This is a genomic window from Methylotuvimicrobium sp. KM2 (assembly GCF_038051925.1).
Lineage (GTDB): Bacteria > Pseudomonadota > Gammaproteobacteria > Methylococcales > Methylomonadaceae > Methylotuvimicrobium.
Window position 1 is genome coordinate 4,440,042 of record NZ_CP150634.1, and the last position, 57,671, is coordinate 4,497,712.

The 57,671-nt window shown below is 49.5% G+C and carries 51 protein-coding genes and 1 other RNA gene (1 of these 52 only partly in view); 16 read left to right on the forward strand and 36 right to left on the reverse strand.

Translation table 11 applies throughout. The features are described 5' to 3' along the window. Positions 1–274 precede the first annotated feature (274 nt). Genes lspA through ribF form a run of 3 tightly spaced genes read right to left on the reverse strand, consistent with a single transcriptional unit; the run spans position 275 to position 4,535 of the window. Positions 275–748 carry a signal peptidase II gene (lspA, locus tag WJM45_RS18685; RefSeq protein ID WP_341326532.1) on the reverse strand — a complete coding sequence of 158 codons (474 nt, stop codon included), beginning with the start codon at positions 746–748 and terminating at the stop codon, positions 275–277. A 16-nt stretch (positions 749–764) separates the two neighbouring features. Next, positions 765–3,590: an isoleucine--tRNA ligase gene (gene ileS, locus WJM45_RS18690; RefSeq protein WP_341326533.1), complete on the reverse strand. Its 2,826-nt coding sequence runs from the start codon at positions 3,588–3,590 to the stop codon at positions 765–767. A 15-nt stretch (positions 3,591–3,605) separates the two neighbouring features. Further along, positions 3,606–4,535 (reverse strand): bifunctional riboflavin kinase/FAD synthetase, encoded by a 930-nt coding sequence (gene ribF, locus WJM45_RS18695; RefSeq protein WP_341326534.1) that lies wholly within the window; start codon positions 4,533–4,535, stop codon positions 3,606–3,608. A gap of 363 nt (positions 4,536–4,898) precedes the next feature. Between ribF and rpsT the strand changes: the two genes are divergently transcribed. Continuing rightward, complete coding sequence (gene rpsT, locus WJM45_RS18700; RefSeq protein ID WP_341326535.1) at positions 4,899–5,162, forward strand: 30S ribosomal protein S20; 264 nt, start codon at positions 4,899–4,901, stop codon at positions 5,160–5,162. 48 nt (positions 5,163–5,210) lie between these two features. On the opposite strand, the gene proB is transcribed toward rpsT, so the two are convergent. The 4 genes from proB to rplU form a co-directional block, all read right to left on the reverse strand. Next, the gene (gene proB, locus WJM45_RS18705) at positions 5,211–6,332 is read right to left on the reverse strand and encodes a glutamate 5-kinase (protein WP_341326536.1); all 1,122 of its coding nucleotides are present in this window, start codon (positions 6,330–6,332) and stop codon (positions 5,211–5,213) included. Beyond that, a complete protein-coding gene (cgtA, locus tag WJM45_RS18710; RefSeq protein ID WP_341326537.1) occupies positions 6,319–7,350 on the reverse strand; it encodes an Obg family GTPase CgtA in 1,032 nt (343 codons plus the stop codon). Before cgtA ends, proB begins: the two co-directional genes overlap by 14 nt. Before the next feature lie 103 nt (positions 7,351–7,453). After that, on the reverse strand, positions 7,454–7,711 hold the full coding sequence (gene rpmA / locus WJM45_RS18715) for a 50S ribosomal protein L27 (RefSeq protein WP_341326538.1): 258 nt from the start codon (positions 7,709–7,711) through the stop codon (positions 7,454–7,456). A 20-nt stretch (positions 7,712–7,731) separates the two neighbouring features. Beyond that, positions 7,732–8,043, reverse strand: coding sequence for a 50S ribosomal protein L21 (gene rplU, locus WJM45_RS18720; protein WP_125220723.1), 312 nt, complete (start codon positions 8,041–8,043; stop codon positions 7,732–7,734). 267 nt (positions 8,044–8,310) lie between these two features. Here rplU and ispB point away from each other — a divergent pair, with 267 nt between their 5' ends. After that, the gene (gene ispB / locus WJM45_RS18725) at positions 8,311–9,321 is read left to right on the forward strand and encodes an octaprenyl diphosphate synthase (protein ID WP_341326539.1); all 1,011 of its coding nucleotides are present in this window, start codon (positions 8,311–8,313) and stop codon (positions 9,319–9,321) included. On the opposite strand, the gene WJM45_RS18730 is transcribed toward ispB, so the two are convergent. Next, positions 9,318–10,895 carry a sigma 54-interacting transcriptional regulator gene (locus tag WJM45_RS18730; RefSeq protein ID WP_341326540.1) on the reverse strand — a complete coding sequence of 526 codons (1,578 nt, stop codon included), beginning with the start codon at positions 10,893–10,895 and terminating at the stop codon, positions 9,318–9,320. The genes ispB and WJM45_RS18730 overlap by 4 nt on opposite strands. Positions 10,896–11,060: 165 nt before the next feature. On the opposite strand from WJM45_RS18730, the gene WJM45_RS18735 reads away from it, so the two are divergent. Genes WJM45_RS18735 through WJM45_RS18755 form a run of 5 tightly spaced genes read left to right on the forward strand, consistent with a single transcriptional unit; the run spans position 11,061 to position 14,455 of the window. Then, a complete protein-coding gene (locus tag WJM45_RS18735; RefSeq protein WP_341326541.1) occupies positions 11,061–11,717 on the forward strand; it encodes a DUF938 domain-containing protein in 657 nt (218 codons plus the stop codon). 48 nt (positions 11,718–11,765) lie between these two features. Beyond that, complete coding sequence (locus WJM45_RS18740; RefSeq protein WP_341326542.1) at positions 11,766–12,341, forward strand: carbonic anhydrase; 576 nt, start codon at positions 11,766–11,768, stop codon at positions 12,339–12,341. Positions 12,342–12,343: 2 nt separating this feature from the next. Beyond that, positions 12,344–13,078, forward strand: a complete 735-nt coding sequence (locus WJM45_RS18745; RefSeq protein ID WP_341326543.1) for an SDR family NAD(P)-dependent oxidoreductase — start codon at positions 12,344–12,346, stop codon at positions 13,076–13,078. Between the two features lie 9 nt (positions 13,079–13,087). Beyond that, entirely contained in the window at positions 13,088–13,699 is a 612-nt protein-coding gene (locus tag WJM45_RS18750; protein ID WP_341326544.1) for a DUF1326 domain-containing protein, read from the forward strand. 3 nt (positions 13,700–13,702) lie between these two features. After that, positions 13,703–14,455 carry a DUF2182 domain-containing protein gene (locus tag WJM45_RS18755; RefSeq protein ID WP_341326545.1) on the forward strand — a complete coding sequence of 251 codons (753 nt, stop codon included), beginning with the start codon at positions 13,703–13,705 and terminating at the stop codon, positions 14,453–14,455. Positions 14,456–15,352: 897 nt separating this feature from the next. Here the strand turns inward: WJM45_RS18755 and lpxC are convergent. The 20 genes from lpxC to rsmI form a co-directional block, all read right to left on the reverse strand. Further along, positions 15,353–16,276, reverse strand: a complete 924-nt coding sequence (gene lpxC / locus WJM45_RS18760) for a UDP-3-O-acyl-N-acetylglucosamine deacetylase (RefSeq protein ID WP_341326546.1) — start codon at positions 16,274–16,276, stop codon at positions 15,353–15,355. Positions 16,277–16,664: 388 nt separating this feature from the next. Beyond that, a complete protein-coding gene (gene ftsZ, locus WJM45_RS18765) occupies positions 16,665–17,822 on the reverse strand; it encodes a cell division protein FtsZ (RefSeq protein ID WP_341326547.1) in 1,158 nt (385 codons plus the stop codon). Between the two features lie 35 nt (positions 17,823–17,857). Continuing rightward, positions 17,858–19,084 carry a cell division protein FtsA gene (gene ftsA, locus WJM45_RS18770; protein WP_341326548.1) on the reverse strand — a complete coding sequence of 409 codons (1,227 nt, stop codon included), beginning with the start codon at positions 19,082–19,084 and terminating at the stop codon, positions 17,858–17,860. A 35-nt stretch (positions 19,085–19,119) separates the two neighbouring features. Beyond that, the gene (locus WJM45_RS18775; protein ID WP_341326549.1) at positions 19,120–19,860 is read right to left on the reverse strand and encodes a cell division protein FtsQ/DivIB; all 741 of its coding nucleotides are present in this window, start codon (positions 19,858–19,860) and stop codon (positions 19,120–19,122) included. 6 nt (positions 19,861–19,866) lie between these two features. Beyond that, positions 19,867–20,799: a D-alanine--D-alanine ligase gene (locus WJM45_RS18780; RefSeq protein ID WP_341326550.1), complete on the reverse strand. Its 933-nt coding sequence runs from the start codon at positions 20,797–20,799 to the stop codon at positions 19,867–19,869. Then, a complete protein-coding gene (murB, locus tag WJM45_RS18785; RefSeq protein WP_341326551.1) occupies positions 20,796–21,689 on the reverse strand; it encodes a UDP-N-acetylmuramate dehydrogenase in 894 nt (297 codons plus the stop codon). Before murB ends, WJM45_RS18780 begins: the two co-directional genes overlap by 4 nt. A gap of 62 nt (positions 21,690–21,751) precedes the next feature. Next, a complete protein-coding gene (murC, locus tag WJM45_RS18790; protein WP_341326552.1) occupies positions 21,752–23,191 on the reverse strand; it encodes a UDP-N-acetylmuramate--L-alanine ligase in 1,440 nt (479 codons plus the stop codon). Continuing rightward, positions 23,188–24,243 (reverse strand): undecaprenyldiphospho-muramoylpentapeptide beta-N-acetylglucosaminyltransferase, encoded by a 1,056-nt coding sequence (murG, locus tag WJM45_RS18795; protein ID WP_341326553.1) that lies wholly within the window; start codon positions 24,241–24,243, stop codon positions 23,188–23,190. Before murG ends, murC begins: the two co-directional genes overlap by 4 nt. Continuing rightward, entirely contained in the window at positions 24,225–25,403 is a 1,179-nt protein-coding gene (gene ftsW / locus WJM45_RS18800) for a putative lipid II flippase FtsW (protein ID WP_341326554.1), read from the reverse strand. The genes murG and ftsW overlap by 19 nt, the downstream gene beginning before the upstream one ends. Beyond that, positions 25,400–26,776, reverse strand: a complete 1,377-nt coding sequence (gene murD / locus WJM45_RS18805) for a UDP-N-acetylmuramoyl-L-alanine--D-glutamate ligase (protein WP_341326555.1) — start codon at positions 26,774–26,776, stop codon at positions 25,400–25,402. The genes ftsW and murD overlap by 4 nt, the downstream gene beginning before the upstream one ends. Next, complete coding sequence (gene mraY, locus WJM45_RS18810; RefSeq protein WP_341326556.1) at positions 26,773–27,855, reverse strand: phospho-N-acetylmuramoyl-pentapeptide-transferase; 1,083 nt, start codon at positions 27,853–27,855, stop codon at positions 26,773–26,775. Before mraY ends, murD begins: the two co-directional genes overlap by 4 nt. 1 nt (position 27,856) lies before the next feature. Further along, entirely contained in the window at positions 27,857–29,218 is a 1,362-nt protein-coding gene (murF, locus tag WJM45_RS18815) for a UDP-N-acetylmuramoyl-tripeptide--D-alanyl-D-alanine ligase (protein ID WP_341326557.1), read from the reverse strand. Further along, the gene (locus tag WJM45_RS18820; protein WP_341326558.1) at positions 29,215–30,681 is read right to left on the reverse strand and encodes a UDP-N-acetylmuramoyl-L-alanyl-D-glutamate--2,6-diaminopimelate ligase; all 1,467 of its coding nucleotides are present in this window, start codon (positions 30,679–30,681) and stop codon (positions 29,215–29,217) included. Before WJM45_RS18820 ends, murF begins: the two co-directional genes overlap by 4 nt. Continuing rightward, entirely contained in the window at positions 30,678–32,417 is a 1,740-nt protein-coding gene (locus WJM45_RS18825) for a penicillin-binding protein 2 (RefSeq protein ID WP_341326559.1), read from the reverse strand. Before WJM45_RS18825 ends, WJM45_RS18820 begins: the two co-directional genes overlap by 4 nt. Further along, entirely contained in the window at positions 32,418–32,696 is a 279-nt protein-coding gene (gene ftsL, locus WJM45_RS18830; RefSeq protein ID WP_341326560.1) for a cell division protein FtsL, read from the reverse strand. Further along, positions 32,693–33,619: a 16S rRNA (cytosine(1402)-N(4))-methyltransferase RsmH gene (gene rsmH, locus WJM45_RS18835; protein ID WP_341326561.1), complete on the reverse strand. Its 927-nt coding sequence runs from the start codon at positions 33,617–33,619 to the stop codon at positions 32,693–32,695. The genes ftsL and rsmH overlap by 4 nt, the downstream gene beginning before the upstream one ends. 114 nt (positions 33,620–33,733) lie before the next feature. Next, on the reverse strand, positions 33,734–34,201 hold the full coding sequence (gene mraZ / locus WJM45_RS18840) for a division/cell wall cluster transcriptional repressor MraZ (RefSeq protein WP_341328976.1): 468 nt from the start codon (positions 34,199–34,201) through the stop codon (positions 33,734–33,736). A gap of 546 nt (positions 34,202–34,747) precedes the next feature. Continuing rightward, an RNA gene (gene rnpB / locus WJM45_RS18845) (RNase P RNA component class A) lies at positions 34,748–35,113 on the reverse strand. A gap of 85 nt (positions 35,114–35,198) precedes the next feature. Continuing rightward, positions 35,199–35,390 carry a hypothetical protein gene (locus WJM45_RS18850; protein WP_341326562.1) on the reverse strand — a complete coding sequence of 64 codons (192 nt, stop codon included), beginning with the start codon at positions 35,388–35,390 and terminating at the stop codon, positions 35,199–35,201. Between the two features lie 17 nt (positions 35,391–35,407). After that, the gene (rsmI, locus tag WJM45_RS18855) at positions 35,408–36,274 is read right to left on the reverse strand and encodes a 16S rRNA (cytidine(1402)-2'-O)-methyltransferase (RefSeq protein ID WP_341326563.1); all 867 of its coding nucleotides are present in this window, start codon (positions 36,272–36,274) and stop codon (positions 35,408–35,410) included. A gap of 107 nt (positions 36,275–36,381) precedes the next feature. Between rsmI and WJM45_RS18860 the strand changes: the two genes are divergently transcribed. The 4 genes from WJM45_RS18860 to WJM45_RS18875 all read left to right on the forward strand — a co-directional run bounded on the left by WJM45_RS18860 (position 36,382) and on the right by WJM45_RS18875 (position 40,324). After that, positions 36,382–38,199 carry a penicillin-binding protein activator gene (locus WJM45_RS18860; RefSeq protein WP_341326564.1) on the forward strand — a complete coding sequence of 606 codons (1,818 nt, stop codon included), beginning with the start codon at positions 36,382–36,384 and terminating at the stop codon, positions 38,197–38,199. Positions 38,200–38,221: 22 nt separating this feature from the next. Further along, a complete protein-coding gene (locus WJM45_RS18865; RefSeq protein WP_341326565.1) occupies positions 38,222–38,584 on the forward strand; it encodes a YraN family protein in 363 nt (120 codons plus the stop codon). Between the two features lie 8 nt (positions 38,585–38,592). Continuing rightward, on the forward strand, positions 38,593–39,183 hold the full coding sequence (locus WJM45_RS18870) for an SIS domain-containing protein (RefSeq protein WP_341328977.1): 591 nt from the start codon (positions 38,593–38,595) through the stop codon (positions 39,181–39,183). Between the two features lie 547 nt (positions 39,184–39,730). Further along, positions 39,731–40,324, forward strand: coding sequence for a DUF5610 domain-containing protein (locus tag WJM45_RS18875; RefSeq protein ID WP_341326566.1), 594 nt, complete (start codon positions 39,731–39,733; stop codon positions 40,322–40,324). Positions 40,325–40,615: 291 nt separating this feature from the next. On the opposite strand, the gene WJM45_RS18880 is transcribed toward WJM45_RS18875, so the two are convergent. Both WJM45_RS18880 and recD read right to left on the reverse strand, forming a co-directional pair. Continuing rightward, positions 40,616–41,650 (reverse strand): IS110 family transposase, encoded by a 1,035-nt coding sequence (locus WJM45_RS18880; protein ID WP_017841646.1) that lies wholly within the window; start codon positions 41,648–41,650, stop codon positions 40,616–40,618. 402 nt (positions 41,651–42,052) lie between these two features. Continuing rightward, complete coding sequence (gene recD, locus WJM45_RS18885) at positions 42,053–43,690, reverse strand: exodeoxyribonuclease V subunit alpha (RefSeq protein ID WP_341326567.1); 1,638 nt, start codon at positions 43,688–43,690, stop codon at positions 42,053–42,055. Positions 43,691–43,911: 221 nt separating this feature from the next. On the opposite strand from recD, the gene WJM45_RS18890 reads away from it, so the two are divergent. Then, positions 43,912–44,373, forward strand: a complete 462-nt coding sequence (locus WJM45_RS18890) for a septal ring lytic transglycosylase RlpA family protein (protein ID WP_341326568.1) — start codon at positions 43,912–43,914, stop codon at positions 44,371–44,373. Between the two features lie 416 nt (positions 44,374–44,789). Here WJM45_RS18890 and recB read toward each other — a convergent pair whose 3' ends face one another. Then, on the reverse strand, positions 44,790–48,326 hold the full coding sequence (gene recB / locus WJM45_RS18895) for an exodeoxyribonuclease V subunit beta (RefSeq protein WP_341326569.1): 3,537 nt from the start codon (positions 48,324–48,326) through the stop codon (positions 44,790–44,792). Between the two features lie 93 nt (positions 48,327–48,419). Continuing rightward, positions 48,420–49,142: an SPOR domain-containing protein gene (locus WJM45_RS18900; protein ID WP_341326570.1), complete on the reverse strand. Its 723-nt coding sequence runs from the start codon at positions 49,140–49,142 to the stop codon at positions 48,420–48,422. Positions 49,143–49,433: 291 nt separating this feature from the next. On the opposite strand from WJM45_RS18900, the gene ftsH reads away from it, so the two are divergent. The 4 genes from ftsH to yfbR all read left to right on the forward strand — a co-directional run bounded on the left by ftsH (position 49,434) and on the right by yfbR (position 53,908). Continuing rightward, a complete protein-coding gene (ftsH, locus tag WJM45_RS18905) occupies positions 49,434–51,392 on the forward strand; it encodes an ATP-dependent zinc metalloprotease FtsH (protein WP_341326571.1) in 1,959 nt (652 codons plus the stop codon). A 205-nt stretch (positions 51,393–51,597) separates the two neighbouring features. Continuing rightward, the gene (mscL, locus tag WJM45_RS18910) at positions 51,598–52,002 is read left to right on the forward strand and encodes a large-conductance mechanosensitive channel protein MscL (RefSeq protein WP_341326572.1); all 405 of its coding nucleotides are present in this window, start codon (positions 51,598–51,600) and stop codon (positions 52,000–52,002) included. A 781-nt stretch (positions 52,003–52,783) separates the two neighbouring features. Beyond that, entirely contained in the window at positions 52,784–52,936 is a 153-nt protein-coding gene (locus WJM45_RS18915; RefSeq protein WP_017841142.1) for a hypothetical protein, read from the forward strand. A gap of 387 nt (positions 52,937–53,323) precedes the next feature. Next, positions 53,324–53,908: a 5'-deoxynucleotidase gene (gene yfbR, locus WJM45_RS18920; protein ID WP_341326573.1), complete on the forward strand. Its 585-nt coding sequence runs from the start codon at positions 53,324–53,326 to the stop codon at positions 53,906–53,908. 215 nt (positions 53,909–54,123) lie between these two features. Here the strand turns inward: yfbR and WJM45_RS18925 are convergent, their stop codons facing one another. The 4 genes from WJM45_RS18925 to WJM45_RS18940 all read right to left on the reverse strand — a co-directional run. Continuing rightward, positions 54,124–55,647, reverse strand: coding sequence for an NAD(P)/FAD-dependent oxidoreductase (locus tag WJM45_RS18925; protein WP_341326574.1), 1,524 nt, complete (start codon positions 55,645–55,647; stop codon positions 54,124–54,126). Between the two features lie 268 nt (positions 55,648–55,915). Continuing rightward, on the reverse strand, positions 55,916–56,347 hold the full coding sequence (locus tag WJM45_RS18930) for a GxxExxY protein (protein WP_341326575.1): 432 nt from the start codon (positions 56,345–56,347) through the stop codon (positions 55,916–55,918). Then, complete coding sequence (locus WJM45_RS18935) at positions 56,344–56,766, reverse strand: acyl-CoA thioesterase (protein WP_341326576.1); 423 nt, start codon at positions 56,764–56,766, stop codon at positions 56,344–56,346. The genes WJM45_RS18930 and WJM45_RS18935 overlap by 4 nt, the downstream gene beginning before the upstream one ends. After that, a protein-coding gene (locus tag WJM45_RS18940; protein WP_341326577.1) for an aromatic amino acid ammonia-lyase crosses the window boundary here: on the reverse strand, positions 56,759–57,671 show its 3' portion. 617 nt of this gene lie beyond the right edge of the window; 913 of the gene's 1,530 nt are visible here — the last part of the coding sequence; its start codon lies off the right edge, out of view — the gene reads right to left on this strand; its stop codon occupies positions 56,759–56,761. Before WJM45_RS18940 ends, WJM45_RS18935 begins: the two co-directional genes overlap by 8 nt.

The window sequence follows — 57,671 nt, forward strand, 5'->3', positions numbered from 1 at the left end:
CGCTCGGTCGCTGTTTTTTGCACAATAGGAATATTTATACTTGTGTATAACGGCAAGAGCTCCAGCTTGGGAGTGTCTACCCTCAAGCTCCGCTTGCCGGGTGACATCAAGCAGAGCTTGAGGGTATGCATTCCCAAGTTAGAACTTGGGAACGAAATAACACCGTTAGTTAAAGTGTTTTCTCAGCGCCCCTGCGCGAGATAATTTTCACGCTCTAAGTTAATTTTAGCGACATCCTTAGCTTGATGCGTAGGTAGCCGTACCCACCGTTTTTTCAAGAGGCTTCGCCTTTTTTGCCCAAACCGAAAGACTCGGCAATCATCAACGCGACACCGATCGTGATCGCCGAGTCGGCGATGTTGAACGCCGGCCAATGCCAGTCTTGATAATAGACATCGAGAAAATCGATCACATAGCCGTAGGCGAGTCGGTCGATCAGATTGCCGACCGCCCCGCCGAGTACCAAGGCCAACGAAACCGCCAACAGGGTTTCATGCCGCTTGAGCCTTGCCAACCACATCGTGATCACAATGCTAATCACGAAAGCCAACGCGGCAAAAAACCAGCGCTGCCAACCGCCGGCTTCGCTCAAGAAGCTGAATGCCGCGCCGGTGTTATGCACATAGGTCAGATTGAAAAACGGCAGCACTTGAATCGATTGATAAAGCTGCATGTTTGCCGCTACCGCCAGCTTGGTAATTTGATCCAGAATCAGCACGACAAACGATAACCAAAGCCATTTCAACATTCGACCCGTCCTTAATTTAAGCGAAACGTCTGACTTCGCCGTCGCCAACGATATTCTCGACGCAGCGTCCGCATAATTCAGGATGATTCGGATCGACGCCGATATCGGCGCGTTGATGCCAGCAACGCACGCATTTGGCATGCTCGGATACCGAGACCTTTATCTTTAACCCTTCCAACTCGGCTTGTACGGCATCATCGGGACTCGACGCCAACTCTTGAACCGTTGCCGCCGACGTAATAAACACAAAGTGCAATTCGCTCTCGAGTTGTTTCAATACCGGGAAGTAACACTCGTCGGCATACAAAGTGACCTCGGCATTGAGGGATGCGCCGATCGCACCGGTTTTGCGTATCCGCTCCAATTCCTTGCTAACCGCTTCGCGCACGGCCATTACCTTTGACCAGAAAGCTCTGTTCATCGGAGAATCTTTGTCCAACTCGAAAAGCCCTTGGTACCAGGTCTCGAGAAAGACCGATTGACTGCGCTGCCCCGGCAAATAGTGCCAAATTTCGTCGGCGGTATAGCTGATGATCGGCGACAGCCAGCGGCTTAACGCTTCGGCGACATGATACATCGCGGTTTGCGCGGACCTACGCGCCAAACCGTCCGCTTTCGCTGTATATTGACGATCTTTAATGATGTCGAGATAAAAACCGCCGAGGTCGACGGCGCAGAAGTTATGCACTTTTTGATAGACTTGGTGGAATTGATAGCTTTCATAAGCGGCAACGACCTCTTGCTGCAAACAATAAGCGCGGTCGACGACCCAGCGGTCCAATGCCAACAGTTCGTTCGCCGGAACCGTATGAGCTGCCGGATCGAAACCATCCAAATTGGACAACAAGAAACGAGCGGTATTACGCAAGCGCCGGTAGACATCGGAGGTTCTTTTCAGAATTTCGTCCGAGACATTCATTTCGGCGCGATAATCGGTCGCCGAAACCCACAGGCGCAACACATCGGCACCCAAGGTTTTCATGATCGTTTGCGGCGCGACGACATTGCCGCTCGATTTAGACATTTTTTTGCCGTCCGCATCGACTGTGAAGCCGTGCGTCAATACCGCCTTGTAAGGCGCGACACCTCGCATCGCGACCGATGCCAAGAGGGACGATTGAAACCAACCCCGATGCTGATCCGACCCTTCCAAGTACAAGTCTGCTGGAAAATCCAAATTCTCCCTGGCATCGAGTACGGCATAATGCGTCACGCCTGAGTCGAACCAGACATCGAGCGTATCTTGCATTTTTTCATAATGTTCGGCATCGGCACCGAGTAATTCGACCGCGTCCAATTCGAACCAGGCATCAATGCCTTTTTGTTCAACGCGCAAGGCAACCTGTTCGATCAGAGCTTCGGTATTCGGATGCAAGTCGCCGTTTTCCTTATGCACGAATAACGCAATCGGTACGCCCCAGGTACGCTGACGCGACACGCACCAATCCGGGCGTCCGCCGACCATAGCTTCGATACGAGCCTGTCCCCAATCCGGTATCCATTGGACCTTGTTAATTTCCTCCAATGCCTTATCGCGCAAACCGTTTTTCTCCATCGAGATAAACCATTGCGGCGTCGCGCGAAAGATGATCGGCGTCTTATGCCGCCAGCAATGCGGATAACTGTGTAGCATCGATTCGTGATGCACCAGCTTGCCTCGCTCGGCCAACACTTCGAGCACATGATCGTTCGCTGTGAAGACATGCTCGCCGGCAAACAATTCGGTATTCGGCAAGAATACGCCGTTGTCGCCGACCGGATTGTCCACAGGCAAATCGTATTTTAAACCGACGACATAGTCTTCCTGACCATGCCCGGGAGCGGTATGCACGGCGCCGGTGCCCGCCTCGATCGTGACATGATCGCCGAGAATCACCGGCACTTGCCGTTCGTAGAAAGGGTGCTGTAACAGCAAATTTTCCAGCGCATCGCCTTTGCAATAGGCGATCACATGATACTCCTCGATGCCGTAACGGAGCATCGCATCCTTCATCAAGGCTTCGGCCAAGACCAGCCTTTCCTTCGCGCCGTCTTTTTCGCATTGCACGACCGCATATTCCAATTCCGGGTTCAATGCAACAGCTTGGTTGGCCGGCAAGGTCCACGGCGTGGTCGTCCAAATCACCACCGAGAGCGGGCCTTCGCCTTCGTGCTCGGGCACATGATGACAGCGCGCTAAAAATGCGACTTCATCAATGACCTGAAAACGCACATCGATCGCCGGCGAATGTTTGTCTTCATATTCGACTTCGGCTTCGGCCAGCGCCGAACCGCAATCGGTGCACCAATGCACAGGTTTAGCGCCTTTACTGAGATGACCGTTTTTGCTGATCTTGCCGAGTGCGCGAACGATGTCTGCCTCGAACTTGTAATTCATCGTCAAATACGGGTTATCCCATTCGCCCAATACGCCCAAGCGAATGAATTCGCCCTTTTGCATCTCGACTTGCTTAGCCGCGTAGTCGCGGCAGGCATTGCGGAATTGAGCCTCGGAAACTTTGCCGCCGGCCTTGCCGACTTTCTTTTCGACCATCAGTTCGATCGGTAAGCCATGACAATCCCAACCCGGAACGTAAGGCGCATCAAATCCGCTCAATGACTTGGACTTAACGATAATATCTTTCAGAACTTTATTGACCGCGTGACCGATATGAATCGCACCGTTCGCATAAGGCGGGCCATCATGCAGAATGAAGCGAGGGCGCCCGGCAAATTCTTCCCTGATTTTCTGATACAGATCGATGTCGTTCCAAGCCGCCAGCCGCTCCGGTTCGCGTTGCGCCAGATTGGCCTTCATCGGAAAATCCGTTTTAGGTAAATTCAGTGTAGTTTTATAATCCATCGTCGTTAACTTGAGTTAAATCAGTAAAATTTTTTTAGCTTCGGCCACATCGTGGACAATTTGCGCCTTTAGTTCTTCAAGCGAAGGAAAACGCATTTCATTTCTTATTTTCTTCTTGAAATGCACTTCGACATAGTTTCCATAAATATCGCGATTGAAATCGAATAAATGGGTCTCCAAAATCACCTTCGAATCGCCACCCACGGTCGGCCGGGTACCGACATTGGCGATGCCGGGAATTTCCCGCCCATCGATGCCGGTCATGATAACCGCGAATACGCCCTCGATCGGTGTGTTTTTGCGCGATAACTGAATGTTCGCGGTTGGAAACCCTATCGTGCGCCCTATCTTATCGCCATAGGCCACTCGACCACAAACCGAATAAGAACGCCCGAGCATGCCGGCGGCATAATCCAGGTCGCCTTCACCCAAGGCATCACGAATCATCGTACTACTGACCCGATGCCCATCTATTTGATAAGAAGGTGTATCTTCGACCTGAAAACCGAACTCACAGCCCTTTTCCTTCAACATCGCGAAATTACCGCGCCGCGCCTTGCCGAAATGAAAGTCGTCGCCGACCACGAGATATTTGACATTCAGCCGTTTCAGCAAAATATCTTCGATAAAATCCTCGGCCTCCAAATCGGCAAAGAAGCGATTAAAACGCAGTATCAATACTCGATCAATGGGAGATACCGAAAACTGAATGATTTTTTCCCGTAATCGAGTTAGACGCGACGGCGCATTGCTACCTTGAAAATATTCCAAAGGCTGGGGTTCGAATATCAAAGCGACCGACGGCAAGCCCATTTTCCGGCCTTGCCGTGCCAATTTGTCGATAACCGCCCGGTGACCTAAGTGCAACCCGTCGAAATTGCCTATCGTCAGCACACAACCTTTCGGCATAGGTTCAATGTGAGCCAATCCTCTTATCAATCGCATGAATACATCTTGCTGGAAAAACAGCAAATTCTAACATTATCCGGTCGCATGTGACCGACAAATTACACCCCAATCATAACAACAATTGCCGCGAATAAAATCCTCAACACAAAACACCAGCCGTTGCCGCCGGATCGAAAAACTCATCGGTAGCCGCATCGACTCCAAAAAGGCTGGCAATCAACATATCTCTAACGAAACCCAAAATATGCAAAAGCATCGTCATAACCTGACGATTATTGTTGTTTTAACAACCTACCTGCCCAAAACGACTATTTCTCGCATTATTAAAAATTGACAATAGTAGCGCTACGCAAGATAATATGCGGTCTTATTAACTCACCCTTTACGAATCGATACACTATGGCTAACACAGCACAAGCAAAGAAGCGGGCGCGACAAGCGGAAAAAAGCCGCATTCGTAACGCTGGACAACGCAGCAATCTGCGCACCTTCATCAAAAAAGTTCTGACTGCGGTCAACGCAGGCGACAAAGAAAAAGCGCAAGCCGCTTTTCAAACTGCGGTTCCCATCATCGATTCCGCAGCCAACAAAGGACTGATACATAAAAACAAAGCCGCACGCAGCAAAAGCAGATTAAACGCCAAAATTCGCGGACTTGCTTAATCGATAAAAAAGCCGAAAGCAACGCCCTTCGGCTTTTTACCCTTCCCCTTACATTACCACCATATTGTCACGATGAATCAATTCCTCATCGTCCGCATACCCGAGAATACGCTCAAATTCCGAACTTGGTCTTCCGACAACCTTTCTCACATCTTCCGCACTGTAATTAATTAAGCCTCGCGCAACCTCCATCCCTTGCGCACTCACGCAAGAAACCAATTCACCTCGCTGAAACCCGCCGATTACGTTTTTTACACCCACAGCCAACAAGCTTTTGCCTGCATCCCTTAAAACCTTTACCGCGCCGTCATCCAACTCCAAACGCCCCTTGACCTGCAGCTGCCCGGCCAACCAACGCTTTCTCGCCAATAACGGCCCAATACTCGGCACCATGTAAGTACCAACCGGCTTACCCGCCACGATTTCAGTAATCACATTCTCCGCCACACCAGCGGCGATCACTGTGGCTGCGCCGGAACGCGAAGCCAATCTTGCCGCTCGCACCTTGGTATACATCCCCCCTCGACCAAGCCCGCTCCGACTTTCGCCAGCCATGATATCGAGACTGACATCATTCACATTGATTTCCGAAACCAAACGCGCAGCAGGATCGACACTGGGATCTGCTGTAAACAACCCCTGCTGATCGGTCAAGATAATCAACAACTCGGCTTCAATCAGATTCGCCACCAAAGCACCTAATGTATCGTTATCGCCGAAACGAATCTCTTCGGTCGCCACCGCATCGTTCTCATTAATAACCGGCACGACACCGAATTTGAGCAGCGCCAACAACGTGCTTCTCGCATTTAAATAACGCCGCCGATCCGACAAGTCATCATGCGTCAACAAAACCTGCGCGGCATGCAATCCGTGTTGCTGAAAATTATTTTCAAAAACACGAACCAACCCCATTTGCCCCACCGAAGCCGCTGCCTGCAATTCATGCAATGTTTTCGGACGAATTCTCAAGCCTAAACGAGCCATACCCTCGGCTACCGCCCCCGAAGACACCAAAATCACTTCGATTCCGCGCGCACGCAAACTTGCCATTTGCTCAACCCAAGCCGCAATTGCCTCCTTGTTGAGACCTCTCCCACCAGCGGTCAATAAAGAACTACCGATCTTGACCACTACCCTTTTCGTTTTAGCAAAATCACTTCTGCTCACTGTCGCTCCGCCGCTCTTCCAAAAATCTCATGATCGCGAACATCAATTCACGCGTTCCTTCACCCCGCAAGGCCGAAACCTTGAACACGGGCCCTTGCCATTCCAATTCGTCGACAATAGCTTGGCAATGCTGCTCCACCGAATCGGATTCAAGCCTATCGATTTTATTCAGCACCAACCAACGCGGCTTATCGGCCAAATCATCGCTCCACGACTTAACTTCTTGCATGATCTTACGCGCCGAAGAGACCGGCGAATCCATCGACTCATAAGGCATCACATCGATCAAATGCAGCAATAACCCGGTGCGCGACAAGTGCTTTAAAAACTGCAAACCCAATCCGGCACCTTCGGCCGCACCCTCGATCACACCGGGAATATCGGCGATAACGAAACTGCGCAAATCATCGACCCTAACCACACCCAAATTCGGATGCAAGGTCGTAAACGGATAATCGGCGACTTTCGGACGAGCCGACGACACCGCCCGTATCAGACTGGATTTACCGGCATTGGGCAAACCCAAAAGCCCGACATCGGCAATCAAAGTCAACTCCAGCTTGAGCATCCGATGCTCGCCTGGCGTCCCTTTCGTCGCCTGCATCGGCGTACGATTAATGCTGCTCTTGAACCGCGTATTTCCCAGACCATGAAAACCGCCTTGCGCGACCAGCAAGCGCTCACCCGCCCTGACCAACTCACCTAAAACCTCACCGGTTTCAGCCTCAGTCACCAAGGTTCCGGGCGGCACAAGCACCAAGCAATCCTCACCTTTCTTACCGGTACAGTTGCGGGCCATGCCGTTTTGCCCTCGCTGCGCCCTATGCACCGACTGATAACGAAAATCGACCAAGGTATTGACGTTTTCGGCGGCTACCAAATAGACACTACCGCCATCGCCTCCGTCGCCACCATCCGGCCCGCCTTTCGGAATATATTTTTCACGGCGAAAACCGACGGCGCCATTACCGCCGTCACCCGCTTCAACCCGAATCACCGCTTCATCAACAAATTTCATCGCTTACACGCCGCATCTTCATCCGTTCACAAACAAAAAAGCCCCACCTTGAAGGGCGAGGCTTTTCATCAAACACTGCTTGCCGCGAATGCGGCGCAAGGTCTTATGCAGCAACAATACTGACAAACTTGCGTTTATTAGGTCCTTTGACCTGAAAAACGACCTTGCCCTCTGCCGTTGCAAATAAAGTATGATCTCTACCGCAGCTAACATTATCGCCCGCATGAAATTTAGTGCCGCGCTGACGCACGATAATATTTCCCGCTTTCACGACTTGGCCGCCGAACATTTTAACGCCCAAGCGTTTTGCATTGGAATCGCGACCGTTCCGAGTACTACCACCCGCTTTCTTATGAGCCATTACCTTACTCCCGAAATAATTTAAGCAGAAATGCCAGTAATCTGGACTTCTGTGAAATACTGACGATGCCCCATTTGCTTCATATGGTGCTTACGTCTTCTGAATTTAATGATCTTGACTTTTTTGTGTCTACCTTGAGACAACACAGTCGCTGTAACCTTGCCGCCTTCAACATAAGGCTGACCGACTTTTACAGCATCACCCGACTGAACCATCAGCACTTTATCGAATTCAACGCTATCGCCGGTTCCCAGCTCAAGCTTTTCTATTTTTAAGGTCGCACCCTCTTCAACCCGGTACTGTTTTCCACCTGTTTGAATTACCGCATACATCCGCGTCAGCTCCATCAAGCAACTATCTGTTAAAAGTAAACAGACAATTATATTTTTAAAAAAAAGTTACGTCAAACTTATATCCAACGAACTATTCGATTGCAACGCATAAAATAACACAACAAAGCTATTGACACCAATATACTTTATTCAATAGCATGGTCAGTTATCTTAGCCTTTACCCGAAAATATTTTTATTAATCGGATTTCACGGGCAGCACACCCGAAGCAAACTTTAATTGACATTTTTTGAGCACTCATCGACTCATGGCATCCCAAACCAACCTTAGCCCGAATACTAAGCAACATCCGGATTTCAACACCATCAAGGGCCTCACAACAGAGGAAACCAAAGCGGTCGACCAGCTCATTCTCGACGAGTTAAGCTCCGATGTCATTCTTATTAATCAAGTAGGCCATTATATTGTCGGCAACGGCGGCAAGCGCTTACGCCCGATGCTGCTATTATTAGCAGCCAAGGCGCTCGGCCCGATTCACAATCACCACCTCATTTTAGCCGCGGTCATTGAATTCATTCATACCGCAACCTTACTGCATGACGACGTGGTGGACGAATCGGAATTGCGACGCGGCAAGGAATCCGCCAACGCGGTTTGGGGCAATGCCGCCAGCGTTTTAGTAGGCGACTACCTGTATTCGAGCGCCTTTGAAATGATGGTGAGAACCAACAACATGCGCGTGATGGAGATCCTATCCAAAACCACGACCGCAATTGCCGAAGGCGAGGTATTGCAACTACTTAACTGCAACAATCCGGAGACCACCGAGGCCAAATATCTTGAGGTCATCTCGCGCAAAACCGCAATTTTATTCAGCGCCGCCACACGACTCGGCGCAGTAATTTCACAAAGCGGCCCGGAAATTGAAGACAACCTTGCACGATACGGCCAACATCTCGGCATCGCTTTTCAATTAATCGACGACGCCCTCGACTACAAAGCCACCAAGGAAGAACTCGGCAAGAATCTTGGCGATGACCTAGCCGAAGGCAAGCCCACACTACCGTTAATACACGCCATTCAGGTCGGCGCCCCTGAAGAAACGCAAATCATCATCGATGCGATCAAAACCGGCGACCGCGACGCCTTCCAAGAAGTCTATAACGTCGTACAAAAAACCCAAGCCATCGCTTACACCGAACAAAGAGCCCACGAAGAAGCCCAAAAAGCAATCGATGCGATAACCATTTTACCCGACTCGATCTACAAGACCGCCCTGATTGCTCTCGCCGAATTTTCGGTTCAGCGAAATTATTAACGGCCCACATCCAAACCCGGATTAACGCGGAATTGACCGGCATCCATGCCGTACTTTTTTAACTTTCCGTACACCGCTCTCGGCGTCAATTCCATCGCTGCAGCCACTTTCTTGACATCACCGCGATGCAGGCGTAAAGACGCTTGCAAAAAATTGCGCTCCGCATCCGCGACAATGCCTTCCTTGATGTCTCGCCAGTTATCGCCTACCGCAGCCTGAGAGGATAGCTCCAGATCAAGCTGCGTAATTTCGGAACCGGATGAAAACAAAACCGCACGCTCCAACACATTCTCCAACTCTCTGACATTACCGGGCCAATGATAAGCGCGAATCTTTTGCATCACGCCCCGACTAACCGAAAGCACCGTTTTATTATATTTTTCGCCCAGCCTTTTCAAGATAACCTGAACCAAATACGGTAAATCCTCCCCTCTTTGCGTCAATGGCGGAATAGATAACTTCACCACATTCAAGCGATAAAACAAATCTTTACGGAACAAACCTTGCTCGACACGCTCTTGTAAATCCTGATTTGTCGCGGAAATCAAACGCACATCGACCTCGATGGTTTTTTTACCCCCAACTCGCTCCAACTCCCCCTCTTGCACCACTCTTAGCAGACGAGTTTGTGCGCCCGCAGACAAGGAATCCACTTCATCCAGAAATAGTGTGCCGCCATCGGCGCGCTCAAAAACACCTTGCTGGATCTCCACCGCCCCGGTAAATGCCCCTTTTTCATGCCCGAACAACGCACTCTCGATTAAAGTATCGGGAATCGCACCGCAATTAATTGCCATGAAAGCTTGACCGCTGCGCCAACTCATCGCATGAATAGCGCGCGCAACCAATTCCTTACCAACCCCGGTTTCTCCTTGAATCAACACCGTCGCAACTGTCGGAGCAATTTTTTCAATCGCCTGCAATATTTTTTGCATTACCGGAGACTTCGCCACTATAACGGGCGGCTGCTTTTTAGTGGGTCTTGGCGATTTCAACCGCCATATTTTTTGCATGCTCTCTTCAATTCGAGAATGCAGATCGGTCATATTACCCGCATCCTCCTCACTATTTCTGTAACCGTATTCAAGCCCAGGGCGTCCTTTTGCCTCTTCCTCATTCAGATATACCGACACATCGCAGCCGCCGCCCCCACGAGCGATGCTCTTAGCGATTTCCACCTTGGCAAAACCGAAGTTTCTGGCCGCAATCCCGCCGAAAACACTAGAGGTCATTCGGCATAATTCCGGAAAATGCGTCACACCCTCTCCAAAAGGACAGCAACTATTTTTAACCCTGATACATTGATTATTCGCCGAATCCAGAGAAAACCCACCGCCGATTTTATTTTTTAACCCAACAACTAAATCGATATAACTTTCCATATTTAAATCTCCATCAATGCTGCGCTCTTCTCGATAAGTTTCTTCAAAAAACCTTCCTGCAGTTCGGGCGATGTATTCGATGAGCTCTTCGCTATGCGTCTTGCCTTGCTGCTCGGCCGCATGCATCAACTCCAACACAAATGTCTGTAAAAAAAAAGTCGGCGTTAAATCGGAAAACGAAGCCTCATTCATGCAACCCCCTTGTGAAATTTAATTTCATAAATTGAAACATAATTTCATAAAAAACACTACCACAACACCTAATCTATTGTTAATAAATATGTTTTTATTGTTAAGTTTATTGGCATAAAGAATGCTTTATTGAGGGGGCTACCTATAAAAAGAGGATTTAAAACCATGACCCAAGACAGACCCCCTTTAGACCCACATCCGCTTAGCGAATATGTTGCGTGGGCCGGCAGTCGAAATCGAGACCCGCTACTAGGCGTATTAAAAGAAAAACTACCGAAAGACCCGAGCCGCGTTCTCGAAATGGCCAGCGGCAGCGGCATGCACATCAATTATTTCGCACCGCATTTCGACCACTTGCATTTTCACCCGTCGGACAAAGACATTGAAGTCTTCAATAACATCAAAAAATTATCCATGGAGCACGACAACGATAACATCGCCGACCCCGCACACCTTGATCTAACCGACCCTGAAACCTGGTTCAATCCCGGCCCTCCGAATAGCTTTTCGGCCATTTTTTGCATAAACATTTTTCAAGTTGCGCCAATAACAATTGCCGATGGTATGATGGAGTGCGCGTCGCATCTTTTGACTGACGAAGGCATTCTGCTGATTTACGGCCCTTTTAAAGTCGAAGACTCATTTACGACCGATAGCAACAAAGAGTTTCATGAAACACTGAGCTCTGCCGGCGTTCCTGAATGGGGCTTAAAAGATGTGGCCGACCTCAGAAAAGCGGCCGAAAGACACGGCATGGAACTAAAAGAACAAATCGATATGCCGGCCAATAACTTTTCTTTAATATTCGGTAAAATTAATTAGACGCACAAATTACCACGCGTCACCAACAATAATAATGAGGAGAAACACATGAGCAATGTATTGAATGAAGTGTTACTTGCCAACCGCGAATACGCTAATAGTTTCGACAAAGGCGATCTGCCGATGCCGCCAGGACGCCGTTTTGCAATCCTAACTTGCATGGACGCTCGTCTCGATCCCGCCAAATACGCCGGTCTTTCCGAGGGTGACGCTCACGTCATCCGCAATGCCGGTGGACGCGCCAGTGACGACGCAATCCGTTCGCTTGTCATTTCCTACAAACTCTTGGGCACCCGAGAATGGTTCGTGATCCATCATACCGACTGCGGCATGGAAACCTTCACGAATGAAATCATGGGCGATTTATTATCTAGCAGTTTAAAAACCGCCTCGGTCGATGCCGATGGCTGGCATGACAGTTGCGAAGGCCCCGGTTGCACCGACGGCAAATACATCAACTGGCTGACCATCAAGGATCAGGCGCAAAGCGTGACCGAGGACGTGATGCGCATCAGAAACAATCCGTTAGTACCGTCCGATATTCCGATTTACGGTTATATCTATGATGTTAAAAACGGTAAATTAATCGAAGTTCCCGAAGCGACTGCGGCGGGACGCGCTTAAAGATGCAGCAGCCATGTTCAGCCGTAGTCATTGGGGTAGGTCCGGAACAAGGACTGGGCGCCACACTCGCCAAATGTTTTTCGTCCAAAGGTTTGCACGTTTTTATTGCAGGTCGAAGTGAAGATAAGCTGCTACATGTGGCCAAAACCATTCGCCAACAAGGCGGATCGGCCACCTTAGTCGTCGCCGATGCAACGGTTGAACACGACATCGTGCATCTTTTCGAAACGATAGCCTTACAGGATTATCCACTCGAAATTGCCGCATACAATGTGGACAGCAATATTCGCAGCCCGCTATTGGAAACCGAAACCGAAACATTCTCTCGATTGTGGCAGCAAAATTGTTTGGGTGGATTTTTATTCGGCAAGGAAGCCGTCTCTTTAATGCTTAAACAGGGCAAAGGCACGCTGTTTTTTACAGGCGCCACCGCTTCGCTGAGAGCAAAACCGCCGTTTACCGCTTTCTCTTCCGCCAAAGCCGGACTCAGAGCCTTGGCGCAAGGCATGGCGCGAGAATTCTCGCCACGCGGCATTCATGTCGTGCATACGATTCTCGACGGCGTGATCGATGGAGAACGAGCCAGAACGCAATTCCCCGAGTTTGTCGCACAAAAGGGCCCGGAAGGCTTGATGCAACTCGATGCAATCGCCGACACCTATTGGGCGATGCACCAACAACACCCGAGCGCCTGGACGCACGAACTCGATTTGCGACCTTTTAAAGAATCTTTTTGACAGAACGTTATGAACCAGACCGACAAAACGTGGCATTTAAAAGGCGGCTACTTCGAAGCTTGTAACTGCGAAACTGCCTGCCCTTGCATATGGCTGAAACCTCCTAGCGAAGGCACCTGTAAATTACTGGTCGCTTGGCATATCGAAACAGGCCATTACCAACAGATTTCGCTTGACAATCTTAATGTAGTCCTGGCCTGCTATTCGCCAGGGACGATGATCGAAGGCAACTGGCAAGCCGCGCTCTATATCGACGACCGCGCCGACGACGACCAAGCCAACGCGATTACCGAAATCTTCGGCGGCCGCGCGGGCGGACATCCGCAAATTTTGATGAGTTTAGTGAGTGAAGTTCTCGGCATCGAAAAAACGCCGATACATTATTCGTCCGAAAACAACCAACGCCGCCTGAGCATTCCGGGCATCGCCGAAGCCGAAATCGAAAGCATTCAAGGCATATCCGGCGGCGAATCGGCAATCAGCAATCCGCCCCTGTGCGTGGTTCCTTCACATGCCTCGATCGTCGCCCGCTCCAAACATTACCGTTACAAAGATTACCAATACGACTGGACCTTCTCGGAACGCAACGGCTTTTACTCCGAATTCGAATACCGCCCCTAAGTCGTGACCCGAACCCAAAACACGCTGTTCGCGGCCTTACTGGCCGTCAATCTAATGGCATGGGCCGGGGTATTCTGGCAATACCGTTACATGACCGAAACGCAGATGGCGGAAATGTGGATGCCGCCCTCCGCGGCTTCGGCATGGTCGACCTTCGATTTCGGCATCGTCTTCTTGATGTGGGCCGTCATGATGATCGCGATGATGCTTCCTTCCGCATTTCCGACCGTGCTGGCATTTGCCACCATTTGCCGCAGACGAGGTCAAAACCTTTTTCGTTTATCCTCGTTGTTCGTGCTCGGCTATTTGAGCATCTGGGTTTTATTCAGCATTGTTTTAGCTCTATTGCAGTGGCAAATGCACGGACTGCTCTGGCTGTCTCCGATGATGAACAACAACAATCGGGCTCTCGCAATTGCTATACTAACGCTGGCCGGCGCCTATCAGTTTTCTCCGACTAAAAATGCTTGCCTAAGTTATTGCCAAAGCCCGGTAGGATTTTTAATGAACCGATGGCGCGATGGAGCAATGGGCGCTTATCGAATGGGGACACAACATGGAGTTGTTTGTTTGGGCTGTTGTTGGGCCGAAATGCTCGTGATGTTTTCGGTTGGCCTGATGAACATTACCGGCATGCTGGTATTAACCTTGATCATAACGCTCGAAAAATTGAGTCCATTCAATGCCGCAACTAGCGCAAGAATTGGTGGACTTCTATTTTTCGCTTGGGCGGGCGTAGTCATGTTTAGCGGCTAACGCTCGCCAAACGAGAAAAAAAGACACGTCCTTGAATTTGATTTCGGAACGGTCACTCGATTTTGCTCTAAAACCGGCCTGCCCCGGGCCGGCCTAGACAAACTACTCCCTTTTGATTGAAAGACCGTCTAAGAATAAAAGGTATGGGATATGTCTATCGAGGACCGCCGTAAACCCATCCATGGGGGCTTGACGGCAGCTAAGCGCCAAGGATGGCGTGAATGCAGATTTTGCAGGAGCAAAAATCTGTCCCTGCTGCCGACATCCTCGCTAGCCACAGCCCATACCTTCTAAAGTTATCTAATTTTTGACTATAAAGGGAGTAAACTTCGCGCGTTCATGTTTTCGGCTTTTATGGCAATGTTATTTTGTTCGTTAGCAAGGCGCGAAAACAGACGTTAATAAACGATGAAACTGTTTCCGCAAAGCTTTTCCGCGCTTACACCTATGCCTTTTACTGCGTAGTTTGACAGGCACCCTGGTATCGAATTTTGATCGGCAATGGTTAAATAAGGCAGATACATCGACAATCGATTTTCCCGAACCGAGAAGGTGAGAAATATACCTTTTGCACTTCAAAATTCGGCAGCGCCTAAGGAGGCGCCGGGGTGCTCGGCCCCTCACCTAGCGCTAGGTGAGGGGCAACATGGAGCTGGCATAGATCCTACATGGACGTATTCACCCAGCACCTAAATTCCACAACCCATTGGCTAGGATTAATTGCCTTGGATAAGTTAGGTGCTGGGTTCACGGCGTCCTTTGACGGGCACCCCGGCGCCGAATTTTGATCTCCGATGAGTATAACAGGGGGGCAGCAATGAATGCTGCCGCCTAAATATCAACCTGAAATAAAAAAAGACTTATCCGGCGACGTCTTTCGCGCTATAAAACGATCGACTATGTCGGCGTAACCAATGTCTGCGCGGAACGCATAAATGAAATCGGCGCTTCGTTTTCGTCATCAAAGGTCACCATCTCCCAAGCATCACGATCTTTAAGCAGCGCACGTAACAACATGTTATTCAATCCGTGCCCGGATTTATAGCCAATAAACTCGCCGATTAAACTGTGGCCAAGTAAATATAGATCACCGATCGCATCGAGAATTTTATGTTTAACGAATTCATCGGCATAACGCAGGCCATCTTCATTGAGGATTTTGTCGTCGTCGACCACGATGGCATTGTCGAGACTGCCGCCCAAAGCCAAGTTATTTTGCCTGAGCATATCGATATCTTTCATGAAACCGAAAGTTCTAGCTCGACTGACTTCCTTGACGAAAGTGGTCGATGAAAAATCCATCACTGCCGTTTTCAAATGATCTTTGAATGCTGGATGTTCGAAATCTATCGTAAAGGTTACTTTGAAACCGTTGAAAGGCTCGAAAGCCGCCCATTTATCGTCTTCCTCGACCCGAATCGGTCGCTTGATACGAATATATTGCTTCGGGCTATCTTGCTCTTCGACGCCGGCGGATTGAAGTAAGAAAACGAAAGGCCCTGCGCTTCCGTCCATAATCGGCACCTCGGCAGCACTAAGATCTATGATGGCATTATCGATGCCGAGCCCGGCGAATGCCGATAATAGATGTTCTATTGTCGATATCTTAATATTATTTTGTACGAGTGTGGTCGACAAGGTCGTTTCGCCGACATTTTCGGGTGTGGCATCGATTGTGACCGGCTCTTCTAAATCCACTCTACGGAACCGAATGCCCGTATTCGGCTCTGCCGGGCGCAAAGTCAAATAAACTTTATCGCCGGTGTGCAGACCAACACCCGTCGCCCGAATAGTATTTTTTAACGTACGCTGTTTTATCATAATCAGTAATGCCAAATAAATGGGGCAAAGCGCCGAATTTTAACACAATTTGATACTGTTTTAAGTAATAAAGCTAGGCATACTTCACACGGCCATATCTACGACTTTTATATTACTCATCGTAAATCAAAATTCGACTCCGGGATGACCGTCAAACGCCCAGCACCTAAATCCCATAGGTTATTGGCAATGATCCAAAATCATGGCTTATTAGGTGCTGAATAAATTATCCAAGATAGTCACGTTCCGGTTTCCTTTGTCTCCCCGTGAAAAACTCTACCTTGGTCGCAGTGAAATCGGTATGCGCTCCCACGCTTTAACGTAGGACCGCATACCGGAGTTTGAAGTGCAAAAGGTGTAGATACCCATTCTGCCCACCGGTTCCCGATTAATCGGCTTGCCGTCTCAAAAACGCTGGAATATCCAAATAGTCCATGTCGACGTCTTTTTTCGGCTGCGCACCGAAACGTGTGTTACGCGGCTCCGGTCGGTTTTGGCGAATCACGGTTGGCTTCTCAAAGTTGGTATAGTCATTATCCACAGCAGCTTGTTTGACCGCTAGTTTGATCGGCGCCGCGACTGCTGCAGGTTGCGAGCCCATGCCGGTCGCGACAACGGTCACCTTGATTTCATCGCCTAGACTTGGGTCGATCGCGGTACCGATTTTGATAATGGCGTCCTCTGCTCCAAACTCATGGACGATATTACCAACTTCATCGAATTCGGAAATCATCATATCGGCGGCACTGATGTTAACTAAGATACCGCGCGCGCCTTGTAGATTGATGTCTTCCAATAATGGACAGGCAATGGCTTTTTCCGCTGCTTCTCTCGCTCTGTTTTCGCCGGATGCGGAACCGGTGCCCATTATAGCGGCTCCCATTCCCGACATCACGGTTCTAACATCGGCAAAATCAACATTGATCATACCCGGATGGGTAATCAATTCAGTAATGCCTTGGACCGCATCTAATAGCACATTGTTGGCGGCACTGAAGGCGCTCATCAACGAAATATTGTTACCCAATACCGGCAGTAATTTTTGATTCGGGATCGTTATCAAGGAGTCGACATATTTTTCCAATGCGACAATACCCTGTTCGGCGACCGCCATTTTCTTTTTGCCTTCAAAGTGAAACGGCTTGGTCACGACCGCCACGGTTAAAATCCCCAAGTCTTTGGCGATCTCGGCAATAATCGGAATCGCGCCGGTCCCGGTTCCGCCACCCATGCCGGCTGTCAAGAACACCATGTCGGCACCTTGTATGACTTCACGAACTCTATCTCGATTTTCTTCGGCGGCTTGCTGACCCACATTTGGATCGGTTCCGGCGCCCAAACCTTTTGTTAATTCCGCGCCTAATTGAATGATTGTATCGACATTGAGCTTCTTCAATGCTTGAGCATCCGTGTTGGCACAAATAAATTGCACGCCGTCGATCTGTTTTTCAACCATATGGTTGACCGCGTTTCCGCCGCCACCGCCGACCCCAATGACTTTTATCACGGCATTTTCAGCGCCGACATCCAACAACTCGTATTTCATTTCGATTCCCCTTACAAAATCACAATTTTTTGTTCTTAAAAATTACCCTGAAACCATTTCTTTATCTTGCCGATGAACCCGGTGTTTTCGACATCGAGCCCTTCAAAACTTCCTCTATGTTCTTTCCCATAGAGCAACAATCCAACCCCTGTGGAATGGATAGGGTTTTTCACCGCATCGGTCAATCCCGATACATGTTGTGGCACCCCCATGCGAACTGGCATATGAAATATCTCCTCGGCCAACTCTATCAATCCCGTTACTTTCGAGCTTCCTCCCGTCACCACGATTCCCGCGGCTATCATTTCTTCGTATCCGCTACGTCTTAATTCCGCTTGCACCAGCAGCATCAATTCTTCATATCGCGGTTCGATAATTTCCGCCAGATTTTGCACCGATATTTTACGCGGAGCTCGATCTCCGATACTCGGCACTTCGATCAATTGTTCGGTATTGGCTAATTGTGTCAATGCGCAAGCATATTTCTGCTTGATTTGTTCGGCATTTTGCGTCGGCGTTCTAAGAGCTACCGCGATATCGTTAGTCACCTGATCACCAGCTATCGGTATCACGGCCGTATGCTTGATTGCACCGTTAGCGAATACCGCGATATCGGTCGTGCCGCCTCCGATATCGATCAAACAAACCCCTAAATCCTTTTCATCTTCGGTTAGCACCGAATTACAAGACGCCAGCTGCTCCAAAACGATATCGTCGACTTCGAGTCCGCAACGGCGTATGCATTTGATTATGTTTTGCGCGGCGCTGGCGCTGCCGGTCACCATATGGACTTTCGCTTCGAGACGAATACCCGACATACCGATCGGCTCCTTGATACCGTCTTGCAGATCGATCACAAATTCTTGCGGCAAAATATGCAAAATTTTCTGATCGGCCGGGATCGCAACCGCTCGTGCCGAATCTATCACTCGATCGATATCGTATTGCGTCACTTCCTTTTCCTTTATCGCAACGATACCGTGCGAATTGAGGCTGCGAATATGGCCGCCGGCGATTCCGGCGAATACCGAGGTAATTTGGCAACCGGCCATCAGCTCAGCTTCCTCGACAGCTCGTCTAATCGATTGCACGGTCGACTCCAGATTGACCACGACGCCTTTTTTCAAACCTCTTGAAGTCGTACATCCGATACCGATGACTTCCATTTCGCCGCCGTCCGTATATTCGCCGACAATAGCCGCGACTTTGGAAGTTCCTATATCGAGCCCGACTACTACATTTCGATCTGATTTTTTTGCCATTATATAAACTCTTACAACGCTCTTATCTTCGTCTGTTAGGACTGTCGCCGCTCGGCGGCCATTTTTTTCCAGTCAATTGCTTTAGCTTCCGGCTTCCACAACACGGTATATCCGTTTGGATATCTTAAATCGACTTTGGCCATCGCATCGATTTGCTCCGGCTCAAACAATTGCAGTGTTTTCAAAAATCGCTGAAAACTTTTAAGTTGCTCCTTCCTGCCCAGCAAAACCTCCGTTCCATTACTCAACAGAATCCGCCATGATCGCCTTTCATCAATAACGAATTCACTTAACCCTAAGGCCCGATCGGCTAACGTTATGCTGATGCCTTTCATAATCTCCAGTACTTTTTGCTGCTGTCCGGAAGGCCCCACCAACATCGGTAAATGATCGAAGCGGTCGACATTCGCCGGGATAAACACCTCTCCACGAGCATTGAGTAAGCCGACCTTCCCCCAGCGCGCTACAGCTGCCTGCTCATATACTTTTATATCAATCGCATCGGGCCAAACTCTTTTGACGCTGACTTTATCGACCCAAGGCATTTGTTCGACCGCTTCCTTGATCGCCTCGATATCGGCGGAAAAAAAACCCGTCTTTACCAGAGGCAACAATATTTCCTTCACTTCGCTTTTGCTAATATATTGAAAAACCCCTTCCGTCCTAACGTATTTGATGGCGGTAGCATGCGCTTCGTAATTCTTTAGACTGCCCCAAACGACCCACATAATTCCTATCAGTATCACGATACTCGCTATAATTCCGGAACCTCGCATGATTCCTTATCCGCAACTCGTTTCGAGAATTCGCCATACCAATTCCTCAAAACTGATTCCCGCCTGTTTGGCGGCCATCGGCACTAAGCTATGATCGGTCATGCCGGGTACGGTATTGACTTCAATCAACTGCGTCTGACCGGAATTATCGATGAACGCATCAACCCGCGCCCAACCCTCGACCGCCAGCGCCTCGCAAGCCGACACCGCCAATACCTGAAGACGCTGTTCCACCTCCGCATCTAGTCCGCATGGACAATGATAGCGAGTGGTATTCGCTCTATATTTCGCTTCGAAATCGTAAAACACATTCGGCGTTTCGAGGCGAATCACAGGCAGCGCTTCACCGCTCAATACCGCGATCGTATATTCGTTGCCGTTAACCCAGGCCTCGGCATAGACATCGCACTCGGATTGCATAGCCAGACGATAAGCTTCAACCAATTCCGTTAAGCTATTCGCCTTGCTCATGCCGATACTGGACCCTTCCAAAGCCGGCTTAACGATAAGCGGTAAGCCAAGCTTTTCTATGCAAGCCTGCGCATCGTTTTCGCTTTTCAATAAAAACCATTTCGGTGTCGGCAAGCCTAAACCCTGCCAACATAATTTTGTGCGCAGTTTATCCATACTCAAGGCTGAAGCTAATACGCCGCTACCCGTATAAGGCAAACGCATCGCCTCTAAAACGCCTTGTAAGACACCGTCCTCGCCACCGCGACCGTGAATAATATTGAAGACGCGGTCCGCTTTGACATCGGTTAGTGCATCAATCGCGCTGCCGGTGACATCAACGGCTTCAACGTCTAAGCCTTGGCTTTTCAATGCCTGAAACACCGCGGCGCCACTGATCAATGAAATTTCGCGTTCCGCTGCCGTACCGCCCATGAGCACGGCCACGCGCCCGAATTGTCCGGGTTTTTTTATTTGAGTCGGCTTCATAAAGATTCACCCACCACACAAACTTCTGTTAGCAATCTTACCCCCTGCATTGTTTCCACAGTGTCCTGCACATGGCCGATCAGCGCTTCGATATCCGCCGCGTTGGCACCGCCTGTATTGACGATGAAGTTAGCGTGCTTGACCGATACTTCGGCGCCTCCAATGCGGTAGCCTTTCAATCCGCATGCTTCTATCAACCGAGCGGCAAAATCGCCCGGCGGATTTTTGAATACCGAGCCGCAACTCGGCTGGTTGGTCGGTTGTGTCTGATTGCGTCGTTCCAACAATATCTTTATTTTTTGCTGGCTCTCGGCGACATCCCCCGGTTCCAGCCTCAACTCGGCGGACAAAAACCATTCTTGCGCCGGACCCGATACCGAGCGATAGGCTATGTCGTAATCCGGGCGGTTTCGTTGTCTAACTTGTCCGAACGCATCAACCGTTTCAACGCTGTCAACGATAGCCCAAGTCTCACCGCCAAAAGCCCCGGCGTTCATTTTCAACGCACCGCCGAGAGTACCGGGAATACCCGCTAGGAATTCTGCGCCAACCATGCCTTGTTCGCCGCAATATCTGGCGATTAATGCACAAGGAACGCCGGCTTCGACATATATGCGAGACCCATCTTTTTTACTCATGCTCTTCAGTCGGTTACGCGTATTGATGACCGTCCCGCGAATGCCGCCATCCCTAACCAACAAATTACTGCCTAGACCCAACCAAAAAAGCGGCTCTCTGCCATGCTGCGACTTTATAAAATTGATCAGGTCTTGTTTATCCTGCGGTATAAACATCCAGTCGGCCTCGCCGCCTACCCGCCAACTGGTATATTTGGCTAATTTTTCATGAGCAAGCAATTGCCCCTTTATTTCATCACGCACTGATTTCATCGCTCAATGATTGCGTTTTTCATCGTATCTTCGACACCTTATTTTAAGCACGGCGCCTACGTTCAACGAAGTTCCAATGCTGCCGCCAATTGCTCCGGCAAATCGGCGGCAATTTGTCCGACATTGCCAGCACCCATCGTTAGCAACACGTCGCCGGCTTGTAAAATGCCGGCCAATATTTCCGGCAGTTCGTCCAAGTCTTCGACAAAAACCGGATCAACCTGCCCTCTAACCCTGATCGCGCGGCTCAAGGCCCGCCCATCGGCGCCGGTAATCGGGGATTCTCCGGCCGAGTAAACATCAAGCAAAATCAAGACGTCGACACTCGACAGCACCTGTACAAAATCCTCGAACAAATCCCGAGTGCGTGTATAGCGATGCGGTTGAAAAACAATGACTTCCCGCCGATTCGGCCATGCCTGCCGCAAAGCCTCCAGCGTCGCGGCAATTTCGCGGGGATGATGCCCATAATCATCGACCATCGTTAATCTGCCCTTATCGATCGGCAAATCGCCATGTATTTGAAACCGCCTTCCGACGCCTTTAAATGCTTGAAGACTTTTGACAATGGCTTCGTCTTCGACATCCAAAGCCGTCGCGATCGCAATCGCCGCCAATGCATTAAGCATGTTATGCCAGCCCGGCATATTCAAAGTTACCTTAAGCGGTTCGTAGCCTCCGACACGTAATACCGTAAACGAGGTAAACATACCGTCTTGAACAACCTCAACAGCCCGAACATCGGCTTGTTTATCAACCCCGTATGTCTTGAAGGGTTTGGACATCTGCGACAACACTTCTCGAACACCTTCATCATCGATACATATCACCGCCAATCCGTAAAACGGCAATTGATGAATGAACTTGATGAAAGTATCTTTTAGATTGCTGTAGCTGCCTTGATAGGTCGCCATATGATCTTGATCGATATTGGTCACGACCGCCATCATCGGCTGTAAAAATAAAAACGAGGCATCGCTTTCATCGGCTTCGGCAACTAAATAATATCCTTGCCCAAGCTTGGCATTCGCGCCGGCGCTATTCAACCGTCCTCCGATAACGAAAGTTGGATCCAGGCCGGCTTCCGCTAGGATGCTCGCGATCAAGCTGGTCGTCGTCGTCTTTCCATGCGTTCCGGCGACGGCAATGCCGAAACGGAAACGCATTAATTCGGCAAGCATTTCGGCGCGCGGAATAACCGGGATTCGCTTGATAACGGCTTCGTCGATTTCGGCATTGCTACGATCGACTGCCGACGAAACGACAACCACATCGGCATCGCTGATATTCTCTCGGCGATGTCCGATAGTGACGCTAACGCCTAGTTCAACCAATCTTTTGGTGGCGGCGCTTTCCTTAAGATCCGATCCTGAAACTTGGTAGCCTAAATTCGATAAAACTTCGGCAATTCCACTCATACCGGTACCGCCAATACCGACAAAATGTATGCGATCAATGTTACCCAAGGCCTTGGTGGGCATTTTGACTTTCGGAAGATTCATCGTCCGACCTCCGCTTGACAGCACAATGCCACAGCCTCTGTGGCATCCAGCTTGGCGCAGGCTCTCGTTTTCTTGCCCATTTCAGCTAAATGTTCGATCATGTCCTTGATTCGCTCGGCCAATGTTTCGGGCGATAAATCTTTCTGCGGAAGGATCATGGCCGCTCCGACATCGGCTAAATAGCGCGCATTGGCGTTTTGATGGTCGTCGATTGCATGCGGTAATGGAATCAATACCGCCGGAATACCGGCTGCGGCCAGTTCGCTGACCGTCATCGCTCCGGCTCGGCACACCGCGATATCGGCCCACCGATAAGCCTCCGCCATATCTTCGATGAATGCGGACACTTCCGCATCGACACCTAATTCTTGGTAACGCTGTTCGACTTGAATACGCATGATTTCGCCTGTTTGATGCCTGACGTTCAATCCGCTCACGGCCGCAACCGAATCCGGAACAACTTGATTCAGCACCTGCGCCCCCTGACTACCGCCGATGACCAGCAACCTGAGCGCATCTCCGGGCTGACGCGCTTTTTTTTCAGGAATCCCGATTAATTCTTTACGCAGCGGATTGCCGCTCCATAGTGCATTTATTTTTTTATCGAAACTTCCAGGAAAAGCTTCCAGTACTCGGTTAGCCCATCTCGCCAATAAGCGGTTAGTCGTACCCGGCACTCGATTTTGTTCGTGAATCACCAGAGGAATGCCCATCAATTTGGCCACTAATCCTCCCGGCCCCGCGACAAAGCCGCCCATGCCTAAAACGACATCCGGCTTGCGGCGGCGCAAAATCCGCCACGCTTGTCCGCAAGCTTTGATCAACAAGAATACGGCCTTGATTTTCGAAAACAGCCCTTTACCGCGAACACCCGCCACCGACAACCAATCGATATCAATCTTGTGCGCAGGAACGACGCGGCTTTCCAAGCCGTTTTTTGTCCCGAGCCAACTCATTTGCCAGCCTTGTTCGACAAGATAATCGGCTACCGCCAGCGCCGGAAACACATGTCCGCCGGTTCCGCCGGCCATGATCAAGATACGCGCGCCCAAACCGGCCTCCTTTTAGGCTGACTTGCAACCATTTCCTGGACTTCGCTATTGACTCGGCACAATATTGCCACCGCACAACACATAACGATCATACTGCCGCCCCCATAGCTCATCAGAGGCAAAGTTAACCCCTTCGTCGGCAACATACCCATGTTGACACCCATATTGATGAATGACTGAAAGCCGAACCAAATCCCGGTACCGTAGGCAATGAAAGCCGCAAATTTATTACCGGCCGCTTCGGCTTTGGTGCCTATGTCAATGGCGCGCCAAACCAAAAGTGCGAACAGTACAATGACTGTGACGACACCCAACAAACCCAACTCCTCGGCAATCACCGAAAACAAAAAATCGGTATGCGCCTCGGGCAAATAGAACAATTTTTGAATTCCGCTGCCGAGTCCCACGCCGAACCACTCGCCCCGCCCAAAAGATATCAACGCCTGAACCAATTGAAAACCGGTGTCCTGCGGATCGGCCCAAGGATCCAAAAAACTGATCACCCGACGTAGACGATAGGGCGAAACAATCACTAGCATCGCAGCCATCGCTAAAACTGAGGCCAATAAGATGCCGAATTGCCATAAGCGGGCACCGGCCAAAAACATCACGCCCAAGGCAATAACCAAAATCACGACTGCCGAGCCGAAATCGGGTTCCATCAACAACAATACGCATGCGACCGTGAACAACAACAATGGTTTAAGCAATCCGAACGAAGAGTTTCTAACCGAGTCCTCGTAACGCGTGACATAACTCGCCATGTAAATGACCGAAATCAATTTAACGACTTCCGAAACCTGGATACGGAATCCCCCTACCGATAACCAACGAACCGCGCCATTGACCCTGACGCCAAGCCCCGGTATCAATACCAATACCAACAAACCCAGGCCGAATACGAATAAATTCGGCCCCCATTGCTCCCATTTTCTGAGCGGCACAGAAAAAACGCCGACCGCCAACACCAAGCCCAACATAATATGAATCATCTGTTTTATCGGATAGAGTAAGCTGTTGTTGTCCAGCTTCGCACCCAAGTGCAACGAAGAAGACGACACCATTACATAACCGATAAGCAATAATCCCGTAATTACCGCAAGCAATAACGGGTCGAAATAAAACCGACCGGCTTTAATTGGCGCTATCTGAAGACTCATGCTTTTAGCTCCATAACCGCGGTCGCGAATTTTTCGCCGCGTTCTTTATAGCTTTTATATTGATCGAGACTTGCGCAAGCCGGAGAAAGCAATACGGTATCGCCTTCATCGGCAATTTCGGCAGCAATTTTTACCGCCCGAGAGACATTTTCAGCTTTATAAATGGGCACGCTGTTATTCAATGCTTGCTCGATTAAAGGCCCGTCCTTGCCCATTAGAATCACACTTTTTGCTTGGCGCTTGATCGCCGGGACTAATTCCTTCATGTCCGCGCCCTTTGCATCGCCACCTGCTATCAAAATCACTTGACGGGTATAACCTTGCAATGCCGCAACACAGGCACCGATATTCGTTGCCTTTGAATCGTTGACCCAAGTGATGCCGTTTTTAACGGCAACTCGCTGCATGCGATGATCCAAACCTTTAAATTTTTTTAATGCTTTGCACATCGACAGTTCGTCCAAACCGATCGCCGCACCCAACGCTATTGCAGCCAATGCGTTCGCGGCATTATGCAGTCCTTCGAGCGGCAACTCGTCCAGCGTCATCAATCGTTTGTCATTCCGCATCAAATATCCCTTATGGCCATCCCAAGCCAAATGGAACTCCGCCTCGCTATTGATCGCAAAAGTCGACATTTTCCGACCCGGCACAGCCATATCGATAACCAAGGGATCGTCGGCGTTCAAAACCATTGCCCCGGTGCCCCGAAATATTTTTTGTTTTTCCCGAGCATATTCAGCGACACTGTCATATCGGTCCAAATGATCCGGCGATATATTCAACACTGTCGCAGCAGAAGCATTCAGTATCTCGGTACGTTCCAATTGAAAACTGGATAATTCCAAAATATAAAGTTCGATATCCGGCGCCAATAAATCCAATGCCGGCGTACCCAAGTTGCCTCCGACTGCCGCTTTTTTTCCGGTTTCCTTTGCCATTGCGCCGAGCATGGTCGTAACGGTACTTTTACCGTTCGATCCGGTAATCGCCACGATCGGCGCTGCTGCACACGCCGCCAACAAATCGATATCACCGATGATCTTAGCGCCTTGCGCATGCGCCTTGACGATCGAATCCTCTCTAAGCGACACGCCGGGACTGACAATTAAATGAGTCGCCACTTTAAAAGCATCGGCATCGAAACCGCCGGTGAACACCGCCGCATGGGGCAGATTTTCCAAAAGCTTGTCAAGCAGCGGCGGCTTTGCCCGGCTGTCGACGATGGCAAAGCGTATCCCTTGTGTATCTAAGAAGCGAGCAACCGAGAGCCCCGTTTCGCCGGCTCCGACTACCAGCACTCTGGAATTGGCTGAATCCAAACCAAACTTTTCGGCTAAAGCCGTGGTTGTATTGACTGCATTCATCGTCATCTCAACTTCAAAGTCGACAACCCAATTAATACTAAAATAAAGGTAATGATCCAAAATCTGACGATAACGCGCGGCTCCGGCCAACCTTTCAATTCAAAATGATGATGAATCGGCGCCATGCGAAACACGCGTTTACCGGTCATTTTGAATGACGCGACTTGTATAATCACCGACAGGGTTTCCATCACGAATACGCCGCCCATGATCACCAAAACAATTTCCTGTCTAACCAGGACCGCCAAGACACCCAGCGCCGCGCCAAGCGACAGAGCGCCGACATCGCCCATGAACACCATGGCCGGATAGGTGTTGAACCACAAAAAACCTAGCCCGGCGCCGATTAACGCAGCGCAAAACACGATTAATTCGCCCGAACTCGGCAAAAACGGAATCGCCAAATATTTCGCAAATTCGACATGCCCCGACAAATAGGCGAATATCCCCAGACCCGCCGCCACCATGATAGTCGGCATGATCGCCAAGCCGTCCAAGCCATCGGTCAAATTCACCGCATTGCTGCTTCCGACGATGACAAAATAAGCCATGACAATATATAGCCACCCCATTTCGATACCGACATCTTTGAAAAACGGCACGATGAATTGTGTCTCGGCCGGTGCGCTTGCTGTGACAAACAAATAGACGGCTGCACTCAATCCGATCACCGACTGCCAAAAATATTTGGCCCTGGCCGACAGCCCGTCGCTATTACCCAGCATGACTTTTTTATAATCGTCGACAAAACCTATGATGCCGAAGCCCATCGTAACGATAAAAATCACCCAGACATAACGGTTTTCGAGGTTGCTCCACAGCAAAGTACTGATGCCCACCGCAACCAATATCAACGCACCGCCCATCGTCGGCGTTCCGGCTTTGTCGAAATGCGTTTTAGGCCCATCCGTGCGCACACATTGACCGATTTTTCTTCTGGTCAATTTTTGGATCATGAACGGCCCGATCACCAGCGAGATAATCAACGCGGTGAGCGCTCCCAAAATGGCCCGCATCGTCAAATATTGAAAAACCCGAAACACGCTATCGAGCGTCATCAAATATTCGGTTAAATAAAGTAACATGCTATTTCCTGTAATTCTCTACGATGGCTCCGACCACACGTTCCATGCGCTGGGATCTCGACCCTTTCACGAGCAAGGTTTCATGACCATTCATTTCGCGCTTCAAAGCTTCTGTCAATTCATCTTGTGTTTCGTAAAAAATGCCTCCTTCACCAAAAGACTGCACGGTATTCCGAGCGTCGGATCCGGTCGCGAACAGCCTTTTTACGCCAATTGTTTTCATGTCTTCGCCCATTTCGCGGTGTATTTCTGCGCTTTCGGGTCCCAGTTCGCCAAAGGCGCCCAAAGCCACCCAGGGCTCACCGCCGCATTCGATCAACACATCGAGCCCCGCCTTCAGCGATGCCGAGTTAGCGTTGTAGGTATCATCGATCACGATATTGCCCTGGCGCCCGACCAGCGGCTGTAAACGTCCGGTAACCGGATGCACCTTTTCCAGTCCTTGTTTGATCGTCATCGGCTCAAAACCCAATGCGGTAGCAGCGGCACCTGCGGCCAAGGCATTCAGTACATTATGCCGGCCGGCCAATTTGAGCCGCATCGGATAACGCACCGAACCATGAATCCATTCGAAAGCTGTCGCAAATTCGCCGTTTTCGATACGCGTTATGATGTTTTCGGCACGAATATCGGCGCCTGGCTTTAACCCGAACGACAATACCTTGCGTGTTCCTGCCAACTCCAGCCAATAATCGAAATAAGTATCGTCATGGTTCAGCACGGCCGTCCCATCCGGACCGAGAGAACCGATAATTTCACCTTTCGCACGAGCGATGCCGTCGACACTGCCGAAGCCTTCTAAATGCGCGGGACCGACATTGCAAATAATCGTCACATGCGGCTTGGCATATCGACTGGTATAGGCAATTTCACCGGCATGATTCGCGCCCATTTCGATCACCGCATAGCGATGTTCGGCGTTCATCTTCATTAAGGTCAACGGCACGCCGATGTCGTTGTTCAAGTTACCTTGGGTATAAAGAACAGGGCCTTGAATACCCAATATCGCGGCGGTTATTTCTTTGACCGTGGTTTTGCCGTTGCTACCGGTAATGCCGACCACTTGTGCGGTTTGCCTGTTCCGCCAAAAACCGGCTAATTCAGCCAGAGCCAGGCGAGTATCGGATACTACGACAATCGGCATCGTCACCTCGACCTTACGACTTAGAATCGCCGCGGCCGCTCCGGCCCGCTCGGCATCCCCAACAAAATCATTGCCATCGAATCGCTCGCCTTTAATCGCGCAATAGAGACTGCCTGGTTCGATGGTGCGCGTGTCAATACTGACTCCCGTGAAGAACTTATCCTCGCCGAACAGAACTCCGCCGACACATTCCGCGATTTCGCTCAACATTAATTTCATTGCCTGGCTAACCTCAGTGCTTTTATTACAGTCTCTCTATCGCTAAAAGGTATCTTTCGGCCTTTCACTTCTTGATATTCTTCATGGCCTTTACCCGCGATCAACACACAATCGCCGGAGCCGGACTCGCTAATCGCTGTTTGTATCGCCAGGGCCCTGTCATGAATGACGGAAACGCCACTCGACCGACAGCCCTCCATAATAGCTTCGACAATCATTTCCGGGGCTTCTCCGCGTGGGTTGTCATCTGTCAAAATAACCCGGTCAGCCCACTGTTGCGCAATACTGCCCATTTGCGACCGCTTGCCCTCATCCCGATCGCCGCCGCAGCCGAATACGATTGTCAATTTTTTTTCGCATTGCTTACGAAGTCCCTTCAATACTTTTTCAAGAGCATCCGGCGTATGGGCATAGTCGACAAAAACCCATGATTCATCGTCGCCGCCATAACGCTCCATGCGCCCAGGGATCGCTTGTAAGCTTTCGATTTTGATGGCCGCTTGATCAAAACTCATGCCGGAAGCCAATAAAGTGGTAAAAACCGTCAACGCATTTTCCGCGTTGAATTCACCAAATAAAGGGATGCAAACTTTTTTTTGTCGATCCCGCCATCTCAAGTTAAGCTCGATTCCTAACAATGTCTGACGAAGCGAATCACCGAGAACCGATTCGCCATAGGGTAAGGATTTGCCTCGGAGACTGCCGGCCCACACGAGCACACCGTCGGGAACCGCTGCCAGCACTTGCTGACTGTAGGCATCATCCAAATTGATCACGGCAAACTTCACACCAGGCATCGCCAACAACTTTAATTTGGCTTGAACATACCGTTCCATCGAGCCGTGATAATCCAAATGATCGCGACTGATATTCGTATAAACGACCCCTTGAAAACGGATACCGTTCACTCGTCCCTGCTCTAAGCCATGCGAGGAAACTTCCATTGCAACCGCCGCCAGCCGGTCGTCGACCAAATTCGCCAACATCCATTGAATCGCCAACGCATCCGGGGTCGTATTGATCGTTTGCCGCAAACACCCCCAGATTCCCCAGCCTAAGGTACCGATAATCCCGCATCGATCCAGGGCTTGAGCTAAAAACTGGCTGCACGAGGTTTTGCCGTTAGTGCCGGTTATGCCAATCACATGCAATCGACCGGACGGATCGCCGTAGAATCGGCTTGCGATCTCTCCCAACTTCATATTTAGATCTTCGACCGCGATAAATGGCACATCACGGTGACCGCCACCTAACCATTCGTTCGCCCCGAAAGGCTCATAGAGCACCGCACTCGCCCCGAGCTCGAGAGCTTGGCGAACATGCGCCAAGCCATGCTGCCTAGCTCCTTGCACGGCGATGAACGCGTAGCCCGGTTTAATATTGCGACTACTCAGTGATAACCCTTGAACGGTGATATCGGCTCCGGTCAATGCATGGTCCGAGAGCAGTTCTGCTAATTTCATTGCGCTAAGAGATCCGGGCTTTTGCTGATCAAAACCGGCATGGTTTCTTCTTGGTCAGGCGCAACATCGAGTATTCTCAGCGCACCGGCCATTACTTTGGAAAATACGGGACCTGCCACCGCACCTCCGTAATAAGCACCAGCCGAGGGTTCATCCACCATCACCGCGATCACCACACGCGGATCGCTAGCCGGTGCCATACCGACAAAAATCGATAAATATTTTTTTTCTTTATAGCCGCCCTCGCCGGCTTTTTTAGCCGTTCCGGTTTTGCCTGCGACTCGATAGCCATCGACCCTAGCCTGATAAGCGGTACCGTCTTTCAACACGACTTGCTCGAGCATGGTTCTAATCAATTGGGCCGTTTTCTCGGAAAACACACGTTTGGCTTCGGGGTCCTGATCGCGCTTCAACAAACTAACCGAATGCAGCACACCGTTATCGGCCAATGCCGTATAAGCCCTTGCCAACTGCAACACCGATGCATTCATGCCGTAGCCGAACGATAGGGTCGCCTGTGCGAATTGATTCCACCGCTGGTAATCCAGCACGCTACCACTTGCTTCCCCTGGGAAACCGATACCCGCTGCGTTGCCGAATCCCAATTGATTGTAAATGCCCCAAAAATAGTCCGGCGGCATCTCTAATGCGACAATGCTGGTTGCAACATTGCTTGATTTTTTCAAGACATGCGTTAAATCGAGCGTTCCGTAGTTATGCACGTCCCTGACGACATTGCGGCCAATTCGGTATATTCCATTCGTTTCAATTATTAAGTCGGGCTTGATGTAACCGCCGTCGAGCGCCGCCGCGATAACAAAGGGCTTGACCGTCGACCCCGGTTCGAAAACATCGGTAATCGCTCGATTTCTAAAAGCATTGCCTTTAAGGTGCGTTCGGGTATTTGGATTGAACGCAGGATGATTGGCATCGGCCAGCACCTCGCCGGTTTTTGCGTCTAAGACAACCAATGCCGCTGCTTTCGCGCGGTGCTCTAGTACTGCCGACTGCAATTCTCGATAAGCCAAATATTGAATGCGCTCGTCGATACTTAACTGCACATTCCGCCCATCGACCGGTGCGGAGATCGCCTCGACATCACCGATAATTTGCCTTTTGCCGTCGCGAATAACCCGCTTGCTCCCGGCCGTCCCTCTCAGTACTGAGTCATAGGCAAGCTCAATCCCTTCTTGGCCGACATCGTCGACATTCGTAAATCCTACCAAATGTGCCGATACCGGGCCCGCCGGATAATAGCGTTTAAATTCCCGCTCGAAATAAACACCGGGGACATCTAATGCTTTTACTTGCGCAGCCAAATGCGGATTGATGCGCCGTTTAACATAAACAAACCGCCGCTTCGTGCCTGGCACGATCAAGTTTTTAATTTTCCTATCGGGCAAATCGAGAAGCTTTTCCATTTGCCCGATTGCAGCCGGTTCGGCACCCGCGAGTTCTTGCGGATTGACCCAAATCGATTGAACCGGCGTGCTGATCGCCAATGGCTCTCCGTTTCGGTCCAGTATCATGCCTCGATAAGCTGACACAGATACCGCACTGACATGGCGCATGTCGCCCTGCTGTTTGAGAAATTGCTTTCTCAATACTTGCAGGTCGAAGGCCCGAACAGCCAGCAAGCCCATCCCTCCAAGCATAAAAACCAGCAACACTTTACGTCTTACGGTAAAGTCCGTTTCCGGCCCCCTCTTTTTTTTTCGCGTTGAAAAACCGTGCATCTAAGGTTTCAAATAAATAATTTTGTCTCGTTCCGGCATGACCAGTTTTAGCTTATCCCGAGCAATTTGTTCGACTCGATTTTCTTCCGCTAATGTCGTCAACTCCAACTGTAATTGCCCCCACTCCACTTCGTATCGATCCAGCTCGCGTTCTTGTTGCTGTATTTCAACAAACAGCAATCGCGACTGATACTTGCTGTAAATGACCCCCAGTGCGGACAACACTAATAAAGGCAATAAACTTGCCAAGGATAAAATAGCGATCCTGTTTTCCGTCACAACCGCTCCGCCACGCGCATGATTGCGCTTCTTGCTCGTGGATTTTTCGCCACCTCGTCTCCGCCGGCTTTAATCGCCTTGCCGACTTTGCGCAAAATACCCTTCTTTATCTCAGATTCCACAATCGGCAATCTGCCTGGATCGTGCTTGGCACCAGATTCAGCGCGGATAAAGCGTTTGGTGATTCGATCCTCCAATGAATGAAACGAGATCACAACCAGGCGTCCTCCGGGTTTCAATACATCGACCGCCTGTTCCAATCCACTTTTCAATTCTTCGAGCTCTCGATTGACCGCAATCCGAATTGCTTGAAAAGTCCGGGTTGCAGGGTGTTTATGCTTTTCTCTAACAGGCACACTGTTTACAATTAGCTCGGCAAGTTGCCGCGTCGTCGATAGCGGTTGCTCCCGGCGTTGTTCGACAATGGCGCGGGCAATTCGACGTGCAAAACGCTCTTCGCCGAATTCGAATAACACTTGAACCAAATCGCGCTCATCGACTTCGGCCAACCATTGTGCTGCAGACAAACCCGAGCGATGATCCATACGCATATCCAAAGGGCCGTCATATAAAAAACTAAACCCCCGTTCGGGGGTATCCAATTGCGGCGACGAGACGCCTAAGTCCATTAGCAGGCCATCCACCCGCCCTTGCACATTTTCCTGTTCGGCGATAGCTTGTAATGACGAAAAGCATGCATGATGCAGGCTAAAACGCTTATCGCTTGCTATTTCTCGCGCCCATTCCGATTGAATCGCATCGGCATCCCGGTCTAAGGCGAGTAAGCGGCCGGAAGGACCTAACCGCTTTAAAATCCCCCGACTGTGTCCGCCACGCCCAAACGTACAATCGATATAAATGCCATCGGCTTTAATAGCAAGCGCCTGTAACGCCTCCGAAAACAATACGGGCAAATGCGCCATTTAACAGATCTCTCGTATTAACCCAGCCTTTACATTTGGCGAGCATAAGAAATTAAAAATTAATGATAATATTCAATGCGATATCCACAGTCACTAGAAATTGTTAAGGCTGGGTTAAAAAGACAAAGAACCTAACTCTTCGAGACCTTCGGTATCGTCGCTATTCATCCATTCGACTTCCTTGGCATTCCATGCTTCCTCATTCCATATTTCGAATTTGTTCAATTGTCCGACCAACATAATTTTCTTGTCCATACCGGCAAAGCGTCTCAATTTCTCCGGCAATAATATACGGCCTTGCATATCCATTTCGCATTCTGTCGCGTTACCGATCAAAAAACGCTTAAGTTTGGTCAACATTTTATTTAAAGTTGGTTTCTTAAGAATGGCTTGTTCGACTTTTTCCCATTCCGGCAAGGGATACAGCCACAAACAACCCTTCTCGCCGACGCAATGCTCATCGACCGCAACCGTGACGATTAATTGCCGGTCGCAACATTCCAACAACTCCTCCCTATATTTAGTCGGAATTGCAAAACGCCCTTTCGCGTCAAGATTGATTGGATTGATGCCTCTTAACAAGATAAGCCCCGGCTCGCCAAAAAATTCCCTTTTTTTCCACTTTACACCACTTTTGTTCACTATAGATTTCAATCAGACCTTAGTCAAGATCGATTTGAATTTAATTATTTATGACAAGACAATGACTTATGAAAACAGAACAAAATGCTTTAAAGAGAACACAATCGGAAAAATAATTTATTTGCCTTATCAAAAAGTTAATTCATAATGCTAAAGAAAACTATTACTATATAATAAGGTGTCGAATCAGAATCATCTTAGCGTTAAGCAAATCCAATCCGACAAATACTGCAAACAACTTGCTGCCACCGTAAAACTTAATCGACAAAAATAGCCTGAGCCTTGTTTACAATATCAAAGGCATGAAAATAGTTTTTTTTCGCACTGAGAAAAGAAGAGGAGTATATGGATTTTGAAAACGGCAATGCCGCTAAGTACTGGGACTACCTGAATCACCCATCGCTTTTGAGACTTTATACAGCGATCGGATTTAGGGGGGGGGAATGCGCCGTTATTATTTGCACAGACGCAAAAACTCGGTAATGGAAAAAGAGTCGGCCTGTAAGCCGGGTTCTGTCGCGAACAGTCATTCATCTAGGCCGCAAGTCACCTTACGGCTCGAGCGATCTACCCGGGAACCGCGCGGGCCACGCGTCTGTTCCCCTATTTGATCTTGCTCCGAGTGGGGTTTACCCTGCCACGCCTGTTGCCAGTCGCGCGGTGCGCTCTTACCGCACCATTTCACCCTTACCCCTCACCTAGAATGAAAATTCTAGATGAGGGGCGGTATATTTTCTGTGGCACTTTCCGTAGACTCGCGCCTCCCAGGCATTACCTGGCACTCTGCCCAATGGAGCCCGGACTTTCCTCTCTTCTACCCTAAGGCAAAACAGCGACTGTCCGGCCGACTCTCGGCGGAAATTATACGTGAATTAAATACTTGCCGGAAAATTAATTTTCAGCGAGCGGCGAACTGATGCGACATTTAATCCATTTGTCAAGCCCTAATTTCCTCTTCCCTCTTCCCTCTTCCCTCTTCCCTCTTCCCTCTTCCCTCTTCCCTCTTCCCTCTTTCCTCTTCCCTCTTCCCTCTTCCCTCTTCCCTCTTCCCTCTTTCCTCTTCCCTCTTTCCTCTTCCCTCTTTCCTCTTCCCTCTTTCCTCTTTCTTCTTTCCTCTTTCCTCTTTCACCTTTCACCTTTCACCTTTCACCTTTCACCTTTCACCTTACCCATCATCTCCAAAGCCGCCTGATATAGCACCTTCTTCTTGGCCCCGGTAATTTCAGAGGCTAAAGCCGCGGCCGTCTTAACAGAACACTCGTTTAAAAGAATCTTTAATACCGATAAATGCTCGGCACTCAATTCTTGATTATTTTTGTCAATGACAGCGCCTTCGACAATCACGACGAATTCGCCTTTGCGCATGTTTTCGTCGCTTTCGACTAATTCCAGCATCTCATCCAAACGCCGCTTGACGATTGTTTCGTGTAATTTTGTGATTTCCCTCGCGATTACCAGCTGCCTGTCGGCCGGCAATATTTCCGACATATCCGTCAATGCCTCTAAAATTCGATGACTGGACTCATAGAAAACCCATGTCGATTCGCAATTCAACCGCTCCTTAAAAAATTTTTTACGTGCTGACGATGTCCGAGGTAAGAAACCTTCGAAAATAAAACGGCTCACAGGCAAACCTGCAGCAGACAAGGCGGCAATTAAAGCGCAAGCACCCGGAATCGGCGAAACCTCGATTCCGGCATCTTTGGCCATGCGCACCAAAGGCATGCCGGGATCGCTCAACAGTGGTGTACCGGCATCCGAGACCAACGCGATATTGAGTCCTCCACGAATTTTATCGAGCAACCCGGCTGAAGCTGTTTCTTCGTTGTGCTGATGCAATGAGACTAAACGGTTGGCAATAGCGTAATGCTGCAATAGCATTCTGACATGCCGAGTATCTTCAGCGGCAATCAAATCGACTTCCTTTAGCACATCGACAGCCCGGAAACTTAAATCCGCTAAATTACCTATCGGCGTGGCAACCACGTATAATTTGCCGCATTGATTAGACATTGGATTCTCTCATCTGATTAAACCGAACTATTTTAAAGGTATACCCTTCTATGAGTCGCCATTTTCATTCGCCATTCTTGCTACTTTGCACTTTTCTCGCAGGGTGCATGCCTCCTCAAGACCGTCAACCGGCTTTCCCGGCAGACGCTCAAACGGCTAAAGCCTTCATGGACCAAGGCCAACCCGCCAAAGCCGCGCAACTTTATCGACGCATCGCCGACGAGCAATCCGAGTTTCAAGACCAATTACGCTTGTTTACGATCGAATCGTTAATCCAATCCGGCGATAGCGATACGGCTAAAAACTATGCCGACGCAATCAACCCGAATAATCTTACGTTGTTGCAACGCAACCAGCTTAATCTCTATTATGCGCAAATCGACCTCAGCTTCGGCAATGCGGAACAAGCGAGTGCAAGGCTAAATCTAGTCAAGCCGCTGCAACTGTCGCGGTCCGATCAAATCAAATTTCATCAATCCAGTGCCTTTGCCTATTCATTAACCGGCGAACTGAAAAAAAGCGCTGCTTCGAGAGTCGAATTGAGCCATTTGCTGCCGCCCGCTCAACAACCGGCCAATCATGCCGCAATTCTTGAGACCTTAAGCTTGCTCCCCCTCGCGACGCTGGAACAAACAAGCAGCGAAAGCAGCAATGCTTTATCCGGATGGATGGCATTAGCGCAATTACTCAAAACCAATCAGCATAATCGCGCTCTGCTGGATACCGCGCTGGATCAATGGCGGCAGAACTATCCTCATCACCCCGCTGACTCGGCATTTCTGCATGATTACCTGGCGCAATCGGCGCATGCTTTTAAGCAACCGGGTAAAATCGCCGTGTTTTTACCCGAAACCGGCCCTATCGGACGCGCAGGGAAAGCGATTCGCGAAGGCATCATGGCCGCCTATTACCAGGATCGTAATGAAACCAAACCCGACCTTCGTTTTTACGACAGCGGTCAAAGCGCACTACCGGTACTTTATCATCAGGCTATCGCCGAAGGCGCGGAAATGGTCATCGGCCCGCTCAGCAAAACCGAAATTGAAAGCCTAACTGCATCATCTAATTTGAGCGTTCCGGTGCTTGCATTAAATCATGTTCCGGAAATAAACAAAGCCAACCTTTACCAATTCGGACTCAGCCCTATTGATGACGCCGAGCAAATAGCCAGTCTTGCCTGGTTCGAAGGCCGACAAAACGCCTTGTTATTGATACCCGATACCGAGCAAGGATTGAGAATCGGCGAATACATCCGGGACTTCTGGAACAAAGCCGATGCAAACCTGCTGGAAACTCAAACGTATCAAGCCAATCAGACCGACTTTTCCGAACCTATTAAAAAGCTATTGAATTTGGATGAAAGCAATCAACGCTATCAAAAAATCCGACAATTCCTACCCTCAGCCGTGTTCGTCCCGAGAATCCGACGCGATGCCGACGTCATTTTTCTGAATGCCTATGAAACGGCTGCACGTTCGATCAATCCGCAATTGCATTTTTTTCATGCCCAACACCTTCCGGTTTATGCCACGCCGCATATCTATAGCGGCCTGCCTAATCCTCAGCTGGACATGGACTTGAACACAATCACGTTTTGCGACATTCCCTGGCTATTCGACAATGTTTACCAAGGCGAATTAAGTATCAATGCCTTACGCAGCACTTGGCAACAATTCCCCAGCGTTTATTTACGCTTGATGGCTATGGGTATCGACGCCTACAATCTGGTCCCGCATCTTGGTAAACTGAGCACCGTTCAATATCATGGCGCGACAGGCAACTTGCTGCTGACAAGGGACGGCCGAATCAAAAGAAATCTGGTTTGCGCCAAATTCAATCAAGGAGTTCCTAAAGTCATCGGCTTTGTTCAAAGCGCCAATGACGACTACCAAAGCATCGCAGTTCCGAACGACGACTCGTATTAACAGACTTCATCGAGGACAGCATTTGTTAAATCCATTCAAAGCCAAACACCTGGTCAGCGGCGAATCTGCCGAGGAAAAAGCTCACCGATTTCTTATCGAGCAAGGTCTGAAACCGGTGGCTCGTAACTTTCGCTGCCGCTTGGGAGAATTGGATTTGATCATGAAAGACAGAGAAACACTGGTAATTATCGAAGTCCGCTACCGTAAATCCGACCGTTACGGCAGTGCTTTGGAAAGCGTTACCCCGCGAAAACAATCGCGCATCATTGCCGCCACACGGTTCTATTTATCACGACACCCGTCGCCTTGTCCGATACGCTTCGACGTCGTTGCCGTTTCCGGCGACGCTAATATCGATTGGATAAAAAACGCCTTTTTAACTTGACTACTTCCATCATGTTACAAGAACGAATTACCCTGCATTTCAACGAAAGCCTACAAACGCTACAAGATACTTTGACCGGTCTCGGCGAAACGATCGAATTCGCCTCACAAAAACTAGTGACGGCGATATTAAACGACAACAAAATCCTTGTCTGCGGTAACGGTGCTTGTGCCGCAAATGCCGGACAGTTTTCGGCGGCGATGCTGAACCGCTTGGAACGCGAACGCCCGGCCTTACCGGCGATTGCATTGACTGCCGATACTGCCGTTATTACCTCGATTGCCGCAGACTACCATTTCGACGACATTTTCGCCAAACAAGTCAAGGCCCTTGGCCAAAGCGAAGATATCTTGCTGGTCTTCTCCAGCAACGGCAACCCGGCCAATATTCTCAAAGCTGTTACTGCCGCTCACGACAAAAATATATCGGTGATAGCATTGACCGGACATGATGGCGGTATGCTGGCACCGATTTTAAATACCTCGGATATGGAGATCCGGGTTCCCTCCAGTAACGATAGCCGAATCCAAGAAACGCACTTATTGATTAGCCACTGCCTGTGCGACCTGATTGATCACCAAATATTCGGAAGCCTTTAACCTAGAAAAAGCGTTTCACTATGAATAATAAGGATTCGTTCGAAAATAACTTCCCTATTTTATGGAGGGTTCGGTAGCTCGATTGGCAGGTGTCGGCGGCAGGGCAGATTTTTGCTCCTGCAAAATCTGCATTCACGCCATCCATGGCGTTTGCAGATTTTTGCTCCTCGGCAATTGCTGAGTTACACGGATGTAATGAATGCAGAAAATGCAGGAGCATTTTTCTGCCCTGCATTGCCCTAATACACGCCATCCATGGCAATCAGTCGCCGCCGTCAAGCCTACCCAACCCCTAAATTCCATAGCCCATCGGCATGGTTAATAGTCTTACTAATTTAGGGGCTGTGTCCTGTCAAGCGAGCTACCGAACCCTCAACAAAGCTCATAGTTCCAGGAGGTTATTTATCACGAAATCCTAAGAAGTTAATTCAATAACTTGCTGTAGATTTGCATAGAACTTTCGCTCACCGAAAACTAAAGATTTGAAAACCACGGCCGCTACAATAAGCGGATAACACTTTAACAAATCTTAATTTCGAGGCTGATAATGGAAATCAAAACAGAACCGTTCGGCCAGACGGTAAGTTCCATGGCCAAAGACCCCTCCCATAAAAGCGAAGGGCCATTCGGGCAAAAAATATCCGAATTAGCTCAAGCTAAAAAAGCCGAAACCTCGGCTACTGAAGCCAAAACCGAATTAAACCGTTCGATCCTGCAAACTTCGCTCGATGTCAGTTTGAGCGCCGGTAACGAGCCGATGGCTCTGTTATTCAAGACCGCGCTCGAAGGCATTAATGACGCGCTCAAAGCCGATTTTGGCGACAATGCCATTCAAAAAGCTTACGAAGATGGCGTGGATATTTCTCCGGAAGCCACCGCAGGGCGCATCGTGCAAATGAGCACCGCTTTTTTCGAGCGTTATCACGCTAATCACGACGACCTCAGCATCGAAGAAGCGCTGGAGTCGTTCGTCGAACTGATCGGCCAAGGCATCGATAAAGGCTTCGGTGAAGCACGCGATATTTTGCAAGGACTTAACGTACTGGAAGGAAGCATCGCTGATAATATTGATAAAACCTATGACTTGGTCCAGAAAGGACTGAAGGCATTCGTTGAAAATTATCAGCCTGCAGAGAAGTAACGCGAATTTAGCCCGCTCAGTTTTTGTTCTACCTTACGCACTTCAAATTTCGGCAATGCCAGAGGAGGCGCATGGGTGTCCGCTAAAGGACGCCGTGAACCCAGCACCTAAATTCCATAGTTCATTGGCTATGGTTAACTATATTGGATAATTCATCCAGCACCTAAATAAACCATGATGTTGAATCATTGCCAAAGACCTATGGAATTTAGGTGCTGGATTTAGGTGCTGGGTGAATACGTCCATGTAGATACTCTGTTTAAAATCAAGTTAAAAATAGGCATTTTTCTGCTATTCAGCGATTGACGGAATTGCATAAAAACGCGTGTTATCGAATGGTTTATCATGCTTGAGCATGCCGTGAATCGCATGTAACAATTTACGCATGACCGCACAACAGGCTTGCAACGGTAATTTACCCATATCCAGGAGATGTTGGTAATACGCCTTAATATGGCGATCATGCTGCACAGCGCTCCAGACAGGCATATACAGGGCGGCGCGAATCTGGCTGTTACCGGCCTTGGATATACGCGTTTTTTTGTGGACACTCGTGCCGGAATCAAAAGCTCTTGGATCGAGCCCCGCAAACTTGACCCACTCACGGTGCGACATATCCGCAGGCAAAATCAGTAGTTCTCCCATGAGGGCAATCGCACTGGTATTGGCAATACCCTTAATGCTCGTGAACAAAACTAATGCTCGACTGAGTTCCGGATGTTTTTCGATCAATGCCAAGGCGCCAGCCGTTAACTGATCGATACGCTTATCTAATTGATCGATGGCTGCTTGTGCATCTTTTAGCACGGCTTTGGGTGTTTCAACTGTTGCGCTTAAGGCATGCAACTGATTCTTTGCTGCTGTTTTTTGATCGGTTAGCGCATTAATACGGCGTGAGAAACAACGTAAAGCGATCTTTTCATTCGAAGGACGGGACCAAGGCACAAAATCCATCCGTTCGGCATACACCGCCAGAGTATTCGCGTCCACATCATCTGTTTTACTATTGTTCATCAACACTTTAGCAAAGTTATGAGAGACCTTGGGATTGATGACCATTACCTTGACGCCGGCATCATGGAGCGCAACGGCTAAATCGAAATGATAACTGCCGGTGGCTTCCATGCACACGATAATGCCGGACAATTTGTTCAGTTTCTTGGCCATCCGGGCATGATCAGCTGGGGTATTGGAGAACTTCTGCGGATTGAAAGGTTTGCCATTTTTGCGCACCACCAAAACCAGTTCTTTAGATCCTACATCGACGCCAGCGAAGATACGGGTTTGTGTGTCAAGTGAAGCGCTGTTAATTTGTTGATCTGCCATGTTTAATTGTTATTCTGTGATAAGGAAAGTAAACTAGTCATTGGTTCCCGACCCTGCGTATGCACCTACCATCCTTGTGAATGCAGGCTCTAAGCCTCAGATACTCCGCGGTATAGGTGAATAGGGCGGGGGCCAATCTACATGACAGGCTCTGGTTTAATCCAGTCCTCAGGCTCAAGCGGCCTCCCAATGAACTCGGTAAAGCTTAAAGTATTTCCTAGCTAAAATTCATTTAAATTAATCATACAAGGCTCTATGCCAGTATCCATGATTCCCTCACCTAGGAGCTAGGTGAAGGACCGAAGACTCCAGCACATCCTTAGGCACTGCCGAAATTTGAAGTACGCAAGATATAATAACGAGAGGCACTTATGGCGACAAAAATGATCCTTTTCATCAGCGTCATCGTCCTTGCTCAATTACCATCAGTTTTTGCGCCAAGCCACCGAAACGTTCGATTTTACGCAGCACGGTTTCGTTGAAAACCTGTTGATCGGCCAGTATTTTGACCGATTTCCGGGCGCGGGTAATCGCGGTATAAAGCAATTCTTTGGTTAACACCGGATTATGTTGATCCGGAAGAGCAATAAGAATTTCGTCGAATTCCGAACCCTGGCTTTTATGGATCGTCATTGCATATACGGTTTCGCAATGCGGCAATCTAGCCGGCAAGCATTTTTTGATGCTACCGTCGGGACGTTGGAAAAACACCATCAATTTACCGTTTTGCTCGGCGTCTTTCAGACACAAACCGATATCGCCGTTATATAGTTGCAACGAGGCATCGTTTTGCGTAATCATGACCGGACGTCCATGATACCAAGTCCCGATAGGGTTGATATGACCCGTTGAAGCTAATCGGCGTTCAACTTGGCTATTAATATCGGCGACGCTATATTTTCCGGCCCGATTCGCACAGAGCACTTGAAATCGCTTAAAGACATTAAAAATTTGCTCGATATCATTTGAATTCTCGATCGCGCGTAAATAATCGAGCCGATGACCGGCAATATAGGCGATCGCATCTTGATTCAATAAGCCGATGTTTTCATTAGCCGCCTGCAATGCCGACCAAGCGGCTTCAGGGTGCTGCAAATTGACCGCTTCGGCCAGGTTTTTGATTGTCACATCAAATCGGTGCGCTTTTTTTAGCTCGACAGTATGATCCGGCAACGCTGCGGTCAAGTCTGCCAATACCGCGCCCGATTCGACCGATGCCAATTGATCCTTATCGCCGAGCAAGATCAATCGGGCGCTTGGTTTGAGTGCATCGACCAATTTACTCATCAACGCTAAATCGACCATCGAGGCTTCATCCACTACGACCAAATCGAAAGGCAGGGGTTTTTCGGCGTTATGTCGGAAATAAGGTGAAGGCGGACGAGAACCTAGCAGGCGATGCAGGGTCGTGACCGATTCGGGAAGAGATTGTTTGACAGCTTCCGAGCAAGGCAAGGCACTCTTGCTGTTACCTATCGATTCCTGCAGGCGCATTGCGGCTTTTCCGGTCGGTGCTGCAAGGGCGATGAATAACGGGCGTTGTGCCAATTCCTGCAGCAAAGCCAGAATCTTAACGATAGTTGTGGTTTTACCGGTCCCGGGACCGCCGGTAATGATGCAGAACGTTCGATTAAGCGCGGTTTTGGCTGCTTCACGCTGCCAGTCGGTTTCCGCAAGGGCGGTTGGGAAGTAGCGGTCCAATAAGGCTTCCGCGTCAACAGGGGAGACATTGAAGCGGGTCATTGCACCGATCCGGTTGACTAAGTTTTTTTCATAGGCCCAATAGCGCTGAAGATAAAGCCGATCGTCTTCAACTATTAACGGCGCGGTATCTGACCTCGATGCCAGGCCTGAAGCCATGACTGTTTCCCGGGCTTTCGCATCAATGCGGATACAGCTATGCCCTTGATTTTGCTCGAAGGAAAGACGGGCGATCAGTTTTTCGAAATTATCTTTCGCGGCACCGGTCAAGGCGCTACGGCGACTCAAAAAACGAGAAAAAGCCATATCGAGGCGGGTAAAAGTAGATTCTTCTTTCATTTGTCAGATAAATTTCGGCGCTTGTTGCCGGAAAATGAAGCCCATAGGACGCTTTAAAACATCACGAGAGAAATAGAGGGAGCCCTTATAAGGCAGTGTCTCAATAGCTTTTGGCATGGAGATATTTACCCGAATATTAATTTTGAGTTCTACGACTTAAGTTTAGCTTAATATTCCCAAGGGTAAAATCATTTTGTTGTTAAATAATAAGGCTTTACATTATGAATAAAATCATATTGGCAAGTTCTGTGTTTATGATGAGTAGTCTATTTACTCAGCCGATAAAGACAGTTGAGGCATCCGACCAGCACAAAGCTAAGTTGACTTCGGGCAAAACCGCCGGAAAACCTACAAAAGGGCGATTGGGCCGAGCCTCTTGGTACGGACCTAGATTTCACGGCAAAAAAACCGCGAGCGGACGCAAATTCGATATGTATGCGATGACTGCGGCCCATAAAACGCTGCCGTTGTTATCCTACGTGAAAGTCACCAATCCCAAAAGCCATAAATCGGTTGTCGTACAAATCACCGACCGCGGGCCTTATCATGGTAAAAGGGAACTGGACTTGTCCTATGCCGCCGCCAAGCAAGTCGGCATCCAAAAGCAAGGTGTCGGTTTTGTAGAGATTCAACCGCTGAGCCGCTCTCAAGCAATAGCCGAAATTCGCAACAATGATTCGTAATTGAAACGTATACCTTTCGCACTTCAAATTTCGGCAGTGCCAGAGGAGGCGCCTGATTGCCATGGATGGCGTGTATTAGGGCAATGGAGGGTAGAAAAATGCTCCTGCATTTTCTGCATTCATTACATCCATGTAACTCAGCAATTACCGTGGAGCAAAATATGCCCTGCCGCCGACACCTATCAATCCAGCAACCGAACCTGCTTACCGTATATTAAATATAGGGAAGTTATTTATGACCGAATCCTAAACAGCGTAGCCCGGATGGAGCGAAGCGCAATCCGGGAAGCTCGGAGCCACGCCATTCCCGTATTCCGCTACGTTGCATACGGGCTACATGCTGAATTGGCGCCCCCTAAAAGCCGAAAGCATTGCCTCTGTCTCGTTCCCAAGTTTCAGCTTGGGAATAACTACCGTCAAGCTCTGCTTGCACACACGCCAAAAATCTCCGATAAAGCCTCGATACGTCGTAAATCCGGCCTATCCCGATAAACGCCGCTCATCGGCTGTTCGGGCTGCATGCCGCGCACAAATAAATATAATACCCCGCCGAAATGCTTTTCGTAATCGTAATCGGCCAAGCGTTGCCCCAAAAAGCGGTGCAGCACCAGCGTATAAAGCCAATATTGCAATCCGTAATTATGCTCCCGCATCGCGTCCGTCAACGTTTCCGACCGATAGTCCGGCAGGCTGTTGGTTTTATAATCGATGACGTAATAACGGCCGCCGTATTCGCAAATTAAATCGATGAAACCGGTCAAATAACCGCACATTTGCTTACTGTTCAGCACTTGATAAACGGGAGAGTCCGATAAGATCGCATTGATATGTGCGGCGTTCATCGGCTGCATTGCCAGATAAAACGGCATTTCCTTCAAACATTGCCCATCGGCAATATTCATCAGTAGAAAAGCCGGATCGTCTTCGGCCAAGGGCGTTGTCACAACGGCTTGCAATAAGCGATCGATAGCTTCAGGATGCTCCGTTTGCAAGCCGTAGCGCCGACAGGTGCTATCGCGCAACTCGGCGATGTCCGGCATATCGGCCAAGCACGCGAAATCGAGATGCTCCAGCAAGTCATGCACGACGTTGCCGGTATGCGCGCCTTTCGGCAACTCCTCTTGCATGCCGACCGCCGAAAAGACCGGTTCCGCATCAAGCGAAGCCAATTCGCGGGCCTTATCTTCCGGCAATTCCGGCGCATCCTGTAGGCTTAAGGCCGAGAGTGCCGTGTAACTGCTCATTTGCCAATCGGTGCGTAGCGAACGCAACCTCGACCTTGCCGATAGTCGGGTTTCGTCGAGCCATTTTTCGTAACGGCCATTGGGCTCCGCCGGTAATTCCAATAAACAATATTCGAAAACATGCGGGGCGCGGCTGCAATAATCTTTCAGGATCGATTGTTGCGCGGCAAAATGGCAATCTTCGAAACCGAGTAGCCAAGCCAATGCCGATTGATTCGGAACGTCCTTGCTTCGAACATCGGCCCAGGCCAGATAACTGCGATATTTAGCCCGGGTCAGCGCTACATAACATACGCGCAAATCCTCGGCCAATTCTTCGTCGATCGCTTGCGCGCGGCGGCGTTCGAAATCCTCCGAGCCTAAATCGGCGACGATGCGACCTTGCTCGTGACATTGAATCAAGGGCCGGTCGGTGGAAAACCGGCTGCTGCGTTGCCAGAGGGACGGACAAAAAACAATATTATACTCGAGCCCCTTCGAGCGATGCATCGTGACAATCTTGACCGCTTCATCATCGCTTTCCAAGCGCATGCATTGCTCTTCGAGACTGACTCTGCCGCCCGCCGCATCGGTGATACGCGCGCGCAGCCAATCCAGCGTTTTTCCGATGCCTAAATGCTCGTCGACAGCGGCTTGCTGCACTAACTCGATCAGATGATGCAAGTTGGTCAAGCGGCGCTCGGCAAGACGGCTAGCCGATAGCTGCAAACGTATTTGCTCTTGGTCGAGCAAACGCTGCATCATCGCCATCAGTCCTTGGTTTTGCCAGTGCTGATAATAATTCAAAAAATGCGACAGCCAGGCATCCAAGGCCGCTTCTTGATTCAGCATGCGATATAAAGTCTGCCCATCTAATCCGAACCAGTCGAGAGTTAAGGCTTGCTTCAATAATGCTGTGTCGCCAGGATGAGCAATGGCCTGCAACAAACAAAACAAGTCGGCCGCTTCGGCGGTCGCGAATACCGATTCGGTGCTGTTCAAAACCGAAGGGACGCCGGCTTCGCGCAATGCCGCTTGATATTCCGAGGCTTGCCGGTTGGTTCTGACCAATACCGCGATATCGCCCGGCTGAACTCGCCTGCCGCTATCGCTCAAAAAGTAAGGCTCATTGAGCAATCCGACGATTTCGTTGACGACCTCGGCCTGAAGACATTCGCCGGCTTTGCCGGAACTCCAGTGGCCCTTGTCGCTTTGCGGCAGTTGCCAAAGCACCATCGGCGCCAGCGTCTCTTTTTCGAGACTTAGGGTTTTATCCGCATTGGCGGGAGCGCCTACAACCGGTTGGAATTGCAACTGTTCGAGAAAAAAGGCCCGCTCGCGGCTGAATAAGGCATTCACCGCCTCGACCAGGGGCGGCTGCGAGCGCCAGTTCGTGCCGAGGGTAAACCGATGATGCGCCTGTTGCTGTGCGGCAAGGTAGGAAAAAATATCGGCGCCCCGAAATTTATAGATCGCTTGCTTGGGATCGCCGATCAAATACAAATAATGTGCGCCTGAACCGAATAAGGTTGAAAATATCAGCCACTGATTCTGATCGGTATCCTGAAATTCGTCGATCAATGCGGCCTTGAAGCGTTGCCTCAATTCGGCGGTCAATAATGCCCCTTGATTACCTTGCAAGGCAAGGGCAAGCCGGCTAATCAAATCATCGAACGACAATATATTGAGTTGCTGCATCTGCTTGTCCAGCTCTATGCGGACATGCTCTAACAGCGCTCGACGAAAAACCAGACTGATTCGATCGATCGAGTCGGACAAGGCATCGAAAGGCGTGGTGTCGATTTTCAGTGTTGCCAGATACTCGTGTTTGCGTTGCTCGCCGGTTTGCGTTTTGGTTTTTCTAAACTTGTTACCGTTCAAGCCATCGACCAGGCCGGTTACCGTCAAACATGCAAATGCGTCGGGGCTTGGAAGCTGCAGTGTTTCCTGGTTTAGCCAGGCGCGCAACTCTTGGAGGTGATGTTCAAAAACTTCGGTATACGACGATTTGAAGAAGCCGTCACCAAAGTGGTTTAGCAGTGTTTTAGCGGCCTGATCCAAGTGGATACGCGCTTGCTCTGCCTGCTCCCGGCAAGCGGCTAATGCTTCGTTCGGATCGCGATACTCCGGAAAAATCTCGATGTCGAGCGGAATGCGATCGATGCCGGCTAATAATGCATCCGGAGTTGAGTACGTTGCTGTCAACAAAGCAACTTCCCAGGAGGCCCTTTGATAAATTTGACCACGCCAGAAATCGTCGGCACAGGCTTGCTTGACGATCGCCGCATCGGCGGTCAGTTCGGAATCGAAAAGTTGACCGCTTTCCAGCGCATGCTCCTTCAAGACCCGCTGGCAAAAACCGTGAATCGTAAACACAGCGGCCTGATCGATATCGAGCAGAGCCAACTCCAGTCTTTTTTTGATCCGATCGCGGTCGATCTCGAGCCGGTTTAGCCATTGGATAATCGCGCCGTCAATGTTTTCGGTTTTCCCGCTTACGGCCTGTTTAGCCTCATTGAGCCTGAGTCGGATCCGCTCCTTCAGCTCCTCGGTCGCGACCTTCGTAAAAGTCACTACCAACAATTCGTCGATTTTCATATCGAACTCGACGACAAAGCGCAGCGCCAGCATCGCAATCGCATAGGTTTTACCGGTACCTGCGCTGGCTTCGATTAAGTTAATGCCTTGGCGGCAATCGGTTGTTATCGGGTCGAAATGTTCGGATGGCATGAAGCTTTCAGTGAGGGATTTGGCTTGCTTGAATTTATGTATCGCTTCGCGGGTTTTCCGAGTGAGTCATCAACAATAATCGGCTATGTTTCATCAGCCTCGACCCCAGGCTTGATCGACACCGATCCAAACCGATTTGATACCGAATTGCTTCTTTAAGGTTTCGGAAAAACGTTGGGCTTCCTGCATGCTGCTAAAGCCGGGTATGGTCAATCGATACCAGGTTTTGCCGTCGACTACTACCTCATTAATGTCAACGGTAATACCTTCTTTTCTCAAACGTCCCGCTTTCTTTTCAGCGGTAGCCGCTTTTTGAAAGGCGCCAATATTAATCGAGTAATCCTGAGCTTTTGGGGCATAGCTACGCTGTCGAGTTCCCGATTTAGAATTGGCTGTCGACTTGACCGACAATTGCTTGATTTTATTTTCCAAGTTATTAAATTTATCGAACAAGATTTTTTGCTTTTCGAGCAAGTCATTTATTTTATCAGCCCTAATCACTTTAGGCTCGGTCGAGTCGAGTCGCGCCTCTTTAGCATCGCTCAATTCAGAAACTTGTTGACTCAAGCGCTTAATTTTTGCCGCCAACTCATCATAATGTTGGCGGCCTACGATTTTACCGGGCTGCTGCTGTTGTGCACTCAATCGGGACACTTGCGCTGTAAGATCGGTATTTCGATTGTTACTGATCCAAGCAAAAATCCCGGCGATCAATAACGCAATGATAGCAATACTTAGCGCGGCGATATTGAAGCTTGATGTTTTAGCCTGACTGGCCTCTAATTGCTTTCTGGTAAGTTCGTCAAATTCTGTCACCGGTTTTCTCCATTGTTGGCTAGATTATGCTGATGCAATCGACTCATCGATTTTAAATAAACTCTTTGCTATATCCATAGTAGATCAAAGTTCGGCATGGGGGGTATCCGTGTGAATACATCCTTGTAGATACTCTATGCCAGCTCGATGCTGACCTCACCCGGCGCATCTTCTGGTCCTGCCGAAATTTGAAGCGCGAAAGGTGTAAGAAGCGTTAATTTTTATAATTTGAATGGTACTATGTGGGAATAGACAGTTGAACCATTTCGTCCGTTTTTCGAGGTCATCACTATGGACAAACAAAATTCGAATAATTTCCTGCAAATATTGACCGGGTTTCTGATTCAATTACTGAAATCGCTAAAAACGATGCTGACCGAATTTTTTCGGTCATTATTCAAGGCCGAGCCGGAAAAGGAAATCAACGCGCCGGAAAAGCCTGATAAGAACGATAAATTGACACGCTATTTGTTGATCGGCCTGGGGGTGTTAATGATTTTCTCAATCTTCAATCAGGCTAACGAACTGCAAAAAGACGAACTACCCTACAACCAATTTCTCGAATTGGTTAAGAATAACAAAATCCAACGTGCCGTGGTCACCGAAAAAACGATTACCGGCCTGATCAAACCTGACAACCCGTCCGATTCTCCGCAACACTTCATGACCATTCCTCTGTGGGATGAACATCTCGCCGAGACGCTCGCCGAACATGACGTCGACTACATCGTTAGAAGCGGAGAAAGTTGGCTTGGCAATATATTATTTAATTGGATCATTCCAATGCTGATCTTAGTCGCGATCTGGTCCTGGCTGTTTCGGCGCATGGCCGGCGGAGGGGGCGCGGCCGGTCGCGGCTTTTTGAATATCGGTAATAAAATCAAGATACATCCGGAAACGCAACCGAAAATTACCTTCGACGATGTTGCCGGTAGCGAGAGCGCGAAGCAAGAATTGAAGGAGTCGATCGAATTTCTTAAAGCTCCGGAAAAAATTCAAAAGCTCGGCGGCCGCATGCCGAAAGGTGCATTGCTGGTCGGTCCTCCCGGAACCGGTAAAACCTTGCTGGCAAGGGCGGTGTCGGGCGAAGCCGGCGTGCCGTTTTTCAACATCAGCGGCTCTGAATTTATCGAACTGTTCGTCGGCGTCGGTGCCGCTCGAGTTCGCGATCTGTTCGAACAGGCCCGCCAAAAAGCGCCCTGTATTATCTTTATCGACGAACTCGATGCGATTGGCCGCTCGCGCGGCGGGCCGATGGTGATGGGCGGACATGACGAACGCGAACAAACGCTCAATCAATTGTTGACCGAAATGGATGGTTTCGATCCGTCATCGGGGGTGGTCGTATTGGCCGCGACCAATCGTCCGGAAATTCTAGACAAAGCCTTGCTGCGCGCAGGGCGCTTCGATCGGCAGATTATTGTCGACAAACCGGGTCTCGAAGATCGCATTAAAATTCTCAAACTGCATACCGCTAAAATGCAGCTTGCTTCCGATGTCGATTTGACCGTCGTGGGTAAACGCACACCGGGGCTGGTCGGGGCCGATTTGTCGAATATCGCGAACGAAGCCGCGATTCTAGCCGCGCGCGTCAATCACGACGATGTTCGTATGGAAGACTTCGAAGCGGCGATCGACCGTATTTTGGCCGGCCCCGAGAAAAAATCTCGAGCGCTGGGCCCCGAGGAAAAACGCCGCGTTGCTTACCATGAGGCAGGCCATGCATTGGTCGCGAAGCATGTGCCTACCGGTCAGCCGATTCACAAGGTGTCGATCATTCCGCGCGGCGTTTCGGCTTTGGGTTTTACGTTGCAACTTCCGGTCGAGGAAAAATTTCTGTCCACCGATGCCGAACTTAAAGATCAAATTGCGATTTTGATGGGCGGGCGCATGGCGGAAGCGATCGCATTGGGCAATGTATCGACCGGCGCACAAAACGACTTGGAAAAAGCCAGTGAAATCGCTCGGGCCATGGTGTGTTATTTGGGCATGAGCGCCAAACTCGGCGCGTTGACTTACGGCAAGCGTCAACAACTGCAATTTCTCGAAACCGAAGGGACCGAATATCGCAATTACAGCGAGGAAACCGCTAAGCTGATCGATGCCGAAGTCAAGGCGCTGATCGATGAGGGAATCGAGCGCGCGATGGACATTTTGACAGCCAAACGACATATTCTGGACCGACTCGCCGACATTCTTCAGGAACAAGAAGTGATCCACGGTGAGGATATCGACGCGCTTTTGAGTTAAGGAGAGTCAAAGCGGAAATAGGCAAAGCCAAAAGACATTTATCGGCGAAAAATACTGCTCTCCCTTTAAAAAGGGACCCAGAGCGAATTTGGAGCATCGGTGAGACGAGCTTAACCTCGATCTCATTAATAACAAGGGATGGTATTGGAGTGGACTTCTATGGCAAGAACAATAATAACAATTTTAACTTTTGGGGAGTTTTACTATGAGTATTTTAAAAGAGTTCAAGGAATTCGCGGTCAAGGGCAATGTAATCGACATGGCGGTCGGTATTATTATCGGAGCGGCATTCGGTAAAATCGTTTCGTCATTTGTCGGTGACATTATCATGCCTCCAATCGGAGTTTTGATCGGGGGCGTTGATTTTTCCGATCTGGCTGTTGTGTTAAAGGAAGCCACGGAAGGTGCGGAAGCCGTCACATTAAGTTACGGTAAATTCATTCAAACATTGATCGACTTTACTATCGTCGCTTTTGCGATTTTCATTGCGGTTAAATTTATTAACAAGCTCAAGAGGCAAGAGGCGCCAGCGCCGGAAGTTGAGCCGGAACCTTCCAAAGAAGAACAACTATTAACCGAGATTAGGGATCTGCTCAAAGAGAGAAAATAAAAACACATAAATCTTACTGATTAGTAAGCTTCTTCAGCTAAAGCCCAAAGATCAGCATATCCATAGCAGGACGGGGTTCGCAAGCCATGCGCGTCAAGCTAAAACGGCCAACCCACATCACGCTCTTTCCCAAGCTCCAGCTTGGGAAAGCCCCCCCCCGGAAGCACCCCCTTCGACAAGGCTCTCCTGAGCGCAGCCGAAGGGCTCAGGGCAAGAGCTTCCTGAGACCGACACAACCTTCGCACATTCTCAATCACCCCCGGCTCGCTTGTTCAATCTTTCTTGATTGTCGGGAAGCTAGAGCTTCCTGAACAGGTTACCCAAGCCGGAGCTTGGGTAACAGCATATTTTAGTTTTTGCGACTACGACAGGCCTCTGCTCGGACACTTGGCTTCGGTAAGCTGAAGCATCTTGCTAATCAGGTGGCGGAATGACGGAGTTTCCTTAACTTAATGGCAGTAAGCTTTTCCATCGGCTACCCACAAGGCATTGAAAACATAGTGCAAAGAAAAGTTTTGGCGCTAAGATGTACCCAGCCTTGGTTGTAACGGCTGGGTTAATTATGCTTTGGCAAATAAAAAAGGCAGTTATGTCTGTCGGGAAATGACGGCCAGAAGCGCAGAAGGGAGTCTCGAGCTAACCGAAGAATGAGCTAAAAGCTCATTTGTTACGTAACAAGAAACAATCTATCAATAATTAAGCCTATTGTTAACACAAAGGTAACTCGGTATAGTTGCTCTCAATCCCACTAATTCATACATTTTCACTAGGACATTGCGGAATGACTGATTTTCAGAAAGATATCGCGCTCGGTTTGATGTTTATCATCGGAATTTTCGGATTCATTTCCGGAGCTTTTATCGTTTCAGCAATGACATTTGCCTCAGCCGCGATGTTTAGCATCATGTTTTCCAATCGCCGTATTCGCGATTGATTCTCTCCCTCGTTACCTTTTTTACCTCGTGTGTTGTTTTGCCGGAGCTTTACGCTCCGGCTTTTTTTTGTCCTGCGAAATCTTAGCGCCTAAATTTGATCTACGATGGTTAAACCTAGAAAAAGCATTTCACCATGAAGATCATGAAGAATAGGAAGTTAATTCAATAGCTTATTACGCGTTTGTATAGAACTTTCGCTCACCAAAAAGGTTAGCGAGAAGGATTTGGTAAGTTCTTGGAATCCTTCATGAACTTCATGTGCTTCATGGTTAAACTGCCGAATTCAGGTTAAACATTCGAGCGAATGTGGTCGCGCAAAGTTTATTATTATCCGCGATATTTTATCGTTAGAATAAGTTACGTAATTTTGCTACGGGGCCACAATCATGTCGGGATTTTTCGCCACCATCAACCGTTTGAAATATATTCAACGTTGGGGGCTTAAGCGTAATTCGATCAATGAAAACGTCAAGGAACATTCATTCGATGTCTGCGTGATAGCGCATTTATTATGCACCATCAAAAACGAGCTATTCGGCGGGGCGATCGACCCCGGCGAGGTCGTTTTGGCCGCGCTTTATCACGATGCGCACGAAAGCATTACCGGAGATCTGCCGACGCCGATCAAAAAATTCAATCCAGGGATATTAAATCATTATAAGGACATCGAGTCGGTCGCCTCGCAGGCCTTAGTCGATACCTTGCCCGATGCGTTAAAAGACGATCTGTATAACTATGTCACCGAGTCCTGCGAGGAGTCGATTACCGAATTGGTCAAGGCTGCCGATACGATCAGCGCCTATGTCAAATGCGTCGAAGAGACTCGGGCCGGCAATTTCGAGTTTAAGGATGCCATGGACGACATTGAAATACGACTCAACAAGATCGATTTACCGGAGGTCGATTATTTTCGGGAACATTTCCTTCCGGCCGTGCATTTAACGGTGGATCAGCTGTATCAAGGAGAATAATGGCGGTTAGGATTTGGCCGTAAATAACTTGCCTATTTTTCGGAGGGTTCGGTTGCTCGATTGGCAGGTGTCGGCGGCAGGGAAAGCCGCCGTCAAGCCTACACGGACGTATTCACGGCGTCCTGTCAAGCGAGTTACCGAACCCTCAACAAAGCTCATAGTTCCAGGACGTTATTTATCACGAAATCCTTAGTAGGTAGCTGGTAGCAGGGATTCTATGTTTGCCCAAGCGTTTCGATATATCGCCAGAATTCGGCCTGCTGTCTAATTCCCAACACTTTTTGTGCGGCCTGTACGCCGGAGACGCTGACGCCGTATACGCCGCCCCCCGGCGAAGTCCAATGGCCGGCGAAATAGAGCCCCGGCAGCGGCGATTGATTGGGAAGGCGCGCAGGTCCCACTTGACTCGGCGACACGTCCCAGCCGTAAGCCGCGCCTTGAAAATTTTGCGTGTAGCGGCGCATCGTCGCCGGAGACCCGCCTTCGATAAACAAGACATGATCCTCGAGCCCGGGGATATACTTTCCGGCCAGTTTCAGCATCGCATCCATATAGCCCGGCTTGGCCTGTTGCCAAGAGTCCGTTGCTTGATAAGGCAGCAAGGTCGTCAGCATCAAAAGATGCTGACCTGGCGGGGCCAGATTCGGGTCGACCAGCGTCGGCGCGGTGATACTGAGCCAAGTAATCTCGCCGTTGCAGGTCGCGGCAAAATTCTTCTCATGATCGAAGTCTTGGAAACAAAACGACTCGTGAGCCAATTTCTGCGCGATGAGATCGATATCGGTCGCGATATAGACCGCGAAAATCGACAAAGAATGCCGCATTTTTTTGATGCGTTGAATATAACGCGGCGGAAAATGCTGTTCGCCGATCATATCGCAAACCGTATGCCGTATGTCGGCATTGGCGATCACGACCGGCGCGGCAAGCATTTCATTTTTTACCTCGACACCGGCAACCCTTCCGTTTTCGATCAGAATTTTATCGACTGGCGCTTTGAAGCGGATCTCGCCACCGTGCTGTGCGAGACCGTCGACCAGCGTATCTGCCAAATGCTGGAAACCGCCCTTGCAGTAATAAGCGCCGTCGACCATATAGCCAATCAACATCGTGGACCAATAGACAAATGAGACTTCCGAAGGCGGCAGGCCAAGATAAGGCCAATTGCTTGCGAAGAGCCCCAGTAATTTCGGGTTGGCGATGAACTTCCGCGCCACTTCGGCTAGGGTTGCCTTGCGGTATTTGCATAAGGCCGGTAGCAAGCGTTGCGTCTCGGCAAAATTAGTACTGGCCATGATTTCATCGGCGACGGTGATTTCTTCGGCCACCTGCAGACATAAACGGGTCAAGTCGCGCAGACCCTGCCGTTCTTCAGGAAACAGCCGTCCCAGTCGATCGCAAAATGCCTCGACCGACTGCGGCAAAGCGGTGTCCAAATCCGGATAACGGGCATGGCTGAATGGGTCTATGTTGATGAATTCGATACTGTGTTCGACATCGAGCGCCTGTAACACCTTGTAGATGATTTGTCCGCCCCGGTAACCGTCAGGGCCGCAGCCGCTGATCAAATGCACGCCGGAATCGAAACGGTATTTTTTGCGCCTGAATCCGTGCGCATAACCACCCGGCCGGTCATGGCTTTCGAGTACCAACACCGACTTACCGGATTTCGCGAGCAAGCCGGCCGCAGTCAAGCCGCCGATGCCGCTACCGATCACGATGACATCATAGTCCGTCACGATGCTGTCGAATCCAAAATTGTATGTTTATTTTTTACCATGAATCTAAATTCGGCAGTTTTACCATGAAGCACATGAAGTTCATGAAGGATTTCAAGAAATTACCTACCTTCTCGCTAACCTTTTTGGTGAGCGAAAGTTCTATATAAACGCGTAATAATTTATTGAATTAACTTCCTATTCTTCATGATCTTCATGGTGAAATGCTTTTTCTAGGATGAAGAACATGAAGAAATTGAAGAGTTTGGTTTGTTCGGCAAAGAATATGTCATAAAACAAAACTTCTAAGCCCTTGCTTCAAAAGCTTGACATTAAAGTTGATTAAAAAACCTTGTTTGATATTCATCAATTTCATATAAGTCAAAAGCTGCGCTTCATGAATACTTTTCAATTGATCTACGCTCTTTAATTCCAAAATGATTTGATTTTCAATCAATAGGTCCAATTTATAACCACAATCCAAATGAATCCCTTTGTATTGAACTGGCAAAGGATACTCCGTTTTGAACTCAATCTGATTGATATTGAGTTCGTGAGCAAGGCAATTTAGATAAGTTGATTCCAACAAGCCAGGGCCAAGAGTTCTATGAACTTCGATTGCACAGCCAATGACTTTAGTCGACACATCACTAAATTCTCTTCCCTTCATTATCTTCATACCCTTCATGGTGATGAAAAAATGATAAATGAAGGCTTTCATGATGCGAATAGCTCCAGTTTTTCGAACAAAATCGGCGGCGATTCGTAGCACATTTCGCCGCCGGAGATCTCGACCGCGACTTGGTAGGTATAGCCGCGCGTCAAGCGCGCGCCGGTTTGTTTGTCGAGAATCAGATAATTGATTTTCATGCGGTTTTCCCATTCGGTCAATTCGGCATGCACGATGATTTTTTGACCGAACTTCGCCGGTTTCGCATAGCGGACGCGCACGTCGACGACCGGCCAGGCATAGCCGGATTCGCGCATTTGCATATAGCCGTAATCGATCTTATCGAGCAGTGCGCAGCGGGCGATTTCGAAATATTTCAGATAATGGCCGTGCCAGACGATTTCCATCAGGTCGACATCGAAAAACGGCACTTCGATTTCGACTTCGCAGGAGACGATGGCCTTAGTCATACAGAACCCAATGCCGGTCGCGGATCAATTGCAGACAGAGGCGCAATTCCCGTTCCAATGCTCGGTCGGCTTCGAGAAAACCGATCTCGGCCCTCACTTGTTGCAGCGTATGCTTGAGACCGGCGCTCAAACCCGGCCGTCCCCCACGCAATTCGACGCCCTGGATGACGGCGATCAAAACGGCCGCAGCGACCTGCTCGGTCAATTCGATGATGCGCACGCAGTCACGCGCGGCAATCGTGCCCATGCTGACCTTGTCCTGATTGTGGCATTCGGTCGAACGCGAAAACACGCTGGCCGGCATCGTCAGCTTCAAGGCCTCAGCGGTCCAGGCCGACACGGCGATCTGGACCGCTTTGAAACCGTGATTTAGCATCGCCTCGTCGCCTCTCGCGCCGGACAGATTGGCCGGCAAACCGTGGTTGAACTTGGTGTCCATCAACTGCGCCATTTGCCGGTCCATCAGGTCGGCCAGATTCGCGACCGCCGTTTTTAAGCTGTCCATCGCGAACGCGATATGACCGCCGTAAAAATGTCCGCCGTGCAAGACATGCTCGCCTTCGGCGTCGATAATCGGGTTGTCGTTCGCGCTGTTCAATTCGTTTTCGATAAATTGCCTTAGCCACGGCAGCGCGTCTTCCAAGACGCCGATCACATGCGGCGCGCAGCGTAGCGAATAGCGGTCCTGCAGGCGCGTATCGTTGCGTGGCGTCTGTTCGGTGACATGCAAGTCGTCTCGAATACGCGCCGCGACCTTGATTTGCCCGGCATGCGGCTTGACCGAGAACAGCTTTTCGTCGAAATGATAGGCGTTGCCGTTCAGCGCGACCGACGCCAGCGCGGTGATGCGCGTGCATAATTGCGACAAATAGGCCGCGCGTTGAAATGCCAGGCAGGCCACCGCC

Bases quoted from the DNA above. Each gene is read 5' to 3' on its own strand.
- lpxC (WP_341326546.1), bottom strand. From the start codon at position 16,276: ATGATAAAACAGCGTACGTTAAAAAATACTATTCGGGCGACGGGTGTT.
- yfbR (WP_341326573.1), top strand. From the start codon at position 53,324: ATGTCGGGATTTTTCGCCACCATCAACCGTTTGAAATATATTCAACGT.
- rsmH (WP_341326561.1), bottom strand. From the start codon at position 33,619: ATGGCGCATTTGCCCGTATTGTTTTCGGAGGCGTTACAGGCGCTTGCT.
- WJM45_RS18735 (WP_341326541.1), top strand. From the start codon at position 11,061: ATGACCCAAGACAGACCCCCTTTAGACCCACATCCGCTTAGCGAATAT.
- WJM45_RS18730 (WP_341326540.1), bottom strand. From the start codon at position 10,895: ATGAATGAGGCTTCGTTTTCCGATTTAACGCCGACTTTTTTTTTACAG.
- WJM45_RS18890 (WP_341326568.1), top strand. From the start codon at position 43,912: ATGAATAAAATCATATTGGCAAGTTCTGTGTTTATGATGAGTAGTCTA.
- WJM45_RS18780 (WP_341326550.1), bottom strand. From the start codon at position 20,799: ATGAAGCCGACTCAAATAAAAAAACCCGGACAATTCGGGCGCGTGGCC.
- rpsT (WP_341326535.1), top strand. From the start codon at position 4,899: ATGGCTAACACAGCACAAGCAAAGAAGCGGGCGCGACAAGCGGAAAAA.
- WJM45_RS18930 (WP_341326575.1), bottom strand. From the start codon at position 56,347: ATGAAAGCCTTCATTTATCATTTTTTCATCACCATGAAGGGTATGAAG.
- WJM45_RS18860 (WP_341326564.1), top strand. From the start codon at position 36,382: ATGCCTCCTCAAGACCGTCAACCGGCTTTCCCGGCAGACGCTCAAACG.
- WJM45_RS18875 (WP_341326566.1), top strand. From the start codon at position 39,731: ATGGAAATCAAAACAGAACCGTTCGGCCAGACGGTAAGTTCCATGGCC.
- murF (WP_341326557.1), bottom strand. From the start codon at position 29,218: ATGAAATTAATGTTGAGCGAAATCGCGGAATGTGTCGGCGGAGTTCTG.
- WJM45_RS18915 (WP_017841142.1), top strand. From the start codon at position 52,784: ATGACTGATTTTCAGAAAGATATCGCGCTCGGTTTGATGTTTATCATC.
- ftsZ (WP_341326547.1), bottom strand. From the start codon at position 17,822: ATGAAATACGAGTTGTTGGATGTCGGCGCTGAAAATGCCGTGATAAAA.
- ftsH (WP_341326571.1), top strand. From the start codon at position 49,434: ATGGACAAACAAAATTCGAATAATTTCCTGCAAATATTGACCGGGTTT.
- WJM45_RS18820 (WP_341326558.1), bottom strand. From the start codon at position 30,681: ATGAAATTAGCAGAACTGCTCTCGGACCATGCATTGACCGGAGCCGAT.
- recB (WP_341326569.1), bottom strand. From the start codon at position 48,326: ATGCCATCCGAACATTTCGACCCGATAACAACCGATTGCCGCCAAGGC.
- murC (WP_341326552.1), bottom strand. From the start codon at position 23,191: ATGAATCTTCCGAAAGTCAAAATGCCCACCAAGGCCTTGGGTAACATT.
- mraY (WP_341326556.1), bottom strand. From the start codon at position 27,855: ATGTTACTTTATTTAACCGAATATTTGATGACGCTCGATAGCGTGTTT.
- WJM45_RS18825 (WP_341326559.1), bottom strand. From the start codon at position 32,417: ATGCACGGTTTTTCAACGCGAAAAAAAAAGAGGGGGCCGGAAACGGAC.
- ribF (WP_341326534.1), bottom strand. From the start codon at position 4,535: ATGCGATTGATAAGAGGATTGGCTCACATTGAACCTATGCCGAAAGGT.
- ispB (WP_341326539.1), top strand. From the start codon at position 8,311: ATGGCATCCCAAACCAACCTTAGCCCGAATACTAAGCAACATCCGGAT.
- rsmI (WP_341326563.1), bottom strand. From the start codon at position 36,274: ATGTCTAATCAATGCGGCAAATTATACGTGGTTGCCACGCCGATAGGT.
- ftsW (WP_341326554.1), bottom strand. From the start codon at position 25,403: ATGAGTCTTCAGATAGCGCCAATTAAAGCCGGTCGGTTTTATTTCGAC.
- cgtA (WP_341326537.1), bottom strand. From the start codon at position 7,350: ATGAAATTTGTTGATGAAGCGGTGATTCGGGTTGAAGCGGGTGACGGC.
- rpmA (WP_341326538.1), bottom strand. From the start codon at position 7,711: ATGGCTCATAAGAAAGCGGGTGGTAGTACTCGGAACGGTCGCGATTCC.
- WJM45_RS18745 (WP_341326543.1), top strand. From the start codon at position 12,344: ATGCAGCAGCCATGTTCAGCCGTAGTCATTGGGGTAGGTCCGGAACAA.
- WJM45_RS18750 (WP_341326544.1), top strand. From the start codon at position 13,088: ATGAACCAGACCGACAAAACGTGGCATTTAAAAGGCGGCTACTTCGAA.
- ftsA (WP_341326548.1), bottom strand. From the start codon at position 19,084: ATGGCAAAAAAATCAGATCGAAATGTAGTAGTCGGGCTCGATATAGGA.
- WJM45_RS18740 (WP_341326542.1), top strand. From the start codon at position 11,766: ATGAGCAATGTATTGAATGAAGTGTTACTTGCCAACCGCGAATACGCT.
- murB (WP_341326551.1), bottom strand. From the start codon at position 21,689: ATGAAATCAGTGCGTGATGAAATAAAGGGGCAATTGCTTGCTCATGAA.
- WJM45_RS18935 (WP_341326576.1), bottom strand. From the start codon at position 56,766: ATGACTAAGGCCATCGTCTCCTGCGAAGTCGAAATCGAAGTGCCGTTT.
- rplU (WP_125220723.1), bottom strand. From the start codon at position 8,043: ATGTATGCGGTAATTCAAACAGGTGGAAAACAGTACCGGGTTGAAGAG.
- recD (WP_341326567.1), bottom strand. From the start codon at position 43,690: ATGAAAGAAGAATCTACTTTTACCCGCCTCGATATGGCTTTTTCTCGT.
- ileS (WP_341326533.1), bottom strand. From the start codon at position 3,590: ATGGATTATAAAACTACACTGAATTTACCTAAAACGGATTTTCCGATG.
- WJM45_RS18775 (WP_341326549.1), bottom strand. From the start codon at position 19,860: ATGCGAGGTTCCGGAATTATAGCGAGTATCGTGATACTGATAGGAATT.
- mscL (WP_341326572.1), top strand. From the start codon at position 51,598: ATGAGTATTTTAAAAGAGTTCAAGGAATTCGCGGTCAAGGGCAATGTA.
- lspA (WP_341326532.1), bottom strand. From the start codon at position 748: ATGTTGAAATGGCTTTGGTTATCGTTTGTCGTGCTGATTCTGGATCAA.
- murD (WP_341326555.1), bottom strand. From the start codon at position 26,776: ATGACGATGAATGCAGTCAATACAACCACGGCTTTAGCCGAAAAGTTT.
- WJM45_RS18880 (WP_017841646.1), bottom strand. From the start codon at position 41,650: ATGGCAGATCAACAAATTAACAGCGCTTCACTTGACACACAAACCCGT.